The sequence below is a fragment of the Nibribacter ruber genome (assembly GCF_009913235.1).
In the GTDB taxonomy this organism is placed as follows: domain Bacteria; phylum Bacteroidota; class Bacteroidia; order Cytophagales; family Hymenobacteraceae; genus Nibribacter; species Nibribacter ruber.
On record NZ_CP047897.1, the window covers coordinates 345631 to 403301 of the forward strand.

General features: G+C 50.0%; 53 protein-coding genes (2 of these 53 only partly in view). 25 read left to right on the plus strand and 28 right to left on the minus strand.

Annotated features, from left to right (window positions below; translation table 11 throughout):
* Window positions 1-793, minus strand: partial view of a threonine aldolase family protein gene (locus GU926_RS01475; RefSeq protein WP_160688358.1) — the 5' portion only. 233 nt of this gene lie to the left of the window's left edge; 793 of the gene's 1026 nt are visible here — the first part of the coding sequence; the start codon lies at window positions 791-793; the stop codon falls past the left edge of the window.
* A 76-nt stretch (window positions 794-869) separates the two neighbouring features.
* Between GU926_RS01475 and GU926_RS18345 the strand changes: the two genes are divergently transcribed.
* A complete protein-coding gene (locus GU926_RS18345) occupies window positions 870-1040 on the plus strand; it encodes a hypothetical protein (RefSeq protein ID WP_198001445.1) in 171 nt (56 codons plus the stop codon).
* Between the two features lie 119 nt (window positions 1041-1159).
* On the opposite strand, the gene GU926_RS01480 is transcribed toward GU926_RS18345, so the two are convergent.
* On the minus strand, window positions 1160-1657 hold the full coding sequence (locus tag GU926_RS01480; RefSeq protein WP_160688360.1) for a metallophosphoesterase family protein: 498 nt from the start codon (window positions 1655-1657) through the stop codon (window positions 1160-1162).
* 160 nt (window positions 1658-1817) lie between these two features.
* Window positions 1818-2456, minus strand: coding sequence for an orotate phosphoribosyltransferase (pyrE, locus tag GU926_RS01485; protein ID WP_160688362.1), 639 nt, complete (start codon window positions 2454-2456; stop codon window positions 1818-1820).
* A 111-nt stretch (window positions 2457-2567) separates the two neighbouring features.
* Between pyrE and GU926_RS01490 the strand changes: the two genes are divergently transcribed.
* The gene (locus GU926_RS01490; RefSeq protein ID WP_160688364.1) at window positions 2568-3251 is read left to right on the plus strand and encodes an NUDIX hydrolase; all 684 of its coding nucleotides are present in this window, start codon (window positions 2568-2570) and stop codon (window positions 3249-3251) included.
* On the opposite strand, the gene coaD is transcribed toward GU926_RS01490, so the two are convergent.
* From coaD to GU926_RS01510, 4 genes are all read right to left on the minus strand, one after another.
* Entirely contained in the window at window positions 3208-3684 is a 477-nt protein-coding gene (gene coaD, locus GU926_RS01495; RefSeq protein WP_160688366.1) for a pantetheine-phosphate adenylyltransferase, read from the minus strand. The genes GU926_RS01490 and coaD overlap by 44 nt on opposite strands.
* 233 nt (window positions 3685-3917) lie before the next feature.
* Complete coding sequence (locus tag GU926_RS01500; RefSeq protein WP_160688368.1) at window positions 3918-4391, minus strand: hypothetical protein; 474 nt, start codon at window positions 4389-4391, stop codon at window positions 3918-3920.
* A 166-nt stretch (window positions 4392-4557) separates the two neighbouring features.
* Window positions 4558-5445: a DUF3822 family protein gene (locus tag GU926_RS01505; RefSeq protein WP_160688370.1), complete on the minus strand. Its 888-nt coding sequence runs from the start codon at window positions 5443-5445 to the stop codon at window positions 4558-4560.
* A gap of 167 nt (window positions 5446-5612) precedes the next feature.
* Entirely contained in the window at window positions 5613-6098 is a 486-nt protein-coding gene (locus GU926_RS01510; protein ID WP_160688372.1) for an NUDIX domain-containing protein, read from the minus strand.
* 38 nt (window positions 6099-6136) lie between these two features.
* Here GU926_RS01510 and GU926_RS01515 point away from each other — a divergent pair, with 38 nt between their 5' ends.
* Genes GU926_RS01515 through GU926_RS01525 form a run of 3 tightly spaced genes read left to right on the plus strand, consistent with a single transcriptional unit; the run spans window position 6137 to window position 8503 of the window.
* Complete coding sequence (locus GU926_RS01515) at window positions 6137-6592, plus strand: PaaI family thioesterase (protein ID WP_160688374.1); 456 nt, start codon at window positions 6137-6139, stop codon at window positions 6590-6592.
* Window position 6593: 1 nt separating this feature from the next.
* Entirely contained in the window at window positions 6594-8024 is a 1431-nt protein-coding gene (locus GU926_RS01520) for an ATP-dependent DNA helicase (protein WP_160688376.1), read from the plus strand.
* A gap of 41 nt (window positions 8025-8065) precedes the next feature.
* Entirely contained in the window at window positions 8066-8503 is a 438-nt protein-coding gene (locus GU926_RS01525) for a DUF1573 domain-containing protein (RefSeq protein ID WP_160688378.1), read from the plus strand.
* 256 nt (window positions 8504-8759) lie between these two features.
* On the opposite strand, the gene GU926_RS01530 is transcribed toward GU926_RS01525, so the two are convergent.
* From GU926_RS01530 to GU926_RS01550, 5 genes are all read right to left on the minus strand, one after another.
* Window positions 8760-9140 (minus strand): DUF423 domain-containing protein, encoded by a 381-nt coding sequence (locus tag GU926_RS01530; RefSeq protein WP_160688380.1) that lies wholly within the window; start codon window positions 9138-9140, stop codon window positions 8760-8762.
* Between the two features lie 3 nt (window positions 9141-9143).
* Complete coding sequence (locus GU926_RS01535; protein ID WP_160688382.1) at window positions 9144-9836, minus strand: YggS family pyridoxal phosphate-dependent enzyme; 693 nt, start codon at window positions 9834-9836, stop codon at window positions 9144-9146.
* 122 nt (window positions 9837-9958) lie between these two features.
* Window positions 9959-11008: a VWA domain-containing protein gene (locus tag GU926_RS01540; protein ID WP_160688384.1), complete on the minus strand. Its 1050-nt coding sequence runs from the start codon at window positions 11006-11008 to the stop codon at window positions 9959-9961.
* A complete protein-coding gene (locus GU926_RS01545; protein ID WP_160688386.1) occupies window positions 10989-11879 on the minus strand; it encodes a hypothetical protein in 891 nt (296 codons plus the stop codon). Before GU926_RS01545 ends, GU926_RS01540 begins: the two co-directional genes overlap by 20 nt.
* A gap of 212 nt (window positions 11880-12091) precedes the next feature.
* Entirely contained in the window at window positions 12092-12973 is an 882-nt protein-coding gene (locus GU926_RS01550; RefSeq protein ID WP_160688388.1) for a DUF58 domain-containing protein, read from the minus strand.
* Window positions 12974-13027: 54 nt separating this feature from the next.
* Here GU926_RS01550 and GU926_RS01555 point away from each other — a divergent pair, with 54 nt between their 5' ends.
* A complete protein-coding gene (locus tag GU926_RS01555) occupies window positions 13028-13477 on the plus strand; it encodes a DUF4296 domain-containing protein (RefSeq protein WP_160688390.1) in 450 nt (149 codons plus the stop codon).
* A 177-nt stretch (window positions 13478-13654) separates the two neighbouring features.
* Here GU926_RS01555 and GU926_RS01560 read toward each other — a convergent pair whose 3' ends face one another.
* On the minus strand, window positions 13655-13993 hold the full coding sequence (locus tag GU926_RS01560) for a tRNA-binding protein (protein ID WP_160688392.1): 339 nt from the start codon (window positions 13991-13993) through the stop codon (window positions 13655-13657).
* A 139-nt stretch (window positions 13994-14132) separates the two neighbouring features.
* On the opposite strand from GU926_RS01560, the gene GU926_RS01565 reads away from it, so the two are divergent.
* A complete protein-coding gene (locus tag GU926_RS01565; protein WP_160688394.1) occupies window positions 14133-15677 on the plus strand; it encodes an FAD-dependent oxidoreductase in 1545 nt (514 codons plus the stop codon).
* Window positions 15678-15714: 37 nt separating this feature from the next.
* Here GU926_RS01565 and GU926_RS01570 read toward each other — a convergent pair whose 3' ends face one another.
* The 5 genes from GU926_RS01570 to egtB all read right to left on the minus strand — a co-directional run bounded on the left by GU926_RS01570 (window position 15715) and on the right by egtB (window position 21522).
* Window positions 15715-16266, minus strand: coding sequence for a DUF922 domain-containing protein (locus GU926_RS01570; RefSeq protein WP_160688396.1), 552 nt, complete (start codon window positions 16264-16266; stop codon window positions 15715-15717).
* A gap of 56 nt (window positions 16267-16322) precedes the next feature.
* The gene (locus tag GU926_RS01575) at window positions 16323-17657 is read right to left on the minus strand and encodes an MATE family efflux transporter (protein WP_317165609.1); all 1335 of its coding nucleotides are present in this window, start codon (window positions 17655-17657) and stop codon (window positions 16323-16325) included.
* Between the two features lie 283 nt (window positions 17658-17940).
* Window positions 17941-19035, minus strand: a complete 1095-nt coding sequence (locus GU926_RS01580) for a pyridoxal phosphate-dependent aminotransferase (protein ID WP_160688398.1) — start codon at window positions 19033-19035, stop codon at window positions 17941-17943.
* Window positions 19036-19217: 182 nt separating this feature from the next.
* Window positions 19218-20222 (minus strand): L-histidine N(alpha)-methyltransferase, encoded by a 1005-nt coding sequence (gene egtD, locus GU926_RS01585; protein WP_160688400.1) that lies wholly within the window; start codon window positions 20220-20222, stop codon window positions 19218-19220.
* Window positions 20223-20229: 7 nt separating this feature from the next.
* Window positions 20230-21522 (minus strand): ergothioneine biosynthesis protein EgtB, encoded by a 1293-nt coding sequence (gene egtB, locus GU926_RS01590; RefSeq protein ID WP_160688402.1) that lies wholly within the window; start codon window positions 21520-21522, stop codon window positions 20230-20232.
* Between the two features lie 77 nt (window positions 21523-21599).
* On the opposite strand from egtB, the gene menC reads away from it, so the two are divergent.
* Complete coding sequence (gene menC, locus GU926_RS01595; RefSeq protein WP_160688404.1) at window positions 21600-22676, plus strand: o-succinylbenzoate synthase; 1077 nt, start codon at window positions 21600-21602, stop codon at window positions 22674-22676.
* Window positions 22677-22750: 74 nt separating this feature from the next.
* Here menC and GU926_RS01600 read toward each other — a convergent pair whose 3' ends face one another.
* Together GU926_RS01600 and topA are read right to left on the minus strand one after the other, a co-directional pair.
* Window positions 22751-23449 (minus strand): SIR2 family NAD-dependent protein deacylase, encoded by a 699-nt coding sequence (locus GU926_RS01600; protein ID WP_160688406.1) that lies wholly within the window; start codon window positions 23447-23449, stop codon window positions 22751-22753.
* 155 nt (window positions 23450-23604) lie between these two features.
* Window positions 23605-26058, minus strand: a complete 2454-nt coding sequence (gene topA / locus GU926_RS01605) for a type I DNA topoisomerase (RefSeq protein ID WP_160688408.1) — start codon at window positions 26056-26058, stop codon at window positions 23605-23607.
* A 154-nt stretch (window positions 26059-26212) separates the two neighbouring features.
* Here topA and GU926_RS01610 point away from each other — a divergent pair, with 154 nt between their 5' ends.
* The 12 genes from GU926_RS01610 (at window position 26213) to recQ (ending at window position 42372) form a co-directional block, all read left to right on the plus strand.
* Window positions 26213-26704 (plus strand): SixA phosphatase family protein, encoded by a 492-nt coding sequence (locus GU926_RS01610; protein WP_160688410.1) that lies wholly within the window; start codon window positions 26213-26215, stop codon window positions 26702-26704.
* A 105-nt stretch (window positions 26705-26809) separates the two neighbouring features.
* Window positions 26810-27559 (plus strand): ParA family protein, encoded by a 750-nt coding sequence (locus GU926_RS01615; RefSeq protein WP_160688412.1) that lies wholly within the window; start codon window positions 26810-26812, stop codon window positions 27557-27559.
* Between the two features lie 117 nt (window positions 27560-27676).
* Window positions 27677-32827 (plus strand): HAMP domain-containing protein, encoded by a 5151-nt coding sequence (locus tag GU926_RS01620; protein ID WP_232058398.1) that lies wholly within the window; start codon window positions 27677-27679, stop codon window positions 32825-32827.
* The gene (locus tag GU926_RS01625) at window positions 32827-33324 is read left to right on the plus strand and encodes a chemotaxis protein CheW (RefSeq protein WP_160688414.1); all 498 of its coding nucleotides are present in this window, start codon (window positions 32827-32829) and stop codon (window positions 33322-33324) included. Before GU926_RS01620 ends, GU926_RS01625 begins: the two co-directional genes overlap by 1 nt.
* Before the next feature lie 18 nt (window positions 33325-33342).
* Entirely contained in the window at window positions 33343-33720 is a 378-nt protein-coding gene (locus GU926_RS01630) for a response regulator (RefSeq protein ID WP_160688416.1), read from the plus strand.
* A gap of 37 nt (window positions 33721-33757) precedes the next feature.
* Entirely contained in the window at window positions 33758-34885 is a 1128-nt protein-coding gene (locus GU926_RS01635; RefSeq protein WP_160688418.1) for a chemotaxis protein CheB, read from the plus strand.
* Window positions 34882-36516, plus strand: coding sequence for a chemotaxis protein CheA (locus GU926_RS01640; protein WP_160688420.1), 1635 nt, complete (start codon window positions 34882-34884; stop codon window positions 36514-36516). Before GU926_RS01635 ends, GU926_RS01640 begins: the two co-directional genes overlap by 4 nt.
* Before the next feature lie 37 nt (window positions 36517-36553).
* On the plus strand, window positions 36554-37177 hold the full coding sequence (locus GU926_RS01645) for a chemotaxis protein CheC (RefSeq protein ID WP_160688422.1): 624 nt from the start codon (window positions 36554-36556) through the stop codon (window positions 37175-37177).
* Window positions 37178-37361: 184 nt separating this feature from the next.
* Complete coding sequence (gene speE, locus GU926_RS01650) at window positions 37362-38645, plus strand: polyamine aminopropyltransferase (RefSeq protein ID WP_232058399.1); 1284 nt, start codon at window positions 37362-37364, stop codon at window positions 38643-38645.
* 17 nt (window positions 38646-38662) lie between these two features.
* Window positions 38663-39748, plus strand: a complete 1086-nt coding sequence (locus GU926_RS01655) for an agmatinase family protein (protein WP_232058400.1) — start codon at window positions 38663-38665, stop codon at window positions 39746-39748.
* A gap of 26 nt (window positions 39749-39774) precedes the next feature.
* Window positions 39775-40110 carry a phage holin family protein gene (locus tag GU926_RS01660; protein WP_160688424.1) on the plus strand — a complete coding sequence of 112 codons (336 nt, stop codon included), beginning with the start codon at window positions 39775-39777 and terminating at the stop codon, window positions 40108-40110.
* A 120-nt stretch (window positions 40111-40230) separates the two neighbouring features.
* Entirely contained in the window at window positions 40231-42372 is a 2142-nt protein-coding gene (gene recQ / locus GU926_RS01665) for a DNA helicase RecQ (RefSeq protein WP_160688426.1), read from the plus strand.
* 76 nt (window positions 42373-42448) lie between these two features.
* Here the strand turns inward: recQ and GU926_RS01670 are convergent, their stop codons facing one another.
* Entirely contained in the window at window positions 42449-43651 is a 1203-nt protein-coding gene (locus GU926_RS01670) for a S8 family peptidase (RefSeq protein WP_198001446.1), read from the minus strand.
* A gap of 360 nt (window positions 43652-44011) precedes the next feature.
* Here GU926_RS01670 and GU926_RS01675 point away from each other — a divergent pair, with 360 nt between their 5' ends.
* The 3 genes from GU926_RS01675 (at window position 44012) to GU926_RS01685 (ending at window position 47029) form a co-directional block, all read left to right on the plus strand.
* Window positions 44012-44773, plus strand: a complete 762-nt coding sequence (locus GU926_RS01675) for an XRE family transcriptional regulator (RefSeq protein ID WP_160688428.1) — start codon at window positions 44012-44014, stop codon at window positions 44771-44773.
* Between the two features lie 150 nt (window positions 44774-44923).
* Window positions 44924-45640, plus strand: a complete 717-nt coding sequence (locus tag GU926_RS01680; protein ID WP_160688430.1) for a pirin family protein — start codon at window positions 44924-44926, stop codon at window positions 45638-45640.
* A 129-nt stretch (window positions 45641-45769) separates the two neighbouring features.
* Window positions 45770-47029: a zinc dependent phospholipase C family protein gene (locus tag GU926_RS01685; RefSeq protein WP_160688432.1), complete on the plus strand. Its 1260-nt coding sequence runs from the start codon at window positions 45770-45772 to the stop codon at window positions 47027-47029.
* Between the two features lie 249 nt (window positions 47030-47278).
* Here the strand turns inward: GU926_RS01685 and rmuC are convergent, their stop codons facing one another.
* Window positions 47279-48646, minus strand: a complete 1368-nt coding sequence (gene rmuC, locus GU926_RS01690; protein ID WP_160688434.1) for a DNA recombination protein RmuC — start codon at window positions 48644-48646, stop codon at window positions 47279-47281.
* Window positions 48647-48929: 283 nt separating this feature from the next.
* Here rmuC and GU926_RS01695 point away from each other — a divergent pair, with 283 nt between their 5' ends.
* Both GU926_RS01695 and GU926_RS01700 read left to right on the plus strand, forming a co-directional pair.
* Window positions 48930-49430 carry a DUF2062 domain-containing protein gene (locus GU926_RS01695; RefSeq protein WP_160688436.1) on the plus strand — a complete coding sequence of 167 codons (501 nt, stop codon included), beginning with the start codon at window positions 48930-48932 and terminating at the stop codon, window positions 49428-49430.
* A gap of 162 nt (window positions 49431-49592) precedes the next feature.
* Window positions 49593-50066: a DUF4920 domain-containing protein gene (locus GU926_RS01700; RefSeq protein WP_160688438.1), complete on the plus strand. Its 474-nt coding sequence runs from the start codon at window positions 49593-49595 to the stop codon at window positions 50064-50066.
* A gap of 237 nt (window positions 50067-50303) precedes the next feature.
* On the opposite strand, the gene GU926_RS01705 is transcribed toward GU926_RS01700, so the two are convergent.
* The 6 genes from GU926_RS01705 to GU926_RS01730 form a co-directional block, all read right to left on the minus strand.
* Window positions 50304-53219, minus strand: a complete 2916-nt coding sequence (locus GU926_RS01705; protein WP_160688440.1) for a PD-(D/E)XK nuclease family protein — start codon at window positions 53217-53219, stop codon at window positions 50304-50306.
* A gap of 258 nt (window positions 53220-53477) precedes the next feature.
* Window positions 53478-54095, minus strand: a complete 618-nt coding sequence (locus tag GU926_RS01710) for a YdeI/OmpD-associated family protein (RefSeq protein WP_160688442.1) — start codon at window positions 54093-54095, stop codon at window positions 53478-53480.
* Window positions 54096-54264: 169 nt separating this feature from the next.
* The gene (gene arr, locus GU926_RS01715) at window positions 54265-54714 is read right to left on the minus strand and encodes an NAD(+)--rifampin ADP-ribosyltransferase (RefSeq protein WP_160688444.1); all 450 of its coding nucleotides are present in this window, start codon (window positions 54712-54714) and stop codon (window positions 54265-54267) included.
* A 109-nt stretch (window positions 54715-54823) separates the two neighbouring features.
* Window positions 54824-55675, minus strand: a complete 852-nt coding sequence (locus GU926_RS01720) for an EamA family transporter (RefSeq protein ID WP_198001447.1) — start codon at window positions 55673-55675, stop codon at window positions 54824-54826.
* Between the two features lie 253 nt (window positions 55676-55928).
* Window positions 55929-56588, minus strand: coding sequence for a hypothetical protein (locus GU926_RS01725; RefSeq protein WP_160688446.1), 660 nt, complete (start codon window positions 56586-56588; stop codon window positions 55929-55931).
* 231 nt (window positions 56589-56819) lie between these two features.
* Window positions 56820-57671 carry the 3' portion of a malate:quinone oxidoreductase gene (locus GU926_RS01730; RefSeq protein ID WP_160688448.1) on the minus strand. Its footprint extends 684 nt past the window's final position, so 852 of the gene's 1536 nt are visible here — the last part of the coding sequence; its start codon lies off the right edge, out of view; it ends in the stop codon at window positions 56820-56822.

Sequence of the window (57671 nt, forward strand, 5' to 3'; positions counted from 1 at the left end):
GACCAATCTGCTTGGCGCGGTCATGGTCTACCTGCAGGCGCTCTACATTGTTTTGGAGCGCATACAAACCCGCCGCTGCCATGTACCCGGCCTGGCGCCAGCCGCCACCTAACACTTTGCGCACGCGTTTAGCCTTCTCAATGAAGTTTTTCTTACCCAGCAGCACAGAGCCAACAGGAGCGCCCAGCCCTTTGGAGAGGCACACGGAGATGGAGTCAAAATAGGTGCCATAGTCCAAGGCATTGTCACCGGAGGCGGTGAGGGCATTGAACACGCGGGCGCCGTCCAGGTGCAGGGGAATGCCGTGCTTTTTGCAGACCTCAGAAATGGCGGAAATTTCAGCTAAAGTGTAAAAAGAGCCGCCTCCTTTGTTGCAGGTATTCTCCAGAGACACCAGGCTGGTCACCGGAAAATGGACGTTGTCTGGATTGATGCCGGCTTCTACCTGCTGGGGCGTGATTTTACCACGGTAGCCGTCCACCAGATGCACAGAGGCCGAGGAGTTGAAAGCGATGCCGCCCACTTCATACACGTAAATGTGGCTGGTTTTCTCGCAGATGACCTCTGAGAGCGGCTGCGTGTGCATTTTGATGGCAATCTGGTTGGTCATGGTGCCAGAAGGGCAGAAGAGCCCGGCCTCCATCCCAAACAGGCTGGCGCAATACTCCTGCAACTCATTCACGGTGGGGTCCTCGCTGTACACGTCATCGCCTACGGGGGCGTTGAACATGGCGTGCAGCATGGCAGGAGTGGGTTTGGTGACCGTGTCACTACGAAGGTCTATGGTATTCATCTGTTTTTCTTCGGGTAAATATTGAGAATGTAAAATTAATGACTTACTTTTGCGATTCAATTTTAAATATTGACCGATGGCAGTTACTAGATTAAAAAGAAAAGACCGTAAGAATAAGGCAAGACAAAACAACAAGCAGCGCGTGATCAAGCAATTGTTGATGACCCCTGTAATTAAGAACGTTGATATTGAGGAGCTGAAGGCCCGCTTTACCAACGCCCCAGCCCAAACGGCTGCTGCTGAGTAATTTCGCGTTTTTTCGTTCGCCTGCTGCCTTTCGGCAAACACCATAGACAACGCGATATTCTTATTCCAGAAATAGTAAAGTGTAACCTACCCGGTTACACTTTTTTTATGCCCATACCTTTAGGCGCGCTTGCCCAGCTCAATGACCTGCAGCTTCTGTACCTTGCCGGCCTCCACCTCAAACCGGAGCATGGTCCTTATTTTATGAAAGCCGTGCCTGCCCGCCGCCCCGGGGTTCAAGTGCAGCAGGTTGCCGTGTTTGGGATCTGTCATGACCTTGAGTGTATGGGAGTGACCACAGATAAAAAGGCCCGGCGGATTGGCTTGAATCATGGCCCGTACCTCGGGCGCATACTTGCCCGGATAGCCGCCAATATGCGTCATGAGTACGTCCAGACCGTTGCAGTCAAAGCGTAAGTTCTTGGGGTGCAGGTACCTGATATCCTTGTCATCTATGTTGCCGTACACCCCCCGCAGCGGCGCCACCTGGGCCAATCGTTCAGAAACATCCACGCTGCCAAAATCGCCCGCATGCCAAATCTCATCACACCCCTCCAACAAGGCCAGAATGCGGTCATCTAGGTAACTGTGCGTGTCTGAGAGTAAACCGATTTTCATTGAGTGAATGGGTGAATGAGTGATTGCGAGAATGTTAAATAGTCTTCAATACGTAGTTAAAAAAGTAAAACACCGTTTTTGGGCTGTTTTCATGAAATCAAGCCAAAAACGGTGTCACAGAAAAATCATTATTCATTCTCTCAATCACTCATTCACTCATTTATTTTCCCCACGTTTCAGGGGATTGGCGCCATTGGGAGAGGGTATCAATGGAATCTGCGGAGATGTAGTCCTGCTCGGCGGCGATCTTTACCAAAGTATTGTAGTCGCTGAGGCAGAGGGTGGGGATGTGGGCCTGGGCAAAATTGGCCTCGGCCTGCGGGAAGCCGTAGGTGAAAATGGCGGCCATGCCAATGACCTCGCCACCGGCGGCTTGCACGGCTTTGGCGGCTTTGAGGGAGCTTCCGCCGGTAGAAATAAGGTCCTCAATGAGCACTATTTTCTGGCCGGGCTCTAATTTTCCTTCAATTTGATTGCCCATTCCATGGCTTTTTGGCTCGGGGCGTACGTATAAATACGGCAAATCCAGGAGGTCTGCCACCAGGGCGCCCTGGGCAATGCCCGCGGTGGCCACGCCGGCAATGGCCTGCACCTCTGGGAAGCGCTGCTGAATGGCCTGCGCCAAAGCATTTTTAATATAGCTGCGAATATGCGGAAAGGAGAGCGTGACGCGATTGTCGCAGTAAATTGGAGAGTTCCACCCGGAACTCCACTGGAACGGCTGCTGAGGCCGTAGGCGCACTGCTTGGGTTTCTAACAAGTAGGCGGCTATCTGGGCGGCGGTGTCTGTCTGTGGCATGGGCGAAAATAAGCAAAAGGCTTCAGCTTTTCCGTTCTAAAGTGCCTTGTACAATGCAAATTTTCTTTCTTATTTTGTGAGCTATCACGCTCTGTCTATAAGCGAACTTACATGAATGTCTTTATCAACGACATCCCACTGATTATTAAAAAGACCAGTGAAAAGATCTTTAAGCACCAATATGACCTGGTGCTAGATAAGGACGACCAATTTACCTCCAAGGACCTGGTGGGCGACGTGCTCTTTAGAGAAGTGGACGCCGTGCTCATTGACCGCCTGGTGCGCCTCATGGAGGTAAAAAAGCTCAAGAAGCTGGACTCCATCACGCTGGTCACTGACAAGAAAAAGAAGCTCATTGAGCACTTGAAGGACCAGTTCAAGATCATCAAAGCCGCCGGCGGTTTGGTGGTAAAGGACGGCAAGATTCTCATGATCCACCGCCTGGGCGTGTGGGACCTACCCAAAGGCAAGCTGGACAAAGGCGAAGAAGTACAGTTGGGCGCCCTGCGCGAAGTGGAGGAGGAGTGCAACATCAAAGTAGCCATTACCGGTGATCTCCCCAATACCTGGCACTCCTATGCCTACAAAGGCAAGAAAATCCTAAAGAAGACCAGCTGGTTTACCATGCAGTGCCTGGATGACAGCCTCATGCGCCCGCAAGCAGAGGAGTCCATAGAAGAGGTGCGCTTCATGACGCCCGAGGAGGTAGTAGAGCTACTGCCAGATTCTTATACCTCGGTGGAGTTTGTGATCAGGCATTATTTGGCTTCAATGAAGAAAGCTGGAAAGGAATAAAATCCTGCACGTTGCCGCCAAACCGGTGAATTTCCCTGATAATTGATGAGTTAATGGCCGCCAGCCTGGGCGATGTGATTAGAAACACCGTCTCTAGTTCTGGGTTCACGTGCCGGTTGGCCTGCGCAATGGTATTCTCATACTCAAAATCAGTAGTGTTGCGCAAACCTCTCAATAAAAACTTGGCACCCACTTCCTTAGCGAAATCTGCCGTTAGACCTTTATAGGCCTGTACCCACACCTTCGGGTTGTCCTTGAAGACGTCCTCTATAATCTGCACCATGTCCTCAACCGAAAAATAGCGGCTCTTGCTGCTGTTGTTGCCAATGGAGATGATGATATTGTCAAACAATTCACAGCCCCGCTGTACTACATCATAATGTCCGTTGGTGAATGGGTCAAAAGAGCCAGGAAAGAGGGCAATGCGTTTCATAGAAGCAGATTGGTGAGAGTCAATTGTGCCACGAAGATGGTAAATTATTTCTTTGCCTAGTTTGGCATTAGCCAGTAAATATTCTCTGAGATCCGTTTTTGGCTTGTTTTCTGGAAACAAGGCTAAAAACGGTAGACCTGCCTTATTGGCTTCATAGGCTTGAGGGATAACGATTTGGCTATGCGGCCGCGGAGCTGCCGTAGAGGTGTAGTTGGTAGTAGTTATTCTTAATTTTAATAACCTTTAGAACCTATAACTTCAATTCTAGGTCCAAATGGAACAGGGAAATTATAAATGAATATTCCGTTACCGTATTCAACTATATTTTCAATACCATTTTTAAGACAAATATTTAAAACATATATAAAGCTCCAATATTTTGCTTTATGATTAAACTGGATAAAAACTCCCTGTCGTTTTTGTTTTTGGATTCTTTGTCTTTCAATTTCTATTCTAGCTATATTAAGAATAACACTGTCTTTTTTATTATCTCCTTCCAATCTAAAAGTCTTATAATGTTTTAGTATAGGTAATTCTGGTGGTCTAAATGGTCCATAAGTTTTATTAGGGTCCCAGAATGAAATTTCTATAATAGAAAGATTCTTATAAGTTTTATTAAACTGAAATATTAAATAAAGGGCTGTGATTAATAATAACAATTTAGTAGTAACCCTACCATTTTTTAGTATATTATTTTTTAAATCCATAAAGCGCCTGCATTTTAAGCAAGATGCAATTCTGTTTATTTTTCCATAAAATAAAATTCCTTTAATTACTACCCACTACCAACTACCAAATAAACCGAACTATCCGGCTTATCTGCACTATGGGTGGAGTGGTAAAGCCACTTTTTAAAGTCAATCTACCTTTCTGTTACTCACAAAAATGCAGGCTGTACATGTCAAAGTTGCGGTGCTCAAAGAGGGCGTCAAAGCGGTAGCTGTAGCCTACGCCGGTTGGTTTCTTCCCGAGCTGTACATGGCGTATGTATTTGCGCAGCACGTCAAACAGTTCTGAGTGCACCATAAGCTCGCCCCACACAAAGACATGGTCCTGGTCTGGGTTCATCTTCTTCTCCTGCAGCACAAATAAGATGTAGTAAATGAAGTCTTCCTGTGACGTGAAGTAGAAAGAATTACAGAACTCCAGTCGTGTGTCTTGCAACACCACCAGCGTCACGTAGTTCTTGTCAACGTAGACGTAGAGTTGGGGTCTTGGATTGCGCTCGGCCATGTGCAGGAAGCCTTCCATGAGGCTGGAGGTCTGGTGCACAAACTCAACCTCAGTGGTTTCAAAATGGCCCTCGGCCCAGGCTTGTAGTTTGGTGGGCACCGTGAAGACGTTGATCAGTTCCAGCCGTGGGTGGGCATACTGGTGCACCAGTTCAGTGGCCAGGTCCAGTTCAGCGTTTAGTTGCAGGTATTCTTCACGGGCGTTCACCTCAAATAAAGTCTCTGGAATGAGCGTGAACTGCTGGCTTTTGATGGCTATGCGCACCGTCTGCCACTGTCTCTGCTGCAAGATGGGACTGTGCTCGGTTAAAGACCTCAGGTACTGGATGGCGCCGTCAACGCTCACGGGTCTGTTGGACTCATAGTCCTCCAGGGCCACAAACTTGTTGCGCTCTGTGTCCAGCACGCCTAAACGCAGCCGGTGCGCCCCAAAACAGAAATACAGGTGGGCATGGGCAGAGGCAGACACGTCAAAGGCGTCATCTACCACGCGTTGCGATTGCTTATAAGCGGCGGCTAGGCTGTCCAAAAGAAAGGGCGTAGAGGTAATACATACAGAACAGCACGTACCGGCTGTCCAATAGCTACAATAATACAGATTTTACCGCAACCATGCACGCCCAATAGCAGCGCTCCTCTTTAGAGATGGAGCAAGCGCGTCTGCAATGAATTATGAATCAAGGGGAAAGAAGAAGCCTAGCTCAGGAAGTCAAATCTGGGAATGAAGAGATCGTCCATGTTCACCAAGCCGTGCAGCACCGGGTGAAGCTCTTCGCGCTGCAGGGCAAACATGTCCCGCACGCTTAAAAAACGCACCTCTTCCAGCAACTGGGCCTCCAGGCTGTGCTCAGGATCAGAGCCCATCAATAGTTCGCCAGAGACCAGTTTCACCTCAAAGAACAGTTCAATGGCGTGCAAGGGCGGTTTCAAAAACTCATGCAGGTACAGGAACCTGGCCACTTCCACAATAAGACCGGTTTCCTCTTTAAACTCCCGTCGCAGGCAGTCTTTCACCTTTTCGCCGTATTCCAGTCCACCCCCCGGCGGAATCCAGAAAGAGCCATCCACGAAGGCAGCCTTGTGCCGGGCCAGTAGCAGCGTGTTGTTATGGATGAGGAGTCCGCAGACCCTGACGCGTGTTTTAAAACTATATGATTCCGCTAGCGGATGAATGTTCTCCATAGGTTGTAGGGCAGACCATAAGGCCGTACTTTTGCCAAATGATGCAGACGTATAATCCTCAGTTCAGAGATACGGTAAAAGAAAAACTTCAGCGGCAATTTTACATGCATTTGTTGGGTTTTGAAATAGACACCATAGAAATTGGAAGGGTAGAGGGCCATCTGGCCATGGAAGAGAAGCACAAGCAGCACAAAGGCTTCGCGCACGGCGGCGTCACGGCTACTTTGGCAGATATTGTGATGGGCTTTGCCGCCGTGACTTTGGTGCCCGCAGACCACCACGTGGTGACCGTTGACCTGCGTGTGTCCTACCTAAACCCCGGTTTGGGTACCAAGTTGATTGCCAAAGGCTGGGTGATCAAACAGGGCCGCAAATTGAACTTTTGTGAGGCAGAAATCTATTCTGAAGGAGACCAAGGGCAGCAGATCTTAATTGCCAAAGCCTCGGCCACAATGGCTACCTTGCACCCCGAAGACTCCAAGCCCCAACACTAGCATGAACCCCGCCGAAGCCTTACGCAAGAGCTTTCCCTTTGAACCTACCGCTGACCAGGCGGCCCTCTTCCAGAAGCTGGAGCAGTTCATTCTGCGCAAAACCGGCCTCAAGGAAGTGTTCATGCTCAAAGGCTTCGCTGGTACGGGCAAGACCACCGTGGTGAGCGCCCTGGTGAAAATCCTGAACAAGTTTGGCTACAAGTACGTGCTGCTGGCGCCCACCGGCCGGGCGGCCAAGGTAATGGCCACCTACACCGGCAAACCGGCCTCTACCATCCACAAGAAAATCTATAAGCAGACCGCCAATGCCTACTCAGACGGCCTGTCCTTCACGCGCCAGCCTAACAAGCAGGAGCACGTGCTCTACATTGTAGACGAGGCATCCATGATCTCAGATGAAAAGGCCTTCGGGGACAATGGCTTGTTGCAGGATTTGATGGGCTACGTGTTTGAGCATACCAATAACAAATTGTTGTTGATAGGAGACACCGCCCAGCTGCCCCCCGTCAACCAGGCCATCAGTCCGTCATTGGATGCGGCCTATCTGCAGAATAATTTTCAGTGCCACGTGCATGAATTGGAAATGCGCCAGGTCATGCGCCAGGCCGAGGAGTCTGGCATATTAATGAACGCCACCCGCATGCGGAACGAGCTGGCCAAAGAACACCCGGCGCTCAATTTCAGGACCAAGGGCTACAAGGATATTTTTGCCATGACTGGCGAGAAACTGGAAGACGGTTTGCGTTACGCTTATGAGAAGTTTGGCATTGACAGCACCACCGTCATCTGCCGCTCTAACAAAAACGCCAACCTCTACAACCAGCACATCAGGCGCCAGATTTTCTTCCATGAAGACGAAATCAGCGCTGGTGATTACCTCATGATAGTGCGCAACAACTACGGCTGGCTGCCCAAAGACTCCAGCATAGGCTTTATGGCCAACGGCGACTTCGTGGAGATTACCAAAATCATCCGGTTTGAAGAAATGTACGGCCTGCGGTTTGCCGATGTGCAGATAAAGTTTGTAGACTATCCGCAGGAAGAAGAGCTGGAAATAAAGATCATGCTGGACACGCTGCACGCAGAAACGCCCGCCCTCCCCGCCGACAAGAACAAGCAACTCTACAATGAGGTGCTTCTGGACTACCAACACATTAAAAGCAAGCGGCAGCGGTCCCAGGAAATGCGGCAAGATAAGTACCTGAACGCACTGCAGGTGAAGTTTGCCTACGCCCTAACGTGTCACAAAGCGCAGGGTGGCCAGTGGCAGGCCGTTTTTGTAGACCACGGGTATTTAAAGGAAGATTTGGTGAACCAGGAGTTTGCCCGCTGGCTCTACACCGCTACCACCCGAGCCTCTGAACAGTTGTTTTTGGTGAACTTCAATTCTAAATTGCTGGAAGGAGCGCCCATTGAAACCGATGAATACTAAGTAGATCAAATTCCAGTTTATAAAATTTAAGAATCAATCATATGAAAAAGACATTACTCTGGCTACTGTTCCTGCTGCTTGGAAGCACCGCCGCCATGGCTCAGACCAAACCAGACAGTACGGTTGTTGAAGTGATTGCTCCCGCTCCGCCGGTGCCAGCAGGGCCATCCATTGTGTTTGAAGAAGCTAAGTTTGACTTCGGGACTATCAAGCAGGGCGAAGTGGTGGAGCATACTTTTTTGTTTACCAACAACGGATCCCAACCGCTGGTCATTTCCAATGTGCGCACCACTTGTGGCTGCACTGTTCCCACCTGGCCTAAAACACCCATTCAGCCTGGTCAGACCGCAGAGATTACTGCTCGGTTCAACAGCGCCGGCAAAATGGGACAGCAGAACAAAGTCATCACTATTGACTCCAACGCCTTGCAAGGCACCACCCAAGTCATCATCGCCACTAAAATTGTAGCTGCCCAATAAATCGTTTTTAGCTTCTTTTCCAGAAAACAGCCCAAAAACGGTTAACCATGTTACAACAAAAAAACGCCTCTCTTGCTCAAAGCAGGAGAGGCGTTTTTATGTTGCTGATTATTCGTTGCTGAAGGCTGGTGGTAGATGTTTGATTAGAATATGGCAGTTCTCGTTTTAGCCTATTTTCTGGAAATCAGCCTAAAAACGGTGCTGCCATTTGCGTATCCATTTTAGCAATCAACAATCAGCAACCGACAATCAGCAATTAAAGATTCTTCGCCAGAATCCAAACCAAGTTCAACCAACCGGCAATCATAAACAAACCACCAATTGGCGTAATGGCGCCTAGCCAGGTAATGCCGGTCACGCTGAGAATGTACAAGCTGCCAGAGAAAATAAGGATGCCGATCAGGAAGCAGATGCCCGTGAATTTCATGCCAGTGAGAGCCGGAAACTGCACCATGAGAATACCTACCAGCAACAAGCCCAGGGCATGGTACATCTGGTATTTTACGGCAGTTTCAAAGGTGTCGGTGCGTTGGGTGGCGGCTAGGATGTCTTTTAGGCCGTGCGCGCCAAATGCCCCGATCATGACGCCCAGGCCGCTGATCAAGGCGCCCAGCAGGAGGATGGTTTTTGGTGACATAGGTTAAGAATTGGAAGGTGTAGTGGTATAGTTTCTGTTCCCGAAGATGGCGCTGCCCACGCGTATCATGGTGCTTCCCTCGGCAATGGCCAGTTGATAGTCTGAACTCATGCCCATGGAAATCTCCTTAAAGTCATCCTGCTGGGCAAAGAACTCCTGTTTCAAGGTATCAAAGATGTGTCTAAGCGTCCTGAACTCGTGCTGTAGTTCTTCTTCGCTGTCTGTGTTGGTGGCCACGCCCATCACGCCGCAAATGCGCACGTTTTCCAGGGTTTTGAATTCCTGAGACCGCAACAATTGCTGCGCCTCCTCCAGAGACAACCCAAATTTTGTTTCTTCTTCGGCTATGTAGAACTGCAGCAGGCAGTTGATGACTCTGTTGTGTTTGGCCGCCTGTTTGTTAATTTCCTGCAGCAACTTAAAACTGTCTACAGACTGAATCATGTGCACGAAGGACGCAATGTATTTCACCTTGTTGGTCTGCAGATGCCCAATCATGTGCCACTCAACGTCTTCAGGAAGTTCAGGAGATTTAGCCGTCATTTCCTGCGCCTTGTTCTCCCCGAAGGCGCGCTGCCCCGCAGCATAGGCCTCTCTGATCAACTCTACCGGGTGCGTCTTAGACACCGCAATCAGCTGGCAGTTTGAACCCTTCAACCGGTCATTGAACTCATGTATGCTTTCTTGGATGGACATTTTTTTGGGATGTTAGATTTCAAACATTAGATACTAGACTTTTATATCGAGGTAGAAACCAATTTTAAGACTTTTAGAAAAATCTAACTTCTAAAATCTAGCGTCTAATATCTTAACAAAGTTTAGTCTTCTAACGCGTTGGTGAAAAAGGTGTTCTTAAGCAGGAGCCAGAGCAAGAGCAGCAGGAAGGCCCAGCGCAAATATACCTGGTAATAGTCTTTGGTGTCGCGGTAGCGGGTTTCCTTTACTTCGGTCTTCTCTAATGTGTTGATTTTTTTGAAGATGCTGGTGAGGGTGTTGGCGTCTTGGGCGCGGTAAAACTGGCCCTCAGACAGAGATGCCAACTGCCGAAGCGTCTTTTCCTCCAGGCCTGTCTGCACGGTCACTACCTTGCCGGTGGAATCTGGTGGCAACTGGATGGTGCCCTCGCGGCCAATGCCCACCGTGTACAACTTCACCTGGAAGGCGTGTGCCAGTTGGGCTGCCAATTCTGGGTCCAGGCTGCCGGCGGTATTCTCCCCGTCACTAATCAAAATGCATACTTTAGATTTAGCCGTAGACTCCCGCAACCGGTTCAAAGCCACGGCCAAAGCACTGCCAATGGCGGTACCATCCTCCGGTATCATGTTCAGCTCAATGCCTTCAATGCTCTCTTTCACCAGGGTATAGTCTGTGGTGAGGGGCACCAAGGAGAAGGCTTGTCCTGCAAACACCACTACGCCAATCCTGTCCTGCACGCGGCCGTTCACAAATTGCAAGGCTACCTTTTTGGCCGCTTCCAGGCGGTTGGGCTTAAAATCAGTGAGTTCCATGGACCCAGACACGTCCATGACCAGGACAATGTCAATGCCCTCGGCATACTGCTCAATGGTTTCATCTGTCTTCTGCGGGCGGGCCAGCGCAACCAATACCAGCATCAGAAACAAACCAAAGACTAAATCAGGTACGTAGCGCAAGGTGCTGGTCCAGTGCCATTTGGCTTTGCCTTCAAACAGGGCCACGTCCAGCTTCTTCCTGAAGCGCAGGTGCAAAAGCCAACGCAGCAGAAACAGCAAGGGCACCGCCAACAGCGCGTACAGAAAAGCCGGGTTCTCCCAGTCAAACGACTGCCAAGTGCGCCAGCTAAACCAGCTCACGTTGAGCCAGGTATAATCAGAGGGTGTTTGCCACATTGCGCAGAGAATCTCTTATGATAACAAACCGCAGGGCGGCAAACTCAGACAACTGGTGGAGGGCATCGGTCACCTCGGTGATGTCATCAGAAATGATGTTGCCGTAAATGGCGCGGTCACAGACTTTCAAGGCATTGCCCACGCGCTCGTCTTCCTCAAAATAGGTGGTGATTTCCTTGGTGGTAAATGAACTGATTTCCTGTTCCTCCAGCTTGGTGAGGTAGTTCTTCCAGAGGGTGATGCCCCGTTCCAGCTGGTCCAGGGTTCTGGTTCTTTTAAAGCGCTCTGTAGCGCTCAGGAACCGGCTCTGAAACTGGGTCTGGTATTTCTGAAGCACGTACAGCTTATACCGATTGATGATGCGCTTGCCAAACAGTCCCCAGATGCCGCCAATCAAAACCAGGCCCGCCGTGATGCCCAAGCCCCAGTAAATGTAGTTGAACATCTCGGGCACGGGCTGCAGGGTTACGTTAGACTGAAGGGGCAGCGGGTCTGTGACGATGGAAACCAGTTGCTTCAAAAAAACAGAGTCTGGCAGCGTGTTGAGTTGCAGTGTATCTCCCTGCAGAAAGAGGCGGGCGTACATCTGAAGTTTCTGCACCGGCCGCAGGTTGAACGTGCGGAGCAAGTAAATGGTGCTATCTACGCTATTGGGGCCTTTGGTGCGGGTAGGGAAAAATTCTTTCCGGACCAGCTCAAAAGGAGAAAAGTTGAAGGAACTGTCCGGAAAGACCAGCTCAGCCTCTGGGGCATGTTCAGAAAGCAGCACGTAGCGCACCGTTTGGCCAATTTCTACCGTGTCTTGCAAGAAGAATCCCTGCATTTTGACCGTAGGAATCTGGGCTAACCCCGTGAAGGGAAGCAGCCACATCAAAACCCACAAGCCTTTTTTTAGATTAGACACAAGACGCAAGATACAAGACACCAGACTTTTTTGCTTCGTTTTTGGCTTATTTTCCAGAAAACAGCCCAAAAACGACCAACCGCCACCTTCTAAATCATTATTAAAAACTCACTTCTCTTTCAATCATACTAATTCCCCATATCCAAATTTTCACATCTTCACATCTTCACATTTCCACATTAAGAACTGCGCTTCATGAATTTATTGCGGGCCCTGAAGAGGTTGACCAGTTGCGGGGCATAGTCCTGGTCCACGAAAATAGGGAGGAAGTCGGCTTGGTACTTGCGGCAGATTTTAGTCAGTTTCTCTTGGTTCTCGGCGTAGGGCAGGAGGTACCGTTCTTTGAAGGCTTTGGAGGATGTATTGATCCAGATGGTTTTGCCGGTTTCTTTGTCAAGGAGCGGGACAATGCCCAGGCTGGGGAAAGCCGTCTCACGTTTGTCCATGAGCTGCAGCACAATCAAGTCATGTTTTTTGGCCAGCATGATCAGCTCGCGCTCATAGCTCAGGTCAATGAAGTCTGAGATGAGGATCATGATGCTCTTGCGTTTGACCACGTTCAAGGCCAGCCGAATGCCTTCACCAATGTTGGTTTTCTTGGAGGCCGGTTGCAGTTCTGCCAGTGTTTTGATGATGGAGTAAGCGTGCTCATTGCCCTTGCCGGGCTTCAGGTATTTCTCTTTGGTGTCACTGAAACAGATCATGCCCAACTGACTTCCCTGCTTAATGGCGGCCAGGGCCAGAATGCCGCTGATCTCCTTGCCAATGTCCATCTTCTGCAGACCGGGCACGCCCAGCGCCTGCGAGCCAGACACGTCCAGGAGAATGAACACGTTCTGCTCTTTTTCTTCGCGGTAGGTCTTCACAAATGTACCATGGCCCTTGGCGCTTACGTTCCAGTCTATGGAGCGCACGTCGTCGCCGTACTGGTAGGCGCGCACGTCGTCAAACTCCAGCCCAGAGCTTTTGAAGACAGATTTGAAGTCGCCCTGCATTTGGGCGTCAATTGCCTTTCTTATCTGAATCTCGTACTTTCGTAGCTTCCTGACCAAGTCTTTCATGCCTTTGAAGGTTTGTGCAGCGAGTTAAAATTACCTAATCTTAGCCACAACCGCGTGAAAAATAGTCTGCCCTTCTTTTTGCTGTCTCTGGTTCTGCTGGGCTGTGCGCCTGAGGTCAAGACGCCGGCAGACCTGGTGTCTGAAGACAAGATGACCAGCGTGCTGTTAGACGTGCACCTGGCCGAGGCCCGCATTGGCAGAACCATCCTGCAGTATGACACCTCCCGCATGGTGTTCAAGCACGTGCAAAAGGAAATCCTCAAAAAGCACCAGCTTACGGACAGCTCCTTCCGGCACAGCTATGATTATTACCTGGACAACCCCGCGCTGCTGGATAGAATCTATGAAAAGGTACTGGACAGCCTCAGCCTGATGGAGGCCAAACTCACGCCCAAAGCCGGCGAAGTCATCAAAGACCCACAAGCCGGCCAACCACCGGTAAACACCCCGCCGGTAGAAGTGCCTCTAGACAGCACCCGCCTCAAAATTGATTCTTCCTACTAGCCAATCGTGTTTTGTTTTTTAGCTTAGTTCCTGGAAAACTGCCCAAAAACGCGGCAGCTAGTCTTCTCTCATCATCATCTTTATAACCGCCTTAGTGGTAAAAGTCCGCAAAGAATTTGTTCCTGCGGGCTGAAGCCGTTTTTAGTTTCTTTTCTGTAAAACAGCCCAAAAACGACCTTAGATCAGGCGGCTGCCGTTAGGGACCACTTGCTGCGGCTGGGCCAGAACAATCTTCTTTTCGGCATCTTCAAATCCGGTCACCAAGACTTCTGAGCGCCAAGGGCCTATCTGCTTGGTTGGGAAGTTGGTCACGCACAACACCTGTCTGCCTACCAATTCTTCTAACGTGTAATGATGCGTAATCTGTGCGCTGGATTTTTTCACGCCCAGTTCGCCCAGGTCCACCCAAAGTTTGTAAGCGGGTTTGCGGGCCTCGGGGAAAGGTTCTGCCTGTACAATGGTTCCCACTCTTAGCTCCACGGCCATGAACTGGTCCCAGGTAATGTGCTCCTGCATAAGATTTTTTGGTGGCAAGTTAAGCGCTAGGGACAAGGAGGCAAGGCCGGCCAACCAAAAACTCTCATAGTTCAGGCCTCGTACGTTTAAACAGCTAGGGCAAAGGCTGTAGCTTATTTTCACACCATTCCTACAAACTATGAAAAACAACACGGGTACCACTTTGTCTGTCTGGCAGCCAGGCGTTGTCATGCCGGCCACCTCTTCGCTTACTGAAAACCTCACCACTGATGTCTGCGTGGTAGGTGCTGGTATTGCCGGGCTCACCACCGCCTACATGCTTACCAAAGCGGGCAAAAGAGTAGTAGTTCTGGATGCCGGCGATATTTGCGGCGGCGAGACCAGCCGAACCACTGCGCACCTTTCTTGGGCTCTGGATGACCGGTTTAGTAAAATAAAAAGCGTCTTGGGCACTACCAACGCCAAGCTGGCCTATGAGAGCCACCGCGACGCCATCAACATGATTGAGAAAATCATCAAAGATGAGAAGATTGACTGTGACTTTACCCGGCTGCCCGGCTACCTTTTTCTGGGCGCTAATGACACTGAAGACCAGCTAGACCAGGAATTGGAAGCCTGCCAACAGCTAGGTATTAAAGACGTGGTCAAACTCAAGCGTTGCCCTGTAGAAACCGTGAGCGAGGGACCCTGCCTCCAGTTTCCGGACCAAGGGCAGTTCCATCCCATCAAATACCTCTGGAAACTGGCCCAGTACATCATAGACCATGACGGCCTCATCTTCACCCACAGCCACGTCCAGAAGTTTGAGAGCGGCAACGTGACCAGAGTGACTACAGATGCAGGCTACTCGGTGTCGGCGAATCATCTGGTGGTCTGCACCAACACTCCGGTGAATGACTTTGTGACCATGCACACCAAACAGGCCCCGTACCGCACTTACGTAGTGGGCATGCGCATACCCAAAAACAGCGTGCCCACGGCCTTGTATTGGGACGATTCTGACCCGTATCATTATGTGCGCCTGGGCTCTGTGGCCGGTGAGGAGAAAGAGGATTCCCAGATTTTGATAGTGGGCGGCGAAGACCATAAAACTGGACAGTCAGACACCGATGAAAACGAACGTTACGCCTGCCTGGAAGAATGGGCCCGAAAGAAATTCCCGATGGTGCAGGACACGGTCTTTAAATGGTCTGGCCAGGTGATGGAACCGGTGGATTTCATGGCTTATATTGGTCGCAACCCCGGTGATACCAAGAATGTGTACATCGCCACCGGCGACTCTGGTCATGGCATGACCCACGGCACCATTGCCGGCATACTCATTTCAGACTTGATTCAGGGCAAAGCCAATCCTTGGGAGAAACTGTATGACCCCGGCAGAGTGACCATTTCTGTAGAGACGGCCAAGGAGTTCCTGAAGGAAAACCTGAACGTGGCGGCACAATACGTAGACTGGGTGAAACCGGGAGCCAAAGACGAAGAAGAAATAGCCCCCGGCACCGGCAAAGTGGTACAGCGCGGCGCCAGCAAAGTAGCGGTGTATTGTGATGAAAACGGTAAACGCACCGAATGCTCGGCGGTCTGCACCCACCTGGGTTGTATTGTAGACTGGAACCACTCAGAAATGTCCTGGGACTGTCCGTGCCACGGTTCCAGGTTTGACCCACATGGAAAGGTGATTGCCGGGCCGGCCATCCGGGACTTGGACAACGTGAAGGAATAATAAAAAAGAAGCCTGCTCCGTAAAGCAGGCTTCTTTTTTATTTATAGGCATCCAGCGCTTTCAGTCGGGCTTGTACAGAGGCTTGCCATTCTTGCTGTATGGTTTTTTCCAGGCCATGCTTGCTCTCACGGTCATACAGGTCTTCTTCTTTGTGCCACGCTTCAAAGGCCAGGTTGGCGTACTTGTTCAGGTCGGCGGCGCCTCTGGTGCAGGGGTTGGGCAGGGTAGCCAGTTTCTTGCGCAATTGCCGGGCGTGCAGTTCTGTGATGTCAAAGTGCAGCTGCTCATGGGCCAACAAGGCATGCGACTCGCGGTTGCGGGTCCAGGACTCCTTAGGGTTGAAAACGGCGTCTACCTTGAACTTGAGTTGGTTGTTCTCGCACTTCACCTTCATCTCCATGTTGGTAGAAGTAAGGGCATGGTGGTTGTTGTTGGAGGCGGGTTCCCCGGCAAAATCATCCCAGGAAAGGCGTTTTTGAGGAGCCCACAGAATGTCTGATGCAACGGCGGTATTGATTACAGGTTCAGTAGGAAGGGTAGGCACCAAAAATAGCATGCTCCACCACAGGGATAGTATGGATATTGACATAGATGTGACCGTAACAAGAACCGTACCGCCGCAAGTTTCAAAAAAGCAGAAGAAACTTACGCCGGACTGAATTTACGGAAACGGAAAAATAAAAGTAACGCCGCTATGGACAAACCTGTCAACAAACCCGTCCAGATGCCCATGGCACCCATGTCAAACACAAACCCCAGAGTGTAGCCAATAGGCAGGGCAATAAGCCAGTAAGAAAACAAGGAAATCATGCTGGGCACCCGTACATCTTCCAAGCCCCGCAAAGCTCCCAAAGCCACCACCTGCACACCGTCAGAAATCTGGAAGAGGGCCGCAATGATAAGGAGTTTAGAAGCCAGCGCCTGTACTACTATGTCTTTCACATAAAAGGCAGGAATCAACTCTTTGGCCAGAATGATGAGCACGCCCGTGCCCGCCATGAAAAGCGCGCCCATGATCATGCTGCTGTACCCGGCGGTGTGCACCCCGTGCACATCTCCTGAGCCCCGAAGTTTGCCAACTCTAATGGTAGCCGCCGCTGAGATTCCGCTGGCCATCATATAGGTGACAGAAGCCACGTTTAATGCAATTTGGTGAGCAGCCAATTGCGTGGCACCCACCCAGCCAATCATAACGGCAGAGAAGCTGAAGGCTCCCATTTCAAAAATCATTTGCAAAGAAATAGGGAAGCCGATCTTGAGCATGGTGAGCATGTGCGCCCAGGAAAGGTGTTGTTTGGAAAGATAGCTTCTGTATTTGGCAAATCGTTGGAAGGTAAGTACATAGCCTCCCATCATAAGCGCCATCACCACTCTGGAAATTAGGGTAGCCCAGGCGGCGCCGTTCAAACCCAAGGCCGGCATGCCCAGCTTGCCGTAAATCAATACGTAGTTGAGGCCCACGTTGAGGACGTTGGCGAAGATGGAAATGTACATGGACTGCCGGGTCAGGGACAAGCCTTCGGCAAACTGCTTGAACGCCTGAAACACCATGAGCGGGACCATGCTTAGGAACAGGATGTTCACGTATGGAATGGTCAGTTTCACCACATCCAGCGGTTGCTTCAAGTAATGAATGAGCGGTGAGAGGCCGTAGAAGACAAGGAATAGAAACACACCTATGAGGGTGTTGAGTACCAGCCCGTTCAACAAAATCAACGCAATGCGGGTGTGGTTTTTACGACCGTCGGCGCGGGCCACCAGCGGCGTCATGCTATAAGAGATTCCCAGCCCAAACACCAGCACGATGGTGAAGATACTGTTGCCCAAGGAGGCGGCGGCTAGTTGCAAGGTGCCAATGCGGCCCGCCATGATACTGTCTGCCACTGATACCAGAATATGACCCAGCTGGCTCAATACCACCGGGAACGCTAAAAGAAAAGTGGCTTTGTAATGGTGCCGGTACTGTGCAGAAAATATCACGAAGTAATAGAAATGGAATGAACCGCAAAACTACAGCTATTTCCCCAAGCCACCTCGGACATTTGTCTTTCTAGATCTGAGGATGTGACATTGCGTAGATGAAGAGATTTGGAAATTTGAAAATTTGAAAATGGGTGGTTTTGGAAATGATATGGTTTATCTAGGAACGTTTCGTTTTTGGTCTGTTTTCCAGAAAACAGGCCAGAAACGAAAGATAGTTTAGGTAAATTCAGCCTTTTGTCTACTTGCCTTCACAATGCCTCATCTTCAAACCTTCTCAACTTCAAATTACAAAAGCCTTCAGGCGGAGAAGGGCGCTTTCCAGGATGTGGTCTGGTAAGGCGAAGGACATCCGGACCGCGCCGGGCATGCCCATGTTGGTAGCAGGCAGAACTTCTAGACCCACTTGGTTCTTGAGCCCCGATGCCCATTCCTCTACCGTCTTGTAAAGTGAATTTGAATTCATTTCTTGGAGACAGGCAGAAACGTCTAAGGTAAAGTAATAGCCGGCGTCGGGTGTTGTGTAGGAAAGAGCTGGAATTTGGGCCAGTGCTTCTTGTACCCTTTGGCGCTTGGGAGCCAGATCTTCTTTGAAAGATTGCCAGATCTGCTGGCGGTGTTCCATGGCCTGGACCGCGGCTGCCTGGGTGAGGGGAGAAACCCCCGAAATGGTTTTCAGCTGGAGGGCCGTGGCACGTTCCAAAATCTCAAAAGGTGCAATGAGGTACCCTACCCGCCAGCCAGACATGGCAAAGGATTTGGAGAAGCCGTTCACCACCGAGATGCGGTCTCTCAAATGCTCAAACCGTAGCATGCTAAAAGGCGGCGTCTCATACTGCAAACCATCATAAATCTCATCAGACAAGACATGCAAGTTTGGATGCTCTTCCAGGAGATGGGCCACTTTCTGTAGTTCTTCCTGCGTGTAGACTTTGCCGGTGGGGTTACCAGGGTTACTCAGAATAAGCAACTTAGTTTGCGGCGTAATTGCTGCTTTCAAGGCCTCTAACGGTAGGGCGTAGCCTTCTTGTGGGTTGGCGGGAATAGAAACCAACTCTCCACCGCTCAGCGAAATCAAGTCTGGAAACGCAAACCAATAAGGAGCCAGCATCACTACCTGGTCCTGTGGTTGCAACAGGCTTTGCAGGTACAAATGGATGGCATGTTTGGCACCCGCAGTGATGAGTACTTGAGACTCAGGAAGTGGAATTCCGTCTTCCTCCAAGTACCGTTTGGCAACGGCCTGGCGAAGGCTCATGGTGCCCTCTGTGGGACCATAAAAAGTATCGTTCTGGAGCAGCGCTTCCTGAAGGCCTTCCACGGCCACCGCCGGCGTAGAAAAGTGCGAAACGCCCAAATGCATTGGAATCTGGTCCATAGTTTTTGATTGTTGGTTTTGCTAATTGCTCATTGTTGAGGCCAGGTGATGCAGCGATGACCCTGCGGCAATTTAACGCAATGGGTGCTAAACTTTAATCACTGACAAAAATAGAATTCCGTTTTTGGCTACTTTTCCAGGAAATAGCCCAAAAACGACCCGAAGTCAACAACAATCAGCAATTAAACCGGTCTTAGCAAGACATTGGCGAAGCAGTGGCTGTGGTCGGTGAAAATGTCATCAATGGCCAGGCCGCACGTGAGCGCCATTTCCTTGATCTGCCGCAAAGAATATTTGTAAGAGTTTTCAGTGTGGATGGTTTCCCAGGGCTCAAACGAAAACGTCTGGTCCAGGGCGCCCACATACACTTCCTGCGCCTGCTTGCTGACCAGATAGCTGCGCATGGTGCCGCCCACGGGGTCATATTCCGCGAAGTGCTGAAACTGGTCCACCTCAAAATTTGCCTGCAGTTCTTTGTTGATGCGGTGCAACAGGTTAAGGTTGAAGGCAGCCGTCACGCCGGCGGCATCGTCATAGGCTTGTCTTATTTTCTCTGGATCTTTTCTCAAATCAATGCCCAGCAGGAAGCGGTCCTGGGGTTGCAAGAGCTTTCTGAGTTGGCAAAGGAATTCCTGGGCATCGTCTGGATTGAAATTTCCTAAGTTGGACCCCAAAAACAAGATTAGTTTGCGCGCGGAATGCTTTTGCAGCCACTGCAGACCCGTGAAATATTCGGCGGCCAAGGCGGTGACGGGCAGGCTCGGAAAGCGCAGGGAGAGGTCTTCCAATAACTCTTTTAACTGCTCCGGCGAAATGTCTACGGGCACAAACGTGAAATCTGTTTTCTGGGCCACCAGTTCCTGCAGCAATAATTTGGTTTTATAGGCATCTCCGGCGCCCAGGTCCACCAGTTGGAACGGCTCCTGCGTACCAAAGGCATACAAAATCTCCTTGCGCTGCTCCTTTAAGATGCTGAACTCCAGTTTGGTGAGGTAATACTCGGGCAGCTTCATGATCTGTTGGAACAGCTGGCTCCCTTTGGCGTCATAGAAGAACCTGGATGACAGTTTTTTAGGCGTTTTGCCTAGTCCCTGGAATACGTCCTGGCCCAGGCCAGAGTCTGCGGAAACTTCTTCTGAGAGCAGGTTGACAAGTTGAGTATCTGAAGTGATGGTGCGTTGTGTCATAGGTTGTTTATCTCTGCGCCAGCCGGATGCCGGTAAACTGCCAGCGTTTGTCTGCGTGAAAGAAATTTCGGTAGGTAGTTCTTATGTGGCTCTGGGGCGTGGCGCAGGAGCCGCCGCGCAAGACCATTTGGTTGATCATGAACTTGCCGTTGTACTCACCCACTGCCCCGGGAGCCGTTGTAAACCCAGGATACGGTAAATAGGCGCTGTAGGTCCATTCCCAGGCATCTCCCAGCAGCTGCGCCACCGCAAAATTTTCATCTGCCAGACACGCCGCCTGGGGCTGCATACGCCGCGATTCCAGAAAGTTTCCGGCGGCGGGTGTGCCCGCGTGCAGTTGGGCCAGGGCTTCCCACTCAAACTCGGTTAAGAGGCGGTGGCCGCTCCAGTTGGCATAGGCCAGCGCTTCATAAAAGCTAATGTGAGTGACCGGCGCTTGCAGGTCTACTTGTTGCAGGCCGTGTAAGGTGTAGTGGTACCAGTGGCCGTCTTGCTGCACCCAGTACAATGGAGCCTGCCACTGCTGTTGCTGCACCAGGTCCCAGCCCTCGGCGAGCCAATAGACGAAGTTCTCATAGCCGCCTGCCTCCATGAATTGAAGGAACTCCTGGTTGGTCACCAGCCAGGCACGGGCCTTGAACTCAGCAAGAAATACCTGGTGTGGGTTTAGCTCATTGTCAAAACAGAAGCCGTCTCCCTGGTGGCCTATGGTATACAGGCCTTCCGGTACGGTCACCCATTCGTTTTTAGGCTGTTTTCCTGAAATTGGACCAGAAACGGGGCTTTCCTCTGGTAGGTATTCTGGCAGCAGAGGGTTGCAGGACAAGATGTATTTGATGTCTGTAATTAACAGTTCCTGGTGCTGCTGCTCATGCTGGAGGCCCAGTTCTATCAACGCCGCCAGATCTGCTTGTTTTTCTGACAATTCACTTTGCAGCAGCGTTTCCATGGCCTGGTTCACGTGCTGCCGGTAGGCCAGCACCTCGGCCAACGGAGGCCTGGACAAGGTGCCCCGCTCTGCACGGTTGACGCGGCTGCCCAAGGTGTTGTAGTAGGAGTTGAACAAGAACGCGTACTGCGCATGAAACTCTGTATAGGCCGGCAGATGTGGCTTGAGCAGGAAGGTCTCAAAAAACCAGGTAGTATGCCCCAGATGCCACTTAGGCGGACTTACGTCTACCATGGGCTGCATGACGGTATCTTCGGGGGTGAGCGGGGCGCAAAGGCTTTCCGTCTGTTTCCGGATGGTCTGGAAACGGGCCAAGAGCGCGGCAGAGTGACCAATAGGGGGCGTTACCATGGTTTGTAAAGGTTCAGGTCTTCATAAACTAATTATTGCCTGAAAGGTTTTAACTTCATCCCGCCAAATACGTGATTATGCCCTTTGTCCTGACCCCCTTTCAAAGAACGCTGCAGTTTAAATTTGATGCCCGTACCTCGCGCGGTGCCATGCAAACCCACCAGGCCCATTACCTGCGCGTGCACCATACAGATCAACCAACCAAGCAGGGTTGGGGCGAATGTTCCCCGTTGCCCGGCCTGAGCCCCGATTTCACCCCAGAGTTCTTTCCCTTCCTGCAACAACTATGTCACCAGTACAACGCCCTGGAAAGCGACAATTATGAAGACGAGAAAGGGTTTGCCTTCTGGAAAAGTCTGGAGAAGTGGCCCTCCATCAATTTTGCGTTTGAGACGGCGTTTGTAGACTATATGCGCGGGGGTAATTTCCAGTTGTATAAAAACGCTTTCTCTCAGTCTGAGGCCGGCATTCCCATCAATGGTTTGGTCTGGATGGGCGATGCCGCCTTCATGCGCGAGCAGATTGAAAAAAAATTGGCGCAGGGTTTCAATTGCCTTAAACTGAAGATTGGCGGTTTGGACTTTGACCAAGAACTGAACATTCTAGAGGAAATCAGAAGCATGGCAAGCCCTCAGGAACTGGAACTTCGCCTAGATGCCAACGGCGCTTTTTCTCCCCAGGACGCCTTGAAAAAATTAGACCAATTGGCCCGGTTTGACATCCATTCCATTGAACAACCCATCCGGCAGGGACAGCACCCAGAAATGCGCAAATTTTGTCTAGAGTCGCCTATTGCCATTGCCCTGGACGAAGAATTGATTGGTATTACCGGCCAGGAGGAAAAGTGGAATTTGCTGCACAGCCTGCAGCCGGCCTACATCATCATAAAACCCACGCTGGCTGGCGGGTTGAGCGGCAGCCGCGAGTGGGTACAAGTAGCTGATTCTCTGGGTCTGCGTTGGTGGATGACCTCGGCGCTGGAATCCAACATCGGGTTGAATGCCATTGCCCAGTTTGCCGCCAGTTTTCAAAACCCCTTACCCCAGGGACTGGGAACCGGGCAACTGTACCATAACAAACTAGAATCACCGCTGGAAATTAGAGGCCAAGAGCTTTGGTATGCTAAAGACAAGCACTGGGAGCTGCCCACGTAAGAAGGGTCGTTTTTGGCCTTTTTTCTGGAAAAGAGGCTAAAAACGGGGATAGTGTTTACTGTGAAACCAAATTTTTAGGACGCTAGAAATTGCTTCACTATTTTGGGAACGCCCTCTGTCGCTTTTTCTTTGAGAATGGTGAGGTTTCTTCTATGCGAGACGGCGGGTGTGTTGGGGTCCACCAGGTAAATGGGCGTGTCATGGGGAGCGTAGGAGAGGAGCCCCGCCGCCGGATACACTTGCAACGACGTGCCAATCACCAGCAGGTAATCAGCGGTCATGGTTTCTTCTATGGCCTGCTCAATCAAAGGCACCGGCTCCCCGAACCAGACAATGTTGGGCCGCAGCTGAGAACCCTTTTCGCAGAGATCGCCTAGTTTCAATTCCCAACCCTGTACGGGATAAATGAGAGATGAATCCTGGGTGCTTCTGTTCTCAAACAACTTGCCGTGAAGGTGCAGGATATGGGTAGAGCCGGCGCGCTCATGCAGGTCATCTACGTTCTGGGTGATGATGCGCACGTCAAACATTTCCTCCAGTTTCACCAGGGCCAGATGCGCCGCGTTGGGCTTTACGTCTAAGGCACTTTTGCGGCGCTGATTATAAAACTCCAGCACCAGTTCTGGGTTCTTGCGCCAACCTTCCGGCGAGGCCACTTCCATCACATCATGCCCTTCCCAAAGTCCGTCAGCGTCCCTGAACGTAGCCAAGCCACTCTCAGCGCTAATACCAGCTCCGGTTAAGACTACTACTTTTTGTTTTTGATTAGACATTAGTATTTAGATATTAGACGCTAGACAATTAAGAAATATAATACGAAACAGTAATTAAAATGATGAACCCCGTTTTTGGGCTGTTTTCCAGAAAACAGCCCAAAAACGGGGTTCATAAAGTCTAATATCTAGTATCTAACTACTAGCATCTCTTCCTAGCTGGCCTTCTTCTTAGGAGCCGCCTTTTTAGCGGTGGTGCCGGTAGCTTTTTTAGCAGGCGCTTTCTTGGCCGCTGGCTTTTTGGCGGCGGTCTTCTTTGGAGCATCTGCGGCCGCGGCTGGGTCAGCTTTCTTCTTGAAACCGCCTCGGGCTGGCTTATCGGGGGTGTTGGCCGCCAGTTCCAGGCATTGCTCTAAGGTAAGTTCTGCCGGTTCCTGTCCCTTCGGGATTTTGACGTTCTTTTTGCCCACGCATATGTACGGCCCAAAGCGTCCGTTCAAGACGGTCACCTCTGGATTTTCGGGGAAGGTTTTGATCATCTTCTCGGCGTCCGATTTGCGTTTGGCGTCAATCAGCTCAATGGCTTCGGCCTCAGAGATGAGCAAAGGATCCATGGTTTTGGGCAGCGAGTAGAACTTACTGTTGTGCTGAATATAAGGCCCGAAACGCCCGATGGCGGCTTTCATGTCCTTCTCTTCATAGGTGCCCACCACGCGCGGTAATTTGAACAATTCCTGGGCCTGCTCTACCGTAATAGACTCCAGGAACATTCCTTTCCTAAGGCTGGCATAAACCGGTTTTTCGCCGGTTTCCTCGTTCTCCTCACCTAGCTGCACGTACGGCCCGAAGCGTCCTAACTTGGCTACCATCATCTTGCCAGAGACAGGGTCAAGGCCCAGTTCACGGGCTCCGCTTACGCTGGCGCGTTCAATGTCTGCAGAGGCTTCAATGGTTCCATGGAAACTTGAGTAGAATACATCTAACATCTTGTCCCACTCCTTGTTACCCATGGCAATCTGGTCAAACTCTTCCTCTACCTTGGCGGTGAAAGAATAGTCAATGATGCTGGGGAAGTGGGCTACTAGAAAGTCGGTCACCACCATGGCAATGTCTGTAGGGAAGAGCTTGGCTTTCTCGGCGCCTGCCATCTCGGTTTTAGTCATGGCCTTGATCTCGCCGTTCTCCAAAGACAGGATTTGGTATGGTCTTTCTTTGCCTTCTCTATTGTCTTTTTCTACGTAGCCGCGTTTCTGGATGGTAGAGATGGTAGGCGCGTAGGTAGATGGTCTACCAATACCCATTTCCTCTAACTTCTTCACCAAACTAGCTTCTGTGTAACGTGGCGCCGGACGGCTGTAGCGCTCGGTGGCCTGCAGGCGTTGCAAGTTCAAAGTTTGACCTTCTTTCAAAGGAGGAAGCATGCCCTGGGTTTCTTCGTCGCTTAGTTCCTCGTCATCGGTAGACTCAGCATACACTTTCAAGAAACCTTCAAACTTCACCACTTCACCAGTAGCTACCAGCTTTTCTGGTTGACCGGAGATGGAGATGACGGCGGTGGTTTTCTCAATCTCAGCATCGGCCATCTGCGAGGCAATGGCGCGCTTTCTGATTAAATCATACAGGCGTTGCTCGTTGCGGTCATCGCTGGCTTTGAGCGCGGCAAAGTCTGTAGGCCGGATGGATTCGTGGGCCTCCTGCGCTGATTTGTTTTTGGTTTTGTATTGTCTGGTTTTGACGAAGTTGTCGCCAAAGCTGCGCGCAATCTCTGCGGCAGCAGCGGCCATAGCGTCCTGTGACAAGTTCACGGAGTCGGTACGCATGTAGGAAATCTTACCGGCTTCGTACAGGCGTTGGGCCACTTGCATGGTCTGGGCCACCGAGAAATACAGCTTGCGGCTGGCTTCCTGCTGTAGGGTAGACGTGGTAAACGGAGCGGCTGGGCTACGCTTGGTTGGCTTTTTCTCTAGGCTGTCAATAGTATAAGAAGCCCCAATGTTGCGGTTCAAGAAGTCCTCGGCCTGCTCACGGGTTTTAAAGCGGGTGTTCAACTCAGCCTCCAGGCGCTTGCCGGCCACGTCAAAAATGGCCACCACTTTAAAGGCAGACTCAGACTTGAAGCGCTCAATCTCACGTTCGCGCTCTACTACAAAACGTACCGCTACAGATTGAACACGCCCGGCAGATAGACCGGTTTTTATCTTCTTCCAAAGCACCGGACTCAATTCAAAACCCACCAGACGGTCCAGCACGCGTCTTGCTTGCTGAGCGTTTACCAGGTTGATGTCTATGGTGCGGGGGTTGTCAATGGCGTTGAGGATGGCGTTCTTGGTAATCTCCCGGAACACGATGCGGCGCGTCTTGGCCTCATTCAGGTTCAGGGCTTCGGCCAGATGCCAAGAAATGGCTTCTCCCTCACGGTCCTCATCCGATGCCAGCCAAACCGTTTCGGCCTCCTTGGCGAGCTTTTTCAGACTGGAGATGACTTCGCGCTTGTCTGGAGACACCACGTAGGTGGGTTTGAAGCCGTTTTTGATATCTATGGCATTGTTGTCCTTGGGGAGGTCCCGCACGTGCCCGAAGCTAGATTTAACCACGAAATCTTTGCCCAGGTACCCTTCAATGGTCTTGGCTTTGGCCGGGGACTCCACAATTACTAAGTTCTTTATCATATATAGAAGGAGGTGGGCGGGGCCCAAAAATTTTTCAAAGATGACGTAAAATTTTGAGACAATGCAAGCACTACTGGGGAAGATGCTTATTAGAAGAGCGCAAAACCATATACCTTAGGGCAGTAAAAAAGTTTTGAAGCTAAACCCAGGCGCTATGAGACAACTACTGTTAATGAGGCACGCAATCACGCTGGATAAAGTTCCCGGCCAGACAGATTTAGAACGCGAACTCACCTTGCAAGGACAGGAGCAGGCCCTGGCCGCCGGCCTCTGGCTCAAGCAGCAGCAACTCACCCCAGACCTAGTGTTGTGCAGTCCGGCGGTACGTACGCAATCTACCCTGGCCGGAGTTTTAGCGGGGCTTGGCAATTCTGTTCCCGTCCAGACGGAGCGAGATATTTACGATGGAGAGGAGTCTGACCTCCTGCATTTGTTGGAAACGGCAGACGCCTCTGTGCAGACTTTATTATTTGTGGGTCATAATCCCACCATTGGCTATTTGGCCCAAGCCCTCACCAACCGGCGCGTCAGTTTTTCTCCTGCCACCGTGTTGGTATTGACCTCACAAAAAGAGGCGGTGACTGATGGGCTGAGAAATAGTTTTTCGGTCACAGACAGGTTCCTGGCGCCAGTACCTCGTTTTTAGGGTATTTTCCAGAAAACAGGCTAAAAACGGAAATTAGCGCCATTTTAATTTGTAGCTTTAACCGTTTCAACGGCAGAAAAATATTTTTTGATTTTCTTGTAACCTATGGCAGCAACTATCGTATCGGTCATCAACCAAAAAGGCGGCACGGGCAAAACCACCACCACCATAAACCTTGGGAGCGCTCTCCAAAAGCTGGGAAAGCGCGTGCTGTTGATCGATTTAGACCCTCAAGCCAACTTGTCTTATTCCTTGGGCCTTACAGAGCCAGAACGCACGCTGGCAGACGTGTTCACCGGGCAGCATAGCCTGCCAGACATTCTGCAAGAGTGTGATGGGCTGCAGGTGGCACCTGGTTCAAATGAACTGGTGGACGTGGAAATATCGTTGGTAGGTCAGGAGAGCCGTGAGCAATTCTTGCAGAGCATGTTGCAGGAAACCAAAGGCTTTGACTACATCTTGATTGACTGCCCACCGTCGCTTTCCCTGTTAACGGTTAATGCGCTCACGGCCTCGCATGAGGTGATTATTCCGCTTCAGATGGAAGTGCTGACGCTCCAGGGCCTTGGACAGATTTTGAATACGGTGAAACAGATAAAGAGTACGCTCAATCCTGCATTGAAAGTGAAAGGCATAGTGGTGGTCATGTATGACAAACGCCGCAAGCTGAGCCTGGAGATTGAAGAGTACCTGCAGGACAACGTGGAGGAGCGTATTTTTAAACAGCGCATAAGGCTGAACGTGAAGTTGGCAGAGGCGCCCTCCTTTGGTAAGAGTGTACTGGACTATGATTCAGCCTCTAACGGGGCCAAAGATTATCTGGGTCTGGCAAAAGAATACCTGGCCGCCAAGTAAGCACCGTTCTTGAATTCTATTTATTACTATATTGCATAGCTTAACTAAGCAGTAAACCCTATAAAACGGCAAGCAATTGCCAAAGCACGTAACAACGCTCTACAATCACAATATACAATGGCTTTAGGTAAAAACTTAAAACTCAATAAGGACAAGTTGATTGGGAAGTCAGAGGCCGAGAAGTCTGCAGCGAAACCTGCCGCAGAAACCTCGTCGACTGAAGGAGTAGAAGAGACGCCCGCACCAGCGCCGGTAGAGGAGCCAACTCCTGCCGCTTCTGATGCGCCCGATTCTCTTGACACTTCCTCTGATGATTTCCTTTCTGATTCTGGTGCAGGAGACGATGAGAAGGAGAGGATGGAGGATGTTCCCTTATTGGCAGTGCCGTTAGTGCAGGCGGATCAGGCCAGGCGTAGTAATACGCCTAGGCTCCAGTACCAGCTGCAAGACAATGATTACATCAATGAGCAGTTGAACCGCGTCTTGTACGCGTTAGACGCGTTTAAGAAAGGTGACGTCTCTGTAAGGTTAACCAAACAGAATAATGACATCTTCTCAGAGATAGCCGAAGCCTACAATTCCATGGTGGAGATGATTGGTGGTGTAGGTGGTGAGGTTTCCCGTATCTCTAAAGTAGCCGGGGTAGAGGGTAATCTGAAAGCCCGTGCCTCTGCTGAGAATGCCTCTGGTTTCTGGAAAGACATGATTAACAATATCAACGGTTTGGTGGACTCCATCGCCGTTCCGGTATTGGAGGTAGGCAAGGTATTGAAGAACATCTCCCGGGGTAACCTGGATGAGACGTTCCAGATTCCGGTGTCTGGTGACTTCAAGGTCATGGCCGAAACCATCAACCGTACCATTGATAACCTAAACCTATTTGCCGGTGAGGTAACTCGTGTGGCACTTGAGGTAGGTACCGAGGGTAGACTGGGTGGGCAGGCATCTGTTCCGAACGTTGCTGGTATCTGGAAAGAGCTTACTGACAATGTAAACGCGATGGCGTCTAACCTTACCTCTCAGGTACGGGACATTGCCAAGGTAACCACCGCGGTAGCACAAGGTAACCTGACCCAGAAAGTAACCGTGGACCTGAAAGGGGAAATGTTGCAGTTGAAAGAGAACATTAACCAAATGGTGGACTCTTTGAACATCTTCGGTGATGAGGTAACCAGAGTGGCCCGTGAAGTGGGTACTGAAGGTAAACTAGGTGGCCAGGCCCGTGTACCTAACGTGGGCGGTACCTGGAAAGAACTGACAGACAACGTGAACACTATGGCTAGCAATTTGACTAGCCAGCTGCGTGACATAGCGAACGTGGCCACCGCTGTTGCGAAAGGCGACCTGAGCCAGAAGATTACAGTTAACGTGCGCGGTGAGATTGCTGACCTGAAGGACATCATTAACCAGATGGTGGACTCCCTCAACATCTTCGCAGACGAAGTAACCCGTGTGGCGCGTGAAGTGGGTACCGAAGGTAAACTAGGCGGACAGGCAAGCGTGCCAAACGTAGGTGGTACCTGGAAGGAGTTGACAGACAATGTGAACACCATGGCCGGTAACCTGACCCTACAAGTACGTGACATTGCCAACGTAGCAACCGCGGTAGCAAAAGGTGACTTGAGCCAGAAAATCACCGTGAATGTACGCGGTGAGTTAGCTGAGCTGAAGGACAACTTGAACCAGATGGTGGACAGCCTTAACATCTTCGCGGATGAGGTAACCCGTGTGGCAAGAGAGGTAGGCACCGAGGGTATTCTAGGTGGTCAGGCCAACGTACCAAACGTAGCCGGTACCTGGAAAGCCCTAACAGATAATGTAAACTACATGGCGTCTAATTTGACGCTGCAAGTACGTGATATAGCCAACGTAGCAACTGCGGTAGCAAAAGGAGACTTAGGCCAGAAAATGACGGTTGAGGTAAAAGGAGAAATCCTTGAGCTGAAAGACAACCTGAACCAGATGGTGGACTCCTTGAATATCTTCGCTGACGAGGTAACCCGTGTTGCTCGTGAAGTGGGTACCGAGGGTATCTTGGGCGGTCAGGCGAATGTTCCAAATGTAGGCGGGGTTTGGAAAGACCTCACCGACAACGTGAACTCGATGGCCTCCAACCTGACACTGCAAGTGCGTGACATCGCCAACGTGGCGACCGCGGTGGCGAAAGGTGACCTGAGCCAGAAAATGACCGTGAACGTGAAGGGTGAGATTCTTCAATTGAAGGATATCCTGAACCAAATGGTAGACTCGCTCAACACATTTGCGGGTGAGGTAACCCGTGTGGCATTGGAGGTAGGAACCGAAGGAATCTTGGGCGGTCAGGCTAATGTGCCAAACGTGGCTGGGACCTGGAAGATGTTGACTGACAATGTTAACTCTATGGCCTCTAATTTGACGCTGCAAGTTCGTGATATTGCCAACGTGGCAACCGCGGTGGCGAAGGGTGACCTGAGCCAGAAGATGACGGTGAACGTGAAGGGTGAAATCCTGGAGCTGAAGAACATCCTGAACCAGATGGTGGACAGTTTGAACATCTTCGCGGGTGAGGTAACCCGTGTGGCATTGGAGGTGGGTACAGAAGGTAAATTAGGTGGCCAGGCATCGGTTCCAAACGTGGGCGGTGTATGGAAAGACCTGACGGACAACGTGAACTACATGGCCTCCAACCTGACTCATCAGGTAAGGGATATTGCCAACGTAGCAACCGCCGTGGCAAAAGGAGACTTGGGTCAGAAAATGACCGTTGAGGTAAGAGGCGAAATCCTTGAACTCAAGAACATCCTGAACCAAATGGTAGACTCGCTCAATGTGTTTGCCGGGGAAGTAACCCGCGTAGCGCTGGAAGTGGGTACTGAAGGAAAACTAGGCGGTCAGGCCAGTGTACCGAACGTAGGCGGGGTTTGGAAAGACCTCACAGACAATGTGAACTACATGGCGTCCAATCTAACGCTGCAAGTGCGTGACATTGCCAACGTGGCAACCGCGGTGGCGAAGGGTGACTTGAGCCAGAAGATGACGGTGAACGTGAAGGGTGAAATCCTGGAGCTGAAGAACATCCTGAACCAGATGGTAGACTCCCTTAACGTGTTTGGTGATGAGGTAACCAGAGTAGCCCGCGAAGTGGGTACCGAAGGTAAACTGGGAGCGCAAGCATCTGTGCCAAACGTAGGCGGAACCTGGAAAGAATTAACCGAGAACGTAAACTACATGGCCAGCCAGTTGACCGGCCAGGTACGTGATATTGCCAAGGTAGCCACCGCGGTAGCCCGTGGCGACTTGAGCCAGAAAGTGACGGTTGAAGTTAAAGGCGAAATCCTGGAGCTGAAAGAAAACCTGAACCAGATGGTGGACAGCCTTAACATTTTTGCGGATGAGGTAACCCGCGTGGCCCGTGAAGTGGGTACTGAGGGTAAGCTAGGCGGTCAGGCGAATGTTCCGAAAGTACGTGGTACTTGGAAAGAGCTGACCGACAACGTGAACACCATGGCCGCCAACTTAACTTCTCAGGTACGTGACATTGCAAAAGTTGCGATTGGCGTAGCAAAAGGTGACCTGAGCCAGAAAGTGACGGTAGATGTAAAAGGAGAGCTCTTAGAGCTGAAAGAGAACATCAATAGAATGGTGGACTCTCTAAACATCTTCGCGGGTGAGGTAACCCGTGTGGCGTTGGAAGTAGGTACCGAGGGAAAACTGGGCGGACAAGCCAAAGTGCCGAACATTGGCGGGGTATGGAAAGACCTCACCGACAATGTGAACGTAATGGCCTCCAACCTGACCACGCAGGTACGCGGTATTGTGAAAGTAGTAACTGCGGTATCTAAAGGTGACTTAACTCAGAAACTGACGTTACAAGCCAAAGGCGAACTAGCCGACCTGGCAGACACCATCAACAGCATGGTGGAAGACTTGAACCGCTTAGCGGGTGAAGTTAGCCGGGTGGCCAGAGTTGCGGGTGTGGAAGGCAAACTGACTGAGCGTGCCACAGTAAGCGGTGTATCTGGAAGCTGGAAAGAACTAGTAGATACTTTGAATGATCTGTTAGAGTCCATCGTGACGCCGGTTCTGGAAGTATCCAGAGTAGTACGCGCCATCTCTGAAGGTGATTTAACCCAGAAAGTAGAAATTCATACCGCTGGTGACATCCTGGCCATGTCAAATGCCTTGAACTTGGCGGTAGATAACTTGAACGCCCTATTAGGTGAAATCAATGAAAGCTCACTCATTGTAGGAAGCTCTTCAGAAGATATGGCCGCCAAGGGTCTTGAGATGAACAGAGTAACGGTAGATGTAGCTCTCTCTATGCAACAAATGGCAGAGGGTGCGCAGAACCAAGCATTGAAAACAGACCAAGCCTTCAAACTGATTGAAGAAATCATGAAGGCCACCAAAGAAACCGCTAATAAGGCAGATGTGGTGAACCGTTCAGCGGTAATGGGTGAGGAAACTTCTCAGTTGGGTCTGAAAACAGTAGCTGAAGTGGTGAAGAACATGGAAGAGATTTCATCTTCTGCAGCGCTTACCGCTAAAACCATTGAAGTATTGAGCACACGCAGCCAGGAGATCTCTAAGTCATTGGGTGTGATCACTGACATTGCGGCTCAAACCAACTTGCTTGCTTTGAACGCAGCCATTGAGGCGGCTAGAGCCGGTGAAGCAGGTAGAGGTTTCGCGGTAGTAGCCGAAGAGATCAGAAAACTGGCTGAGGGCTCACGCAAGTCTGCGAGTGAGATTGCCATTCTGGTAGAGGACGTGAAAAAAGATACCTCTTCTGCTGCGGCGGCGATCGCGACCATGGAAGGCCGTGTATTGAAAGGAAAGAACGCTACGTTTGAAGCGTCAGGTGCCTTTAAGAACATTGCAACTTCCAGTGGTGAAACGCTTCGCAGTGCCCAGGACATCTTGGTGTCTACTGAGGTTCAGAAATCCTCTATTGGTGACGTTGTAAAGTACGTGGAAGAAGTGGTAGCCATTGCCGAGCAAACAGCCTCTGGTACCCAGCAGGTAGCTAGCACGGCCAAGCAACTGTCGGCTTCCATGCAAGAACTGACTACGTCCAGCCAGCGCCTAAATGACATTGCGGACGACTTACAATTGGGTATTTCGGCCTTCAAGCTGATCAATGGTAACCTGGTATTTCCTAACCGGAATCAGCGCAAGTTGACCCCGGTACCAGCCAGAAAACGCAGCTTTACACCAGACAGCGCAGAGGAGGAAGAACTCTTGAAGAAGGCCACCAGAAAAGCAGGTAAAAGTAGAGGACAAGAGTAATGGAGGTACAGAACGCCCGCGAGAAGAAGGACCCCGTGGTAGAACCCATGGTGCACCTGATTGTCTTCAAGCTTGGTACGGAAGAGTTTGGAGTGCGCATTGAGCAGGTGAAGGAGGTAACCATTACCCCAGAAATCACCCGCATGCCCAAGACTCCGTCTTTTATCAAAGGGGTGGCCAACATTAGAGGTGATATTTTGGCCATTATGGATTTAGAGGAGCGCTTCCAGGTGGAGCGCTCCATTTCTCCAGAACGCCATACCTACACCCTGGTCATAGAGGCGAAGGATTATACCTTGGGATTCATTGTAAAAGAAGTGCCTCAGTCCCTCACTTTGCCCGTGTCTAGCATTGACAAAGCACCTTCTTTTATACAGGACATCAACATCAATGAGAATTTCATTGAGGGAATAGGAAAGATTGACAACCGCCTCATCATTGTGCTGGACATCTTTAAGATCCTTACCTCAGATGAAATCATGGAACTGAGAGCCTAACGTTTTAAACACACCCTTATGGAAATCACTGAGAAAAAAAGAATACTGATTGTAGATGACTCTTTCTACATGCGCACCATGTTAAAAAACATGTTGCTAGACGCAGGATATGACGTAGTGGGCGAGGCGCCAGACGGTAAGACTGCGCTGGAAATGGCCAAAGAAAAAATTCCGGATTTGGTGACCTTAGACGTGATCTTGCCAGACAACACCGGGCTGGATGTTCTAAAAGGAATCAAACAGGATAACCCAGACATTAAGGTGATCATTGTAAGTGCCGTAGGCCAGGAAGTGATTGTGAATGAGGCCACTGAGTATGGTGCCTTAACTTATATTGTAAAGCCTTTCTCTGAAGACAAAGTATTGGAAGCCCTTAACCAGGCCTTTCAGGAATAGTTTTCGGTCTCTTTTTTCTTGACTTGGTTTCCAGTAGGTGCAGCACGCGCAATCACATAAATTCAGGGTTTTAATAGGGGATTCCTCTGTCCGCTCCAGACTGGTGCTTTCTGGCATGTTCAATGCCGAGCCTTTTCTGGAGGTGGTAGATACTGCCCAAACGCAGGAAGAGCTTTTATACAAAGCATTTGACCTGCAGCCTGATGTGATTGTGGCGCAACCTGGTTTGACGGTGAGTGGCAAATTGCCCTTTTTCATGCCCATTTATGACGCGGGTTCCCAGCTGTTAGTGATGGTTTCCCAGCGCAATGAACAATTCGCAGATCATATTCTGTATGGTGCCAAGCAGGAAGAAAAAGTAAAAGGTGAAGCTACCTTCAGGCAAATCCGGTCAACCATGAGCGTAAAGCAGGAAGTGCTGGAAAAGCTTAGAAACTGGGTGCAAACCTGTTCTAAATCCTTGTCAGGTAAGACACTACAACCTAAGTTAGTATTGCCGCGCGTGAAAGGCCATGACATTCATCTGCCCATCCCACAGGAGCATCCATTGTGCGTGGTGGTGGTGGGTGCCTCTACCGGTGGTTCTACCGCATTGGAGTATGTGGTCAGGGATTTGGAGGTAGCGCAGCCAACGGTGGTACTGGTGGCCCTGCACATGCCGGAGAAATTTACTAAGCGCCTAGCCAGAAGATTGCAGAAATTAACCAATTGGCGGGTAGAGGAAGGCGTACAAGGCATGCGCCTAAAGGCCAATACCGTCATCATTGCGCCGGGCGGCAAAGACATGCTGGTGCGCCGGAATGCCCTGCAGCCCGAGTATTTAACACTTGATTTGGTGCCAGCCGTATCACCTGTGCAAGAATCACCTTCAGTAGACGTGCTCATGCAGTCTGCGGCCGCCTGCGCCGGAGAGAACGTGCTTGGAGTCATCATGACAGGCATGGGGCAGGACGGCACCAAGGGAGCTAAAGAGATTAGAAACAAGGGTGGTGTGATCATCGCCCAGAATGCAGCAACCTCTTCCATTTTTGGCATGGCAAAATCAGCCATTGAAAATGGAGTGGTCAATGGAGTGGTGGCCTTAGGCCAGATCCATTCCATGATAAGTCGGTTTGCCGCCGACAGACATTTGAGCCAAGCGCTCCAAAGTGAGCTTAGTAGATGAAGGCGAGAGAGCAGGAATACAAGGAGATTTTTATAGCGGAGGCGCTGGAGTACTATGATGCGCTCAGTCGGCACATCAGTGATCTTGAGAAAAACCCTCAGGATGAACAGGTGCTGGCCGAGATTTTCCGTCTGCTCCATAACCTCAAGGCCAACGCCAAGGCCATCGGGTACCTGAACATCTCAGACGTGGCCCACAAGCTGGAAACTGCTTTCGGCCTGATCAGAAACAAAGAACTTAGCTTCAGTGATGAAGTGGTGACCGTGCTTTTTGACGGCATTGACATGTTGGGCGAGTTGATAGGAAACGTTGACAATCCTAACTCGCCGGAGCCCAGCCCAGCCTTGTTGCGTAACCTGGACATCATTGTCAGTTCGGTTTCAGAGAACACCGGCGAGGAGCTGTCCAAGGTGCAGAAGTACTATACGTCTAAGAACCTGTCACTCTCAGACCTGATCTACATCCAGATTAAAAAGCTGGATCATTTGTTGAATCTGGTAGGGGAGTTGATCATTGACCGTGACCGTATTCTTTCCATCAGCAAAGAACTGGACCATGATGACCTGAAGAGCGTAAGCTCCCATTTGTACAGGATCACCGAGGAATTACAGTTCAGCGTAATGGACGCCCGCCTGGTAAACGTGGGCTCCCTGTTCAATAAATTCCCGCGCATTGTGCGGGACATTGCCGTAGCCGAAAAGAAAGAAATCAACCTGGAGATTATCGGGCAGGACATTCAAATAGACCGGAACATCCTTCAGATCATCACAGATTCTTTGCTGCACTTAATGCGCAATGCCATCTCACATGGTATTGAAAAAGCAGACGTGCGCAAGAAACAGAAGAAATCGCCGCAAGGCAATATCATTTTGTCTGCCCAGAATGACCGTGATACGGTAATCTTGAGGTTGATTGATGATGGAAAGGGAATTGACCAGTCTGAGGTGCGCAAAGCCATTGTGAACCGCGGGTTCCTGCCGGCAGACGCTGTAGAGGACCTGAGAGACACAGAAGTGCTTTCCTACTTGTTTGAGCCAGGCTTCTCGCTGGCCAAAGAGGTGACAGAATTCTCTGGGCGGGGCGTAGGGTTGGATGTGGTGAAAAATGCCATTGATTCCATTGGCGGCCGTATTCGGGTGGATTCTCAAAAGGGGATTGGCACCACGTTTACCATGTACCTGCCTACTTCCATTGCCGTAAAAGGCGCTTTGTTGTGCCAGGTTGAGGAAAACTACTATGCCATTCCGCTCATGCACACAGACTCAGTGGTGTCTTTGCCGTCCAGTGAGTTGCATGAGATCGGTGATTTGCTGGTAGCCGACATCAAAGGCGAAACCATCACCATTGTCTATTTACGGGAGCTCTTTAATGTAGACTTGGACCAGTACAGTGGCAGAAAATCAAAATTAGAGGGCGATGTGCAGAACGTAATCATCGTGACATATAACAACCGAAAGCTGGGTCTGATAGTAGACAGTTTGCTGCGTCAGCAGGATATTGTGATTAAGGCACTCAGCAAACCGGTCAATACCATTGAGATTTATGCTGGCGTGACGCTGTTAGGATCAGGCAAGGTTTGCCTGGTGCTGGACGTGGCCGCCATCACACGTTATTTTATTGCCAGAAGGTAAGATTGTAGGAGGGGTAAAAACATTTAAAGCCTGATTCATGGAGCTTCAAGTAAATGAACTAGAGCGGGACATCATCAAAGAAATCCTTAACATAGGATTGGCCCGGGCAGCAGATTCGTTTGCAGCTATTGCAAAAGACCGCGTATTGCTCAAGGTGCCAGACCTACAGTTGATGGAGGCCAATGAACTGATTGAGATTGTGCGCGCCTATGAAAAGACGCACACCATCATTCAGTCAGACATTAAAGGGGAATTGAATGGCTCCACGCTCATGCTTTTCTCTGAACTGCACATAGAACAGCTGTCAGCGGTGTGTCTGGGCATGAAAGTGGACCCCAAAGACCCGTTGACCGAGATGCAGGAATCTCTTTTATTGGAGATCAGCAATATCATCACTGGTGCTCTGGTAACGCAACTGGCCAATATCCTGAAGGCGAATATTTACGGGTCGCCGCCGGTGGCACCTAAGAATGACATTGCCGAATCATTGAAGAACATCTTTACGGAGCACCCGTTGTTCCAACCTTTGGTGTTCACCGTCATCACGCAATTCACCAACAACACCCAGATGGTGGAGTTGCCTTTGCTGTTATTTTTTGACACCACCACCTTCATTAAAATATTGGAGATAATCAGGTCCTATAACTTTCTGGCCAAATAAATAACCAGCTACTTCTTACACGCAAAAGAGCCGCCCCGTGCGGTTCTTTTGCGTTGAGGGCTAGACGTTTTCGTTTTTGGCTCGTTTTAGGGAAAACAGCCCAAAAACGGCGGCCCTGTTTGAATCTTTTTCAATCCGGTATCTTTTTCGTTGTTTTGCGGCTTAAACACATAATATTTTAGGTATGGCAATGGATGCTTTAGGAAGACATATACTGGTGGAGTTTTACAACTGCTCTCCAGAATTGATGAATGATGTAGTGCATATTGAGAACAGCATGGTGGAAGCCGCTGAAACGGCTGGCGCTACGGTGATCAACAGCACGTTTCACCATTTCTCTCCCTATGGCGTTTCTGGGGTAGTCGTGATTCAGGAAAGCCATCTGGCCATTCATACCTGGCCCGAGTATGGTTACGCAGCCGTAGACTTGTTCACGTGCGGTGAGACAGTAGACCCATGGGTGTCTTATGATTTCCTGCAGAAGGCTTTCAAAGCTAGCCACGGTTCTTCCATGGAGTGCCGCAGAGGGCAGCAGAGCCTGTTGCAGCGCACAGATTTTACGGTAGAGGCCCGCGACACGGGTCAGCAGATCACGCCCATTCCTAGAATCACGCGGGACGTGTGGTTTACAGAGCGTGATGAGAACATCGCCCTTTCTTTAAAACACACCGGTGACCAATTGTACAAGAAGCAGTCACCGTACCAGAAAGTAGAGGTGTTTGAAACGCTGGCCTATGGCAACATGCTCACCCTGGACGGTATGGTAATGTGTACCCAGAAAGATGAGTACGTATACCATGAGATGATCACGCACGTACCCATGCTCAGCCATGGCAACGTGAAACGCGCCCTGGTGATTGGCGGTGGAGACGGTGGCACCGTGCGGGAACTGTTGCGTCATGAGCAGATAGAGGAAGTGGTGCTGGTAGAAATTGACGAACTGGTGATTGAAGCCTGCAAACTACACCTGCCAGAAACCGCCAGCGCCTTTGACCACCCAAAATTGAAACTGCTGGTAGAAGACGGCATCAAATACATTCAGGAGTGCGCCAATGAGTCATTTGACTTGATCATTGTAGATTCAGCAGATCCGGTGGGACCGGGAGAAGGCTTGTTCACCGCCGAGTTCTATGGACAGGTGTACCGCTGCCTCACGGCCAATGGCATTATGATCACGCAGAGCGAGTCGCCGCGCTTCAACACCAAGGTGTTCGTAGAAATCTATGACACGTACAAAGGCATTTTCGGGCAGGAGAAAGTGCATTGCTACCTGGCGGCCATTCCAACGTATCCAACGGGTACCTGGAGCTTCTCTTTCAGTTCCAAAGGAAACGTGCACCCCAAAGATGTCAACATGGACGTAGCCGCCGCTTTCTCCAGAGAGCACAACCTGCGCTACTACAATGAAGACATCCACCAGGCGGCCTTCGCGTTGCCTAACTTCGTTAAAGACCTTTTAAAGAAATAACACCTAATCCCAGCAATATGAAGTTGACCTCCATGTGTGAGTCTAAACGCGTTAAAATCTCGTCCTTTGACCAAAACGGCGTAGGTGAGGTGGGCAGCGGCTTGTTCGGGCTTCCGTTCACAGAAGAAGAGTCTGAAATAGTAGTGTTTCCTATTCCCTGGGAAGTAACCGTTTCTTACAATGCTGGCACCGCCGAGGGGCCCGCCGCTGTGCGGGATGCCTCGCCGCAGTTGGATTTGTTTGACCCAGAATTAGCCGATGTATGGCAGCTGGGCGTGCACATGCCTGAGATCCCAGAAGACTGGGCTCAGGAAAGCACTAGGTTACGCGAAAAGACCGAAGCCTACATTCAATGGTTGGAAAACGGGCAGCCGGAAGGAGATCATACCCATGAGCAGACCATTGAAGAGGTAAACCAAAAAGGCGAAGAATTGCTGCAATGGTCCAAACAAGCCACGCTAGAATACTTGAACCAAGGCAAACTGGTTGGCGTGCTGGGCGGTGACCACAGTACTCCGCTGGGGTTTATGCATGCTTTGGCTGAGAAACATGAGGAGTATGGCATTTTACAGGTAGATGCGCACGCAGATTTACGTGATGCCTATGAAGGTTTTACTTATTCGCATGCTTCTATCATGTTCAATGCCTTAAAAATTCCCCAGGTGAAAAAGCTGGTGCAGGTGGGCATTAGAGATCTTTGCCAGGGCGAGGCAGAGTTGGTGGAGCAGAGCAATGGCCGCGTGACTACCTTCTATGACAGCAACCTTAAGACCAAGCTCTATGAAGGCAGCACCTGGAAGAAGCAGTGCAAAAAAATCATTGCCCAATTACCCCAGAAAGTATACATCAGCTTCGACATAGACGGCCTGGACCCTAAACTTTGCCCCGGAACTGGTACGCCGGTGCCTGGCGGTTTTGAATTTGAAGAGGCGGTGTATTTAATCAAAGCCCTGGTGAAATCCGGCAGACAGATCATCGGGTTTGACCTTTGTGAAGTAGCGCCGGGTGAAACAGAATGGAACGGTAACGTGGGTGCCCGTCTGCTTTACAAACTCTGCAACTGGATGGCCGTTTCACAAGGCAAATTAGAACCAGTAGGGTAATCTCAATCATTTAAAAATACTCCAACATGAGCTTCATCATTAAGATTATCCTCACAGGAATTGCCGCCTTAGTCCTGGCGAAGTTCATTCCCGGTATTGTCATTGACGGCGTGCTCACAGCCCTTATCCTGGCATTGGTCCTGGCTATTTTGAATGCCGTAGTGAAACCAATTCTGGTATTTCTGACTATTCCCATCACGTTCATGACGCTTGGATTGTTTTTGCTGGTCATTAACGTAATCATCTTGTACCTAGCCGATTACCTGGTAGATGGTTTTAACCTGGAAAGTATTTTAGGTGCCATTATTTTCAGTTTGGCTATGTCTGTGATTACCACCATCATTGATTTCGTGAGAAAATAGCCTTTGAAAGTTCTCTTAAGAAAAGCCCGGGGCAGATGCCTCGGGCTTTTTGCTTTTTAACCCGAACGTCCACTTGAATAAGGCCCGTTTTTAGGGTATTTTTGTGAAAAGAGCAGAAAAATGAGCGTGAGGGAAGCACAGGAGGTACTGAAGTTATATTTTGGGTATGACAAATTTAGACCAGGGCAGGAGGAGATCATCTCTAACGTGCTGGCTAAGAAGGATACCATTGTGCTCATGCCCACGGGCGGCGGAAAATCTATCTGCTACCAGGTGCCAGGCTTAGTAATGCCCGGGCTCTGCGTGGTGGTTTCTCCCCTGATTGCCCTCATGAAAGACCAGGTAGAAGCCCTGCTGGGAAACGGAGTGAACGCTGGCTACCTCAACAGTTCTCAATCCTCTAAGGAACAGCAGCTCATTGAACAGCAGTGTTTTGACGGAAGGCTCAAAATGCTGTATGTCTCCCCAGAGAAACTGCTTTCTGCCGGCTTCTTCTCTTTTCTCAAACGCTTGCAGGTGAACCTGTTTGCCATTGATGAGGCGCACTGTATCTCGGCCTGGGGCCATGATTTCAGGCCGGAGTATCTGCAGCTTAAAAACCTCAAGCTCCAGTTCCCCGAAATTCCGGTAATCGCCCTCACCGCCACCGCCGACAAACTGACCCAGCGCGACATCCAGACGCAATTGTACCTGGAGAACCCGCGGGTGTTCAGTTCCTCGTTTGACCGTCCCAACATTTACCTGCAGGTGCAGCCAGGCCAGAAGCGCATGGAAGCTATCCTTGATTTTTTGGAAGACCGTCCTTTTCAACCGGGTATCATCTATTGCCTCAGCCGGAAGGCTACGGAGTCTCTGGCTCAGAAGTTAAAGGAAAAGGGTTACAATGCTGATTATTATCATGCCGGTCTGTCGGCTAAGGACCGGGACAAAGTGCAGGAGCGTTTTCTACAGGACAACGTGCAGATTATGTGTGCTACCATTGCCTTCGGGATGGGCATTGACAAGTCCAATGTACGGTGGGTGATTCATTACAACCTGCCCAAAAACCTGGAAAGCTATTACCAGGAAATTGGACGTGCCGGCCGTGACGGTGCCGCCGCTGAGGCCTTGCTGTTTCATAGTCTGGCAGACGTCATGACCTTGAGGGACATCATCACTCAGGGTGATAATAGCAAAGAACAGGCGCTGTCTTTGGCCAAGCTGGACCGCATGCAACAATACGCCGAAAGCACCAGCTGCCGCCGTAAAACCTTGATGCACTATTTCGGGGAGGAGTTCCCCAGAGACTGCGGCCATTGTGACATTTGCGACCATCCGCCTACTTCCTTTAACGGAACAGAGTTGGCGCAGAAGATCCTGTCTGCCGTGGCCCGTACCAAAGAAACCATTGCCTCTGCCCAGGTGGTAGACATTTTAAGAGGCTCCAGAAACCAAATGTCGCTGGCCAAAGGCTATGACAAGCTCAAAACGTTTGGCGTAGGGAGAGATTTGCCGCCGCTGGAATGGCAACGCTACATTCACCAATTAATCAATCAAGGTCTTTTGGAAGTAGCCTATGATGAGCACGGTGCCTTAAAACTGACCAAAGGAAGCCAGGATATTCTGTTCAACGGTAAGAAGGTAGAGCTGGTGAAATTCCAGGCGGTGAACCCCAAGGAAGAAAAAGAAAGGGCTGCCAAAGGAAAGAACAGAAATCCGCTGGCCACTGCCTTGTTTGAGCATTTAAGACAGCTTAGGAAAGATCTGGCCCAGGAGCGCGGCATTGCACCGTATCTGGTGTTTAATGACAATACCCTGCAAGAGATCGCGGAAGAACGGCCCACCAGCAAACCTGCGTTCTTGTCTATTTCTGGGGTGGCGCAGGCCAAATATGAGCAGTATGGTGAAATCTTTATCAATGCCATTCTCACCTTCCTGTCTCAACAGTCCAAAGCAGAGCAGGTAAAACTGAAAGGCGCCACTCATCTTCTCACCTATGAAGCCTTAAAGCAAGGAAAGTCACCCGAGGAAATTTCAGTGGAGCGCCAATTACAGCTGGTGACCATCTTCTCCCATATTGCCACGCTGTTCCAGCAGGGATATGATGTAGACTTAAAGCCCTTCTTATCCGAGAGCGAGTACACCCGGGTGCACCAAGCCATAGTAGAAACGGGTTGTACCTCGGCCATGAAACCCATCTTTGAGCACTTAGACTGTCAGATAGACTATTTCAAAATCAGGCTGGCCCTGGCCAGGTTCAACAAAGAAACGGCTACCGTTTAATTTTAAATGGGTATAAAAAGAGAAGGCCCGGTCTATGTAGACCGGGCCTTCTCTTTTTATGGGATTGTCTCAGAGACTATTTCAAAATGATTGGATCTGGCTTGCCATCTGGGTCACCCGCTACCAAACCTTGGTTGTTGATGGCAGTACCTTTCAAGGCTAGCAAACCAGCCAAGTGAGGGGCAGCAAAAGATGTACCAGTGCTTCCGCTTAGGTAAGTACCGCCTCTGCCAGTAGATTTGATGTTAGTACCTGGGGCACTGAAGTCTACGGCTGCGCCAAAGTTAGAAGACGGATTGAATTTACCGTAAGTGTCCATGTTAGACACGGTGTACACGTTAGGAGCGTTTACGCGGGCAGGTGAATCACCCAGGCAGTCAATGCCACTGTTGCCGGCAGCAATGGCGATGTAAATACCACGGGCGGCTGTTTTCTTTACCAGGTCATCTAGTAAAGTAGAACCATTCACCCGTAAGCTCATATTCACTACATCACCGGCTTTACCATATTTGTATACGTGGTTCAAGGCAGAGTAGATGCGAGTAAGGGTACCGTAACCTGTGTTGTCAAAAACTCTGAGGGCTACCAATGAAGCGTTAGCGGCTACACCTACCACCCCGAAGGTGTTGTTTTTAGCACCAATGATGCCAGCTACGGTAGTGCCATGGCCGTATCCATCTTCAACAGAAGTAATGCCAGAGATGAAAGATACGCTGCGGGCAACGTCCACGTTTAGGTCAGGGTGTTTGGTGTCAATACCAGAGTCAATGATCCAAACTGTTTTACCTGTGCCGTCACCATATCCAACACGGGCAACGCCCCAAGGAACGGTCTGAGTAGAGGTAGTGGTAGTAGTGGTTGTGGTGGTTGTTGCTAGAGGAGTAGTAGTGTTTGAAGTGGTAGTTTGTTTAGAAGGTTTACCTAACATTACTGCTTGTTCAGGTTCAATGTAAGCTACATTTTCATCCTGCTTAAGTAAATCAACTTCTTCTTTGCTTAGAGAGCCAGAGAAGCCTTCAAAAGCACCATCTGATAAGTTTTTGATTCGCTCTGCAGCAGAACGGTGGGTACCTAGCACCCGCTCGCGTACGCTTTGAGCTTTAACGCCATTCTTTAGAACAACAATGAATTTTCCATCTATGGCATTGGAAGAGGCAGCAGGCTCTTGTGGAGCGGTAGCCGTTTCTTCTAAAACTTCATCTTTCTGACAGCCTGCCATGGTAAATACTGAGGCTAAGGCAAAGAAAGAGACTGCTTTCTTAAACGTTCCTGACTTCATACGCATTCAATTTTAAGTGTTAAAGAAAAAGCATCAAATAGAGGATAAAATTTGAAACCTCATTTTGATATGTTCGTAACCAACTTCCTTTTAAAGTGGTTCAAAGATAGAAATTATTTTATCAGTTGAAGTTAAAAAGACAATATAAGCGATTGATATATAATAACTTATATATATGAATTAATAGGAGTTAATAAGAGAAGAATAAAGAAATTTTAACGTCTATTTAACCGTAATTGTTTTTATTTCAATAGGTTAATATGAATCAATTAAGAAGCTGGTAAATAAGTTTGCCAAAATGATTAGTTCTCTGCTAATAAAAACGTATTTTTACCTATAGAATTCTAACGGGTCACTAGCATGCTTAGCACTAATCTAAAATACTTAAGAAAGAAGGAGAACCTCACGCAAGTGCAGTTGGCGGAGAAGCTTCAAATAAAGCGCTCACTAATAGGTGCTTATGAAGAGGGGAGGGCTGAGCCTAAGCTGGTTACGCTTATGAAGATGGCCCAAGTATTTAACCTGTCAGTAGATGAGTTGATTAATCCTGAGCTGCCCAATCTCTCCAAATCCACTTCCTCTGCGCATAACTCTAACGTGCGGGTACTGTCTATCACCGTAGACGGACAAGACCGGGAGAACATAGAATTGGTGCCCTATAAAGCCAGCGCCGGGTACTTGAATGGGTACGCAGATCCTGAGTTCATGGAAGAACTGCCTAAATTCAGGTTGCCTATGATCCAGGGGCCGGGTACTTACCGCGCATTTGAAATAAAAGGGGACTCCATGTTGCCTATTCCTTCCGGAACGGTCATTGTGGGCCGTTATGTGGAGCGGTGGCAAGATATCAAAGACGGTACGCCTTGTATAGTGGTAAGCATGCAGGAGGGCATCGTGTTTAAGCGCATTTACCAAAAGGCCCAAGACAATGCCCTGCGGCTGCACTCAGACAATCCGGTGTACCAGCCTTATGAAGTGCCTTTGGCAGATGTAGTGGAACTTTGGGAGGCCAAGGCCTACATTTCTACCTCTTTCCCGATGGCTGAAATTTCCCTGGACCGCCTGACTTCTTTGGTGTTAGACCTGCAACAGGAAGTTCAAAAACTAAAGACCGTCAACTAAGACTTATATTTTAATTATAAATGGACTGCTGTTTTTGGCTTGTTTCTCAGAAAACAGGCCAAAAACGGCAGTTCTTCTATATGGGCAGGCCCATTTGAACCCGTATGCGTAGCCTACGTATGGAGTGACTATACACTAACCGCTACCAACATGATCAAAGTGATCTCTGCCTCAGATAGGCATCATGCCGCCCATGGCTGGCTAAACTCCTATTTCCTGTTTTCCTTCTCAGAATATTATGACATGAACAACCTGCAATGGGGCCCCTTGCGCGTGTTCAATGATGATTACATTGCCGGTAAAAACGGTTTTCCGGAGCATTCTCATGCAGAGATGGAGATAGTGACCATTGTGTTGGAAGGAGAAATCTCTCACAAGGACAGCTTGGGCAACGAAACCGTGATCAGTGCCGGGCAGGTACAGCGCATGACTGCCGGAACCGGCATCAGCCATAGTGAGAAGAATGACAAGGACGATGAGGTGCATCTGTACCAGCTTTGGTTTTTCCCGAACAAGAAAGGCCTCACCCCTAGCTATGAGCAGAAATCGGTTGACTTTTTAAAAGAAAAGAACGAGCTGATTCCCTTGGTGACCGGGCAGAAGGTATTGGAAGACGTGGTATATATGAACTCTAATTCCACGGTGTTTTACGCCAACCTGGAGGACGGGAAAGAAATCAACTTCAAAACCTTCCAGATTAGAAAAGGCCTCATTTACGTGACCTCGGGCGAGTTGTTTGTGAACGGTGTGCAGGTCCAAAAGAATGACCAGGTACGGTCCATGGACGTAGACGCGCTTAGAATCAAAGCTACGGCAGACAGTTCCTTTATCCTGATTGACCTGCCAGCGGTAGAAGCTAACTATTAATAATGACAGGTTCCAAGAAGGCAAAAGCAGACAGGTTGTTCCTGGTCTGCTTTTTTTGTGCAGGAGGTAGCAAGGAACCATGAATTCAAGATGACAAGACCTCAATCCCTGCTCCAACCATTCCGTATTATGAAACATCCTCGTCTGCTTGTATGTACTTGCGTCTTGCTGGCGCTTTTTGGCATTCCTTTGAAGGCCAGAAGTTACGGCGTGCTCACGCACCAGGCCATCATAGACGTGGCTTGGGAGCCTTCGCTGGTACCGGTGCTGCGCAAGCGCTTCCCGGGGGCCACCCAGGAACAGTTGAAGGAAGCCCACGCACATGCCTACGGAGGTGCCATCATTCAGGACATGGGTTATTATCCCTTCGGGAATGTTTTTTTCACGGACCTCACCCATTACACCAGAACCGGCGATTTCATTGAAGCCCTTTTTCAGGAGGCCACCAACCTGAACGAATACGCCTTCGCTTTGGGCGCGCTGGCGCATTACTACTCAGACAATTACGGACACCCCATTGGCACCAACAGAGCCGTGGCCCTGGTGTACCCAGAAGTAAAGGCGGCGCACGGCCCGGTGGTCACCTATGAAGAAGACCCCGCCGCGCATATCAAAACTGAATTTGGGTTTGACGTGCTGCAAGTAGCCAGAGGAAACTATGCGCCAGAGGCGTACCATGACTTCATTGGATTTGAAGTGAGCAAAGAAGTCTTGGAAAGGGCTTTTAAAAAAACGTACGGCCTGGAGCTGAAAAGCCTGTTCATAAGCCTGGAAGTGACCATTGCCACCTTCAGGCGATCTGTGAGCACCTTAATCCCCAGCCTCACCAAAGCCGCCTGGAACCTGAAAGCCGATGACATCCAGAAAGCCAACCCCAGCGCCACCAAAAGGAAGTTCCAATACCGCATCAACAAAACCGACTACCACAAGCAATGGGGACGGGAATACCAGCGGCCCAATTTCTTTCAACGCTTTTTAAGCTGGCTGTTGAGGGTGTTGCCTAAGATTGGCCCTAACAAGGCGCTGGCGTTTGTGCCCCCCACGCCAGCCGCCGAAAAGGTGTTCATGGAAAGCTTCAACGTTACTTCAGACCAGTACGCAGCCAAACTAAAGGTGCTCAATTGGCAAGACGCCGTCATTGTGAACAAGGACCTGGACACTGGCAATGAAACCAAAATCGGCACTTATGGCAAAACTGATAAAACCTACGCAGAACTTTTAAACAGGCTGGCCAAAGACGATTTTAAGCAATTGCCACCTGCCTTAAAGAAGGATTTGCTACAGTTTTATGCCACTGCCAAAGCACCTGAAGCCGCAGACAAAGAAGCCCAGAAAGATTGGGAAAAGGTGCAGGAAAATCTGGCTAAGCTTAAAGCGACCTCCTTATAGAAGGACGGAGGAATTGCTTGACGGCACAGGGGCGTTTTTAGTTAGTTTTTCAGGATTCAAGCTAAAAACGAATTTTTAATGCCTTTCGGCTAATTCTGCCTTTTTGCTCAAAAGGATACATTAGCAAACAAGGAATTAGCCTATCAATTATGGAAACTCGTTTTTGGCCTGTTTTCCAGGAAACGGGCCAAAAACGGGAGAAATACAGCAATCGGTTTTCTAATCTTAAAGGCAACAATCCCGGGTGTCTTACCCTTGCTCTATGTCCTCACTAGGTTCTTCTACTTCTTTAGGAAGGGCGGCGGAGAGTACGGGGGCGTTTAGGAGCCATTGGGTTTCCATGGTTTTGCTGGTGCGGGCTCCTAATTTCTTGAGCAGTTCCACTTTCTTGAGCAGGTTTCCGTTGCCTTCAGAGAGCTTGTTCATGGCGGCGTGGTATTTCTGCTGGCTTCGGTCCAGGTTCACGCCAATGTCCTTCAGGTCATCCAGGAAATTAGCGAACTTGTCATACAGCTTGCCACTTTCTTCGGCTATGCGCAGCACGTTGCGTTTTTGGCTTTCCTGCTTCCAGACGCTAGCCACGGTGCGCAAGGTTGCCAAGAGGGTAGAGGTGGTTACAAAGACGATGTTGCGGTCCAGGGCCTCTAAAAACAAGTCACGGTCCTGCTGAATGGCCAGATTAAACGCCGGCTCAATGGGAATGTACATCAAGACAAAGTCCGGGGAGTTGACCCCGTGCAGGTACTGGTAGTTCTTGCGACTCAGATCAGTGAAGTGCGTCCTGATGGATTGGATGTGGCTCTTGAGGTGAATCTGTTGTTGTAGTTCATCCTCGCAATTGCAATAAGCGTCATAGGCCACCAAACTCACCTTAGAGTCAATGATGAGGTGCTTGTTGTCAGGGAGGTCAATGATCACATCTGGCCGGAAGATCTTGGCATCATCGTGCTGGAGAACCTGTTCCCGACGGTAGTGTACATCGCGCTCCAGACCGGATTTCTCCAACAGGTTCTCCAGCAGGTATTCGCCCCAGTTGCCCTGGGCTTTCTTTTCGCCGCGCAGCGCTCGGGTCAGGTTGAGGGCGTCCTGGCTCATCTGCTGGTTCAAAGATGCCATGTAGGTAATCTGCTCCTTGAGCGAAGTGGTGTCTTTCAAGGTCTTCTCATACGTCTGCTCCACTTTGCTCTCAAACTCCTTGATGCGTTCTTTCAACGGTGACAGGACTTGTTCCAGGTTTTCGGCAGAAGTCTTTCTAAAGTGCTCGGCGTTGTTGACCAGCACCTGGTTAGATACTTGCGTGAATTGCTGCATGAAGGTTTCGCGCAGTTGGCTGAGCTCGGCGCGTTCGTCAGAAAGCTTCTGCTTGAGGTGGTAGATGTCGTTTTCGGCGCGCGTTACCTCTGCGTGCAACTCCATCACCTTGGCCTGCTCCCGGCGCACCTGGTCCTGCCATTTATTGGCTTCTGCCAGCGCGGCTTGCTGTTGCTGTTGTGCAAAAGAAGCGGCGACCTCCTGCTCTTGCGCGGTTTTGCGAAGCGCAGCTAGTTTAGCCTGCAATAGAAAGTAAACCAAGACGGCACCCACCAGAAAGGCAAGCAAAGAGAGCGTAATGTCCATAGAGAAGGAAACGTGTTTGGCCAGAAGAACAGTTAAAGATACGGGTTTAGTGCCGAAGTCTAAAAATATTCGCAATGGTAATAGGGTTAGCACGCCGGTTGTCTGTCTTGTAAAGGAAAGCAGCAACAATTGTGAAATAAGCCGAAATCAAGTGGTTACCTCTGCCTGTTTCTGGTATTAAGAGCGTAGGCCCAAATTCTTTTCTAAAAAAAGGAATTCGCTTCAACTTTTCACGTTGTCTATTACGTACGCTTGCCTGAGCTACAAAGACACAGGAATCAACATGACCATGCTACTAAAAGCCAATGCGGGAATAATGCGGTTTGTGCGGCGCAAGCTGTGGGACCCGATTATGGCATTGGCCAAACAAGGATTCACGCCGCACCAGCTGGCGCTCACCATCACCCTGGGAACGGGCTTCGGGATGATTCCTTTTATTGGGCTCACCACCATTTTGTGTACCTTCTGGGCGCTTAGGTTACGCTTGAACGTGGCTTTTACCATTCTGATCGGGTATTTGATGCAGCCGTTCCAGCTGGCTTTGTATGTGCCGTTTGTGGAGCTGGGGCAGACCATCTTCCCGGTAACGCCCATTCCGTTCTCCCTGGAAAAACTGATGGCCATGTTCAAGGTAGACTGGCTGAACGCCCTGCAACAAGTGTGGTTTGCCAACCTGTTGGGCATTCTGGCGTGGCTTCTTTGCTTTCTCCCTTTTGGTTTGGCCGTGTACTTTTCCAGCCGGAAGATGCTGCACAAAGTCCTGCCTGCGCCGCAAGTAGCCTAAACCGTTTTTGGCCTATTTCCCAGAAAACAGCCCAAAAACGGTAGCCTAAAAAATTTTCTTGCTTCTGCATTTGGCATAAACTCTTATCTTTGGTCTTGACAGGAAGTTAACCGCTTGCCTGTCTGTTCTTTATCAATTGAGTTACATTTTAATAGCATCCATATGAAAGCAGTTCTTCCGTTTGTATTCGCCTTGTTCATTGCCTCAGGGGCTATGGCGCAGAAAGCCATTCCGGCTGCTAAACCCGGTACTACCTACGGCAAAAAGGTGAACGCCAAGAAAGCCATTGCCATGACCGAGCTGTCTGCCAAACTCACCTCTGACTCTGTGTATACTGGCAAGGTAGAAGGCACCGTGGTGGAGGTTTGCAAGAAGAAAGGCTGCTTTATGAAACTAGCCCGTCCAGACGGTACGGCCGTAATGGTAAAATTCACCGACTACGCCTTCTTCATGCCCCAGGACATAGTAGGTAAAACGGTGGTGGTAGACGGCACCGCCAAGGTGACTGAAACATCTGTGGAGCGTTTGCAGCACTTCGCGAAGGACGCCGGTAAAACCGCAGAAGAGATTGCCTCCATCACCAAGCCCAAAACCGATATTGAGATTGTGGCGGATGGTGTGTTGGTAGTGAAGTAGAAATATCCATACAAGATTAAAACAGAAGGCCCGGCTACAAACAGCCGGGCCTTCTGTTTTTAGGCTATTTCCCAGAAAACAGCCCAAAAACGAATATCCCTGTAGCCTTGCGGACAAAAGTGGACGCTTGCGCCATGGTTAACGTCCAGTTGAAGTTACACTACAAATCTGGTGGCAAGCATAGATTAAAGAATCCCAACCCTTCAAATAAGGAGCAACGAACAACCAAAAACGCACCTAACCCCGGGCGCAGATGCTTTTGTAGGCGCAGTATTGGCAGGTTTCCAGGTCATTGGTTTTCCTAATAGGTTCTGCGGGGTCAAGCATGCGTACTACCAAGTCTTTGAGCAGGCGTTCAGAAGTTTCCATGAAATCTGCGGGTTCTCCCAAGTCATTGACAAACGGTAATTCTGAGGTTAGAACGCCGGCGCTCAGATTTCGGAAGGAGATGATACCCGCTTCATAGGCATAGTGGGCTTTGGGCAGATTCAGGACTTTGCTTTCCAGCAGGCTGCCTTTCTGTATCTCTTTGGACAGAATATACCGGTACAGCCACAGTTGCCGCACTTTGTCCAAATGCCGGTCATGCAGTAGGGTGTTTTCTAGGTCGGTGGCATCTACTTTTAAGTGGCGGGCTTCTACCTTGCCCGTCTTGTAGTCAATCACGCGCAGGGTGTGGCCGCTCAGGTCAATACGGTCGGCTTTGCCCGAAATCTGCACGGGTACTTTCTCGCCGGTAGGCAGAGTTACTTCCAGTTCGGTTTGCAGGTTGTCTTCCAGGGACAAAATATACAGTGGTAGTTCCTCAGAGGACTGCAGGCCTTCCAGGTAACGGGTGAGTAGCTGCACGGCTACCTTGTAGAGAATGAGGTTCATGCCTTGTTCCGGCAGGTTGCCCAACGTGCCGCGGGTGAACTCCTGCTTCACTTTTTCAGAAAGACCTGCCAGCATCTGGTCCACGTCTGACTTTTCTATGGGTTTGGCCTCTTCGGCAAAAGGCCTGAAATAGTCTTCCAGCACCTGGTGCACAATGGTCCCGAAGGTATCTGCGCCCACCAGTTCATCAATCTCTTCTACTTCCTGTAACTTGGCAATGCGGGAGAAATAATACTGCAGGGAGCAGTTCACAAACTGGTTCAGGTGCGAAGGGTAGAGACCCCGGCGCAATTCGTTTTTGAGCTTGCTTAATACCTCCTCGTCTTTCTCAATAATGATGTCTGGCTCATACTCCTTGGTGTCCAGTTGCTCCACCACGGCGGTCAGTTCCCGGAAGGTGATGTGCGGGTTTTTAGGGGCCAGGTCATGCTGTAGTTGAAGGATAAAACGACTTTTCTCCCCAGAGCCGTAGGTGTCTGATGGCAATACGTAGAGCAGATTCACCCGCTTGGCGCGCTGTAACAAACGGTAGAAGTAATACGAGGTAATGCTCTCTTGTTCAGCGTAGGTAGGCAACCCGAAGGTTCTCAATACATCATACGGAAACAGTGAATTCTGCTTCTTGGGTTGAGGCAGCACGTTCTCATTCACGCTTAGGATGATGAGGTTCTCAAAATCCAGGGCGCGGGTCTCCAGCATCCCCATGACCTGCGTAGGCGAGATGGGCTCGCCGCTGAACGGCAGCTTGGTATTGCCAATCTGCTCATACAGGAACTTCTTGAAGCTGCGCACCGAAATCTTATGCTCGCGGCAGTCAAAGAGCGTGTCCAGGCGCTTGACAATGGTGTAGAGGATGTAAAGGTATTCGGTCTCAATGGGGTTTTCCGTTTCTACGCGGTAGATTCTACCCAGAGCGTCCACTAGCTGATAAAGGGTGTCAATGAGGTCGGTGCAGTCGTTCCAGGTCCGGAAGAGGGTGATGAACATGGGGTGCTCACGGCCCAGCCTGATGATTTCCTCGGCGGTGAGCAACACGCTGTTCTTGGCCACCATCTCATCCAGCACGTGTTGGAACAAGTCTAAGTCTGCTTCGCGCTCTGCCAGTCCGTTCAGATACTGTTCATACCGGCGAAGGAACGGGTGTTGCAAAAGCTTGGTGACGGCCAGGTGGTGGTAGCGGTTGACGCGGTAGCCCGTGTCGGTGGGTTGCACCACGCCCGTCAAATGCACCTCAAAAAGCAGATCTATGAGATTGAACAGGGGCGTGCCTTTAAAAGACAAGCCCATGGTCACGTTGTAATCAGAAACCTCATCAGAAATGGAGTGCAGCACGGGCAACAGCAGGGTCTCATCTGGTAGAATGATGGCTACCTCGGCAGAAGGGTCTTGCTGTCTTATTTCGCGCAGTAATTGGCCGGCTATCTTGCCCTGCATGCTGGCGTTGGCCACACCTATGGCATTAATTTCCTTGGTATCAGTGAGGAGCAGGTTTTGTTGCCAGTTCCACTCGGGCAGGGGCCAGGAGGATTTGTAGCGTTTCAGGAAATGGCCCGCGCGCTTGTCAGACTCAGCGGCCATGTAGTAGTCATCTGAGTCAAAAAAGGCCGCGGCTTTTCCCGCGGCTAGCAGGGTGTTGATGATTTTCTGCTCGGCGCGGGACAAGGCGTTCAACCCGATGAAAATGTATTTATAACAGCCTTTCTCGCTCTGCGCGATGTCCTTGATGCGGTCAGCCACCATCCGGAAGGCCATGCCGGTGTACGCCTGCTTGTCTTGTTGGAGCTTGGTCTGCAAGGCGTGATAGGTGCGCTCCAGGTTCACCCACAGCTGGAAATACTGTTTTACGTTGGCCGTCGGCTCGCTGCTGCCCGGCTTGCCAGGATCCCAGCGTTCCAGCGCCTTGGCCTCACTCACGTACTCAAACACCTCTGATGGGTTCACCAACTCCATGTCCATGCGGGAAAAATCTTCCAGCAGGGTAGCACTCCAGCCCACAAACTGATCAAAATCCAGCTTAGGGTCAAAAGTGAGCATGATGTCATACAGGTCCAGTTGCAGGTGCAAGGGCTCCAGCACGTCTACGTTGGCCATGTTGCAGACAAACTCCTCCATGGAGTAAATCTGCGGCGACCAGATACCCGTGGGTGCGGCCTCTGCCAAGGCGTTCTTAAAGTACAAGGTGGCCCGCCGGGTGGGCAACACAATGCACAAGTCACTGAGGCGGTCTGAATAGGTCTGGTAAATATGCTCGGCGGTCTGCCGCAGGAACGATTGCATGCGTAGGTTGTAGCTTTAGGTCTGGCGCGTTTAGTAAAGATACTACGTTTTTGGCCTGTTTTCAGGAAAATAGCCTAAAAACGAGACGAGCTATTAGCTACAGGCAATAGCCAGCTAGGGCGCTACTTCCGCATCTTACTAGTCTGTAAAAGCCATTTTGATGTGAAGATTTGGAGTTGTGAAAATTTGGAGATGACAGTCAAGCCGGCAATTTCTAATTCTTAATTTCTAATTTTTAATTTTTAATTAGGCTCATTCTCAGTCCTGCAAGCCGATGCCCTGAAGAATTTTTTCTCTACACTTTTCAATGCGGCTGAATCTGGTTTGGGTTTGTTTTGGTTGGGAAAAGAAGAGGATGTAACCTCTTTGCCGGCCGGGAGTGAGGCGGTAGAAGGCGCTTTCCAAATCTGGATGTTCCATAAAGGCGGCCTGCAATTCTTCGGGGACGGGTTCCAGGTTCTTCTTGAACTCTACTTTTAGTCCGGCCTTTTCTATGGCAATGGCTTCTTGTAGATAGGCTTTTAGAGCGTTTTGCAGTTGCAGGATTTGTTCGGGGCTGGTAAATTTTATGATACGGGCTGATTGGGAGCTTTCGCCGTGAGCGCTCAAGACCCTGGCTTCATCTTTCAGTAATACGCCCTTAAAGAAGCTAAGCGCCGCGTATTGTTTGAAGGCGCTCACCATGACAATGTTCTTGTTGCCCAGCGTGTAACAAGGAACGCCCCATTTCACTTCTTCGGTTAAGCCGCTTTCCTGCACAAGATGCCGGAGTAGAACCAGTTCCTCTTTCCAGGTGTGGACTTTGCACTGCGGGGTAGCGCCGTAAGGGCATCGCATACAACCATCCAGAAGGTATTTGTCTACTTGTGGGTTCATGCTTGTGTAGCTAAAATGGTAGCGGCTTTTATATGGGCAGGTCTAAACTACCATGAAACAATGAAAAGTACAAACAGCCAGAATTGGTGGAATATCCATCCTCACGGTTAGGTTTTAGTGGTGACCAGGAGGACTGAATCAGGTTGTTATAGAAAATCGTCCAAAAAATTTATTCGTCATTCAAAGAATCAATGCCTTGTTCCTTCAATGAGGCTAATGCTGCTTGCATGGCTTGTACCTGTTCCGGCGGGTGCCCTTGCCAGCCCGTGACTTCAGCCAGTACTTTGAGGGGATGCGTGGAGCGGTAGGAAAGGGTAGGGTTGCCGGGGAATTTCCGGTCGGTGAGGTCGGGGTCGTTTTCTATGGGGCCAGTGGGTTCCACCAGGTAGATTCGTTGAGGTCCTTCGCCCAAGGCCAATTCTGCTCCCCAGATGGCGGCGTCCAGGGTCCCCGAAAGAAAGATGTACTTAGCCTGTTTCCTTTGGCCGAAGTTGGAGGCATAGCCCGCTTCTATCAGGTGGCCTGGCTGCAAATCTGCCTTGGTGCCATGAAAATAAGTCTGCGCGAAAGGTGTGGGGCCCGGGGAAGAAGGCACCTTGCCTGGCTGGGTAGTTTCCATGGGTGAAACGTAAGAAAAGATTGACTGAAAACTAAACGAAAATGGTAACGGTTTGCAAGCTCACAAGATAAGCCCCTTAGTTGAAAACGGATGAGGGTGAGACCTTGTTTTAGTCCTTCCTGGAGAAAACCGTGGCCCCCACGCTGGCGCAGATGACGCAGAAAATGGAAAGCCATTGCGTGAGACTCAGGTATTCCTGCAAAAATAGCAAACCAGACAAAGCCGCGAAGGCTGGGTGCAGGCTCATGAGAATGCTGAAATTCTTACTGGACAATTGACGCAGAGCCCCCATGTCTAAGGTAAACGGAATAGCACTGGTCAAAAGCGCGACTGCAATGCCAATCAAAACCAGTTCTCCATTCAAGGCTGCCAAGCCACCGCTGGCCATGCCAATGGGAACCACCAGCAAAGTAGCCCACAACATGCCCACCACCACGGCATCGCCGCCTTTCATGACCAATGACACTTTTCTACCCATGATAATGTAGCCCGCCCACAAGGCACCCGCCAGCGCTGCCAGCAGCACGCCCACCGGGTCAATGGCGCTGGTGTTCCAGGGAGCAATGAGCGCCATGGCCGTCGCGGCCAGAGCCACCCAGACTAAGTCCAGCAATTTCCGGGAGCCCAGCAAGGCCAGCACCAGTGGCCCTATAAACTCAATGGTCACGCCCAGACCCAGCGGTATGCGCTTGATGGCAATGTAAAATACCAGATTCATAGAGCCAAGGCACAGGCCGTACCCCAGCGTGTACAACCACTGTTTCTTGGTGAGGGTAAAAAGGTTTGTCCTGAAAAAGAGTAGCAGAATGACCGCCGAAAAGCCAATGCGCAACGCCGCCGTTCCGCTGGCCCCAATGACGGGGAATAAGTGCTTGGCCAACGAGGCCCCGCCCTGCACGCAGACCATGGACAATAGCACCGCCGGAATGGCAGGAAGAACAAATTTTTTGAGGGGAAGCACTTTATGGTAGGGATAAGCTAAAAGCAGTCTTACCCTGTAAAGCTGGCTAAAACTTTAAAGAATGTCAAAGCAGAAGTTGGTGCTGTTTGCCTTTTTAAAGAAGCCTTGAAATGAGTGTAGTCGTTTCAAGGCTGTTTTGGAGAAAGGAAGCTAAAAACGGGAACGAAAAGAAAAATATATTCATACGTTTAGTGCATGAGGCGTGCAAGAACATCATCCTTATAATAGCCTATGCGCCTTGTACACCGTTTTTCTATGTACTTTGAATGAAATAGCACGCTATTCTTGAGTTTGGCTCAAAAAATACCTTGAGAGCGCCATCACACCAAAAATTCATCTCATTGAATATGCCCTCATAGTAGTCGCTTTCACCTTTGAAGTTTTTGGCCATGGTCTTTACATGACCGTTGCTCATGAGTTGGCATACGAACTTCATTTTCTTGTTAGTCTTTGGGCATATCGGGTAATCTTCTGCTTGAATCCAGTGAGGTTTCCCAGCAAGTCCAATTATTTCAAATTCATTGTCATCATCTACGCCTTTGAAAGGCTTTAAATAACAACGCAATGACTTATAGGTAACGGTGGAATCCTTGTCCAATTCATCGTATGCCGTGGTGATTTCAGATGTGTTTAGCGGATATATCAGCTTAGGCTCTTTCGGATTCTCATAGTCCAGAAAGATGTAATCAAAGTCGAGGAAGATAGGGCAGATTAAGTGGAGCTTAAATGGAAGCCAATCAAAAATTTTGTCCTGGTTGTCAATGTAACCTAAATACTGAAAGCCTCCCTTGAACTCATTTGATGGTACCTTAAAATCATTTGGTATTTCCCCTCCTAATTGATGAGGACCACCAATATCTTCCACAAATTCAAGCTGTGATTGTATGTTCATTATTCTTTTTAATAGATTCATTTACAGTTTTATAAATGGCTTACAATCAAAGTATAAATTGAGTCCCATGATCCGGTTACTGGGCCATGATAAGAGGCAGACATCCGGTTAGCCAAATGCCCTTTAGCGGATAACCAGAACTGGGCGACTGAATATAGGATATAGGGGCCGCATATAAAAAGAAAATCCGTTTTTGGGCTGTTTTCCTAGAAACAGCCCAAAAACGGATTTCATAATGGCAAAAGAAGGATTCTACCGCTGCACTAGGTGGCCTTCTTTTAAATCTAGCACCTCGGCGGTATAGTTGCGTATCTCCTGGCACAGTTGCGGATCTTGGGCCAGAGACATACCGTAAGACGGAATCATCTCTTTAATCTTGGCCTGCCATTCAGGGGTCTTGGTCTTCTCTGGGAAGCAGGTGTGCAGCAGCTTGACCATGATGGAAACGGCCGTAGACGCCCCCGGCGATGCACCCAACAAGGCCGCAATGGTGCCGTCTTTAGACGTCACTACCTCGGTGCCAAATTCCAGTACGCCGCCTTTCTCTTCGTCTTTCTTGATGACCTGCACGCGCTGGCCGGCCACTTCCAGTTCCCAATCCTCGGCTTTGGCGGTGGGCACGTACTCCCGTAGCGCGGCCACGCGGTCTTCCGGTGATTGTAGCACCTGCCCGATGAGGTATTTGGTCAGGGGAATGTTAGAATAGCCGGCGGCCAGCATGGGGCGCAGATTGTCTACGTTAATGGAAAAAGGCAGGTCAAAGAAGGAGCCTTTCTTCAGGAATTTGGTGGTGAACCCGGCATACGGACCAAAGAGCAGCGCCCGCTGGCCGTTGATCATGCGGGTGTCTAAGTGCGGCACGCTCATGGGCGGCGATCCAACGCTGGCTTTCCCGTAGACCTTGGCACTGTGCTGGGCAATGATTTCTGGATTGGTGCATTTGAGCCATTGGCCGCTTACCGGGAAACCGCCAAATCCTTCGCCTTCTGGAATGCCCGAGGCCAGGAGCAAGGGCAGGGAGCCGCCGCCTGCCCCAATGAATACAAACTTGGCACGTATGCGCTTCTTTTCGTCCTTGGCCAGGTCTTTCACCCGTATGCGCCA

What these genes read in the sequence shown, in the direction of transcription:
- GU926_RS01615 (WP_160688412.1), top strand. Translation starts at nt 26,810, where the DNA reads ATGGCAGCAACTATCGTATCGGTCATCAACCAAAAAGGCGGCACGGGC.
- GU926_RS01695 (WP_160688436.1), top strand. Translation starts at nt 48,930, where the DNA reads ATGACCATGCTACTAAAAGCCAATGCGGGAATAATGCGGTTTGTGCGG.
- GU926_RS01530 (WP_160688380.1), bottom strand. Translation starts at nt 9,140, where the DNA reads ATGTCACCAAAAACCATCCTCCTGCTGGGCGCCTTGATCAGCGGCCTG.
- GU926_RS01520 (WP_160688376.1), top strand. Translation starts at nt 6,594, where the DNA reads ATGAACCCCGCCGAAGCCTTACGCAAGAGCTTTCCCTTTGAACCTACC.
- GU926_RS01510 (WP_160688372.1), bottom strand. Translation starts at nt 6,098, where the DNA reads ATGGAGAACATTCATCCGCTAGCGGAATCATATAGTTTTAAAACACGC.
- GU926_RS01675 (WP_160688428.1), top strand. Translation starts at nt 44,012, where the DNA reads ATGCTTAGCACTAATCTAAAATACTTAAGAAAGAAGGAGAACCTCACG.
- GU926_RS01550 (WP_160688388.1), bottom strand. Translation starts at nt 12,973, where the DNA reads ATGAAAGACTTGGTCAGGAAGCTACGAAAGTACGAGATTCAGATAAGA.
- GU926_RS01540 (WP_160688384.1), bottom strand. Translation starts at nt 11,008, where the DNA reads ATGTGGCAAACACCCTCTGATTATACCTGGCTCAACGTGAGCTGGTTT.
- pyrE (WP_160688362.1), bottom strand. Translation starts at nt 2,456, where the DNA reads ATGCCACAGACAGACACCGCCGCCCAGATAGCCGCCTACTTGTTAGAA.
- GU926_RS01525 (WP_160688378.1), top strand. Translation starts at nt 8,066, where the DNA reads ATGAAAAAGACATTACTCTGGCTACTGTTCCTGCTGCTTGGAAGCACC.
- GU926_RS01645 (WP_160688422.1), top strand. Translation starts at nt 36,554, where the DNA reads ATGGAGCTTCAAGTAAATGAACTAGAGCGGGACATCATCAAAGAAATC.
- GU926_RS01655 (WP_232058400.1), top strand. Translation starts at nt 38,663, where the DNA reads ATGAAGTTGACCTCCATGTGTGAGTCTAAACGCGTTAAAATCTCGTCC.
- GU926_RS01565 (WP_160688394.1), top strand. Translation starts at nt 14,133, where the DNA reads ATGAAAAACAACACGGGTACCACTTTGTCTGTCTGGCAGCCAGGCGTT.
- GU926_RS01630 (WP_160688416.1), top strand. Translation starts at nt 33,343, where the DNA reads ATGGAAATCACTGAGAAAAAAAGAATACTGATTGTAGATGACTCTTTC.
- GU926_RS01680 (WP_160688430.1), top strand. Translation starts at nt 44,924, where the DNA reads ATGATCAAAGTGATCTCTGCCTCAGATAGGCATCATGCCGCCCATGGC.
- GU926_RS01660 (WP_160688424.1), top strand. Translation starts at nt 39,775, where the DNA reads ATGAGCTTCATCATTAAGATTATCCTCACAGGAATTGCCGCCTTAGTC.
- topA (WP_160688408.1), bottom strand. Translation starts at nt 26,058, where the DNA reads ATGATAAAGAACTTAGTAATTGTGGAGTCCCCGGCCAAAGCCAAGACC.
- GU926_RS01600 (WP_160688406.1), bottom strand. Translation starts at nt 23,449, where the DNA reads ATGTCTAATCAAAAACAAAAAGTAGTAGTCTTAACCGGAGCTGGTATT.
- GU926_RS01685 (WP_160688432.1), top strand. Translation starts at nt 45,770, where the DNA reads ATGAAACATCCTCGTCTGCTTGTATGTACTTGCGTCTTGCTGGCGCTT.
- GU926_RS01490 (WP_160688364.1), top strand. Translation starts at nt 2,568, where the DNA reads ATGAATGTCTTTATCAACGACATCCCACTGATTATTAAAAAGACCAGT.
- GU926_RS01710 (WP_160688442.1), bottom strand. Translation starts at nt 54,095, where the DNA reads ATGAACCCACAAGTAGACAAATACCTTCTGGATGGTTGTATGCGATGC.
- egtB (WP_160688402.1), bottom strand. Translation starts at nt 21,522, where the DNA reads ATGGTAACGCCCCCTATTGGTCACTCTGCCGCGCTCTTGGCCCGTTTC.
- GU926_RS18345 (WP_198001445.1), top strand. Translation starts at nt 870, where the DNA reads ATGGCAGTTACTAGATTAAAAAGAAAAGACCGTAAGAATAAGGCAAGA.
- coaD (WP_160688366.1), bottom strand. Translation starts at nt 3,684, where the DNA reads ATGAAACGCATTGCCCTCTTTCCTGGCTCTTTTGACCCATTCACCAAC.
- recQ (WP_160688426.1), top strand. Translation starts at nt 40,231, where the DNA reads ATGAGCGTGAGGGAAGCACAGGAGGTACTGAAGTTATATTTTGGGTAT.
- GU926_RS01700 (WP_160688438.1), top strand. Translation starts at nt 49,593, where the DNA reads ATGAAAGCAGTTCTTCCGTTTGTATTCGCCTTGTTCATTGCCTCAGGG.
- GU926_RS01725 (WP_160688446.1), bottom strand. Translation starts at nt 56,588, where the DNA reads ATGAATCTATTAAAAAGAATAATGAACATACAATCACAGCTTGAATTT.
- GU926_RS01625 (WP_160688414.1), top strand. Translation starts at nt 32,827, where the DNA reads ATGGAGGTACAGAACGCCCGCGAGAAGAAGGACCCCGTGGTAGAACCC.
- GU926_RS01545 (WP_160688386.1), bottom strand. Translation starts at nt 11,879, where the DNA reads ATGTGGCTGCTTCCCTTCACGGGGTTAGCCCAGATTCCTACGGTCAAA.
- GU926_RS01560 (WP_160688392.1), bottom strand. Translation starts at nt 13,993, where the DNA reads ATGCAGGAGCACATTACCTGGGACCAGTTCATGGCCGTGGAGCTAAGA.
- GU926_RS01670 (WP_198001446.1), bottom strand. Translation starts at nt 43,651, where the DNA reads ATGAAGTCAGGAACGTTTAAGAAAGCAGTCTCTTTCTTTGCCTTAGCC.
- GU926_RS01480 (WP_160688360.1), bottom strand. Translation starts at nt 1,657, where the DNA reads ATGAAAATCGGTTTACTCTCAGACACGCACAGTTACCTAGATGACCGC.
- GU926_RS01620 (WP_232058398.1), top strand. Translation starts at nt 27,677, where the DNA reads ATGGCTTTAGGTAAAAACTTAAAACTCAATAAGGACAAGTTGATTGGG.
- GU926_RS01610 (WP_160688410.1), top strand. Translation starts at nt 26,213, where the DNA reads ATGAGACAACTACTGTTAATGAGGCACGCAATCACGCTGGATAAAGTT.
- GU926_RS01500 (WP_160688368.1), bottom strand. Translation starts at nt 4,391, where the DNA reads ATGGATTTAAAAAATAATATACTAAAAAATGGTAGGGTTACTACTAAA.
- rmuC (WP_160688434.1), bottom strand. Translation starts at nt 48,646, where the DNA reads ATGGACATTACGCTCTCTTTGCTTGCCTTTCTGGTGGGTGCCGTCTTG.
- GU926_RS01580 (WP_160688398.1), bottom strand. Translation starts at nt 19,035, where the DNA reads ATGGACCAGATTCCAATGCATTTGGGCGTTTCGCACTTTTCTACGCCG.
- speE (WP_232058399.1), top strand. Translation starts at nt 37,362, where the DNA reads ATGGCAATGGATGCTTTAGGAAGACATATACTGGTGGAGTTTTACAAC.
- arr (WP_160688444.1), bottom strand. Translation starts at nt 54,714, where the DNA reads ATGGAAACTACCCAGCCAGGCAAGGTGCCTTCTTCCCCGGGCCCCACA.
- GU926_RS01535 (WP_160688382.1), bottom strand. Translation starts at nt 9,836, where the DNA reads ATGTCCATCCAAGAAAGCATACATGAGTTCAATGACCGGTTGAAGGGT.
- GU926_RS01705 (WP_160688440.1), bottom strand. Translation starts at nt 53,219, where the DNA reads ATGCAATCGTTCCTGCGGCAGACCGCCGAGCATATTTACCAGACCTAT.
- egtD (WP_160688400.1), bottom strand. Translation starts at nt 20,222, where the DNA reads ATGACACAACGCACCATCACTTCAGATACTCAACTTGTCAACCTGCTC.
- GU926_RS01640 (WP_160688420.1), top strand. Translation starts at nt 34,882, where the DNA reads ATGAAGGCGAGAGAGCAGGAATACAAGGAGATTTTTATAGCGGAGGCG.
- GU926_RS01515 (WP_160688374.1), top strand. Translation starts at nt 6,137, where the DNA reads ATGATGCAGACGTATAATCCTCAGTTCAGAGATACGGTAAAAGAAAAA.
- menC (WP_160688404.1), top strand. Translation starts at nt 21,600, where the DNA reads ATGCCCTTTGTCCTGACCCCCTTTCAAAGAACGCTGCAGTTTAAATTT.
- GU926_RS01570 (WP_160688396.1), bottom strand. Translation starts at nt 16,266, where the DNA reads ATGTCAATATCCATACTATCCCTGTGGTGGAGCATGCTATTTTTGGTG.